This window comes from Hanamia caeni (assembly GCF_003721595.1).
Taxonomy (GTDB): domain Bacteria; phylum Bacteroidota; class Bacteroidia; order Chitinophagales; family Chitinophagaceae; genus Ginsengibacter; species Ginsengibacter caeni.
On sequence record NZ_RJJR01000015.1, the window covers coordinates 1 to 57,671 of the forward strand.

At 38.6% G+C, this 57,671-nt stretch carries 48 protein-coding genes (1 of these 48 running past the window's edge); 21 read left to right on the forward strand and 27 right to left on the reverse strand.

Annotation, left to right across the window (positions count from 1 at the left end; genetic code table 11):
• Positions 1-202: 202 nt before the first annotated feature.
• The 9 genes from EFY79_RS16760 to EFY79_RS16815 form a co-directional block, all read right to left on the reverse strand.
• Positions 203-1,348, reverse strand: coding sequence for a DUF4238 domain-containing protein (locus tag EFY79_RS16760; RefSeq protein ID WP_123121895.1), 1,146 nt, complete (start codon positions 1,346-1,348; stop codon positions 203-205).
• Between the two features lie 398 nt (positions 1,349-1,746).
• On the reverse strand, positions 1,747-2,412 hold the full coding sequence (locus tag EFY79_RS16770; RefSeq protein WP_123121897.1) for a hemerythrin domain-containing protein: 666 nt from the start codon (positions 2,410-2,412) through the stop codon (positions 1,747-1,749).
• An 88-nt stretch (positions 2,413-2,500) separates the two neighbouring features.
• Complete coding sequence (locus tag EFY79_RS16775) at positions 2,501-3,268, reverse strand: helix-turn-helix domain-containing protein (protein ID WP_123121898.1); 768 nt, start codon at positions 3,266-3,268, stop codon at positions 2,501-2,503.
• A 368-nt stretch (positions 3,269-3,636) separates the two neighbouring features.
• Entirely contained in the window at positions 3,637-3,885 is a 249-nt protein-coding gene (locus EFY79_RS16780; protein WP_123121899.1) for a hypothetical protein, read from the reverse strand.
• Positions 3,886-3,994: 109 nt separating this feature from the next.
• Entirely contained in the window at positions 3,995-4,912 is a 918-nt protein-coding gene (locus EFY79_RS16785; RefSeq protein WP_123121900.1) for a TIR domain-containing protein, read from the reverse strand.
• A 574-nt stretch (positions 4,913-5,486) separates the two neighbouring features.
• A complete protein-coding gene (locus EFY79_RS16790) occupies positions 5,487-5,846 on the reverse strand; it encodes a hypothetical protein (protein WP_148041951.1) in 360 nt (119 codons plus the stop codon).
• Between the two features lie 777 nt (positions 5,847-6,623).
• Positions 6,624-7,181 carry a hypothetical protein gene (locus EFY79_RS16795; protein ID WP_123121902.1) on the reverse strand — a complete coding sequence of 186 codons (558 nt, stop codon included), beginning with the start codon at positions 7,179-7,181 and terminating at the stop codon, positions 6,624-6,626.
• A gap of 1,300 nt (positions 7,182-8,481) precedes the next feature.
• Entirely contained in the window at positions 8,482-9,282 is an 801-nt protein-coding gene (locus EFY79_RS16810) for an SLATT domain-containing protein (protein ID WP_123121905.1), read from the reverse strand.
• 707 nt (positions 9,283-9,989) lie between these two features.
• On the reverse strand, positions 9,990-10,550 hold the full coding sequence (locus EFY79_RS16815; RefSeq protein WP_123121906.1) for a hypothetical protein: 561 nt from the start codon (positions 10,548-10,550) through the stop codon (positions 9,990-9,992).
• A gap of 650 nt (positions 10,551-11,200) precedes the next feature.
• On the opposite strand from EFY79_RS16815, the gene EFY79_RS16820 reads away from it, so the two are divergent.
• Positions 11,201-11,824: a fibronectin type III domain-containing protein gene (locus EFY79_RS16820; RefSeq protein WP_123121907.1), complete on the forward strand. Its 624-nt coding sequence runs from the start codon at positions 11,201-11,203 to the stop codon at positions 11,822-11,824.
• Positions 11,825-11,874: 50 nt separating this feature from the next.
• Here the strand turns inward: EFY79_RS16820 and EFY79_RS21470 are convergent, their stop codons facing one another.
• Positions 11,875-12,069, reverse strand: coding sequence for a hypothetical protein (locus EFY79_RS21470; protein WP_158605236.1), 195 nt, complete (start codon positions 12,067-12,069; stop codon positions 11,875-11,877).
• 83 nt (positions 12,070-12,152) lie between these two features.
• Here EFY79_RS21470 and EFY79_RS16825 point away from each other — a divergent pair, with 83 nt between their 5' ends.
• The 9 genes from EFY79_RS16825 (at position 12,153) to EFY79_RS21920 (ending at position 23,195) form a co-directional block, all read left to right on the forward strand.
• Positions 12,153-12,674, forward strand: coding sequence for a hypothetical protein (locus tag EFY79_RS16825; protein WP_123121908.1), 522 nt, complete (start codon positions 12,153-12,155; stop codon positions 12,672-12,674).
• 240 nt (positions 12,675-12,914) lie between these two features.
• On the forward strand, positions 12,915-15,815 hold the full coding sequence (locus EFY79_RS16830; RefSeq protein WP_123121909.1) for a DNA methyltransferase: 2,901 nt from the start codon (positions 12,915-12,917) through the stop codon (positions 15,813-15,815).
• Positions 15,808-16,602: a hypothetical protein gene (locus EFY79_RS16835; protein ID WP_123121910.1), complete on the forward strand. Its 795-nt coding sequence runs from the start codon at positions 15,808-15,810 to the stop codon at positions 16,600-16,602. The genes EFY79_RS16830 and EFY79_RS16835 overlap by 8 nt, the downstream gene beginning before the upstream one ends.
• 52 nt (positions 16,603-16,654) lie before the next feature.
• Positions 16,655-17,725, forward strand: a complete 1,071-nt coding sequence (locus EFY79_RS16840) for a hypothetical protein (protein WP_123121911.1) — start codon at positions 16,655-16,657, stop codon at positions 17,723-17,725.
• A gap of 54 nt (positions 17,726-17,779) precedes the next feature.
• Positions 17,780-18,517, forward strand: coding sequence for a hypothetical protein (locus EFY79_RS16845; protein WP_123121912.1), 738 nt, complete (start codon positions 17,780-17,782; stop codon positions 18,515-18,517).
• Positions 18,518-18,569: 52 nt separating this feature from the next.
• Positions 18,570-19,307: a hypothetical protein gene (locus tag EFY79_RS16850; protein ID WP_148041952.1), complete on the forward strand. Its 738-nt coding sequence runs from the start codon at positions 18,570-18,572 to the stop codon at positions 19,305-19,307.
• A 608-nt stretch (positions 19,308-19,915) separates the two neighbouring features.
• A complete protein-coding gene (locus EFY79_RS16855) occupies positions 19,916-21,271 on the forward strand; it encodes an erythromycin esterase family protein (protein ID WP_123121914.1) in 1,356 nt (451 codons plus the stop codon).
• Positions 21,272-22,415: 1,144 nt separating this feature from the next.
• Positions 22,416-22,949: an ester cyclase gene (locus tag EFY79_RS16860; RefSeq protein ID WP_123121915.1), complete on the forward strand. Its 534-nt coding sequence runs from the start codon at positions 22,416-22,418 to the stop codon at positions 22,947-22,949.
• A 120-nt stretch (positions 22,950-23,069) separates the two neighbouring features.
• Positions 23,070-23,195: a hypothetical protein gene (locus tag EFY79_RS21920; protein WP_262684747.1), complete on the forward strand. Its 126-nt coding sequence runs from the start codon at positions 23,070-23,072 to the stop codon at positions 23,193-23,195.
• 215 nt (positions 23,196-23,410) lie between these two features.
• Here EFY79_RS21920 and EFY79_RS16865 read toward each other — a convergent pair whose 3' ends face one another.
• The 7 genes from EFY79_RS16865 to EFY79_RS16895 form a co-directional block, all read right to left on the reverse strand.
• Positions 23,411-24,001 (reverse strand): hypothetical protein, encoded by a 591-nt coding sequence (locus tag EFY79_RS16865; RefSeq protein ID WP_148041953.1) that lies wholly within the window; start codon positions 23,999-24,001, stop codon positions 23,411-23,413.
• A gap of 79 nt (positions 24,002-24,080) precedes the next feature.
• Positions 24,081-26,051: a KUP/HAK/KT family potassium transporter gene (locus EFY79_RS16870; RefSeq protein WP_123121917.1), complete on the reverse strand. Its 1,971-nt coding sequence runs from the start codon at positions 26,049-26,051 to the stop codon at positions 24,081-24,083.
• A gap of 317 nt (positions 26,052-26,368) precedes the next feature.
• Positions 26,369-27,046 carry a response regulator gene (locus tag EFY79_RS16875; protein WP_123121918.1) on the reverse strand — a complete coding sequence of 226 codons (678 nt, stop codon included), beginning with the start codon at positions 27,044-27,046 and terminating at the stop codon, positions 26,369-26,371.
• A complete protein-coding gene (locus EFY79_RS16880) occupies positions 27,039-28,115 on the reverse strand; it encodes a sensor histidine kinase (RefSeq protein ID WP_123121919.1) in 1,077 nt (358 codons plus the stop codon). Before EFY79_RS16880 ends, EFY79_RS16875 begins: the two co-directional genes overlap by 8 nt.
• A gap of 81 nt (positions 28,116-28,196) precedes the next feature.
• Positions 28,197-30,614: an outer membrane beta-barrel family protein gene (locus tag EFY79_RS16885; protein WP_123121920.1), complete on the reverse strand. Its 2,418-nt coding sequence runs from the start codon at positions 30,612-30,614 to the stop codon at positions 28,197-28,199.
• 1,194 nt (positions 30,615-31,808) lie between these two features.
• Entirely contained in the window at positions 31,809-33,245 is a 1,437-nt protein-coding gene (locus tag EFY79_RS16890; protein ID WP_123121921.1) for a hypothetical protein, read from the reverse strand.
• Positions 33,246-33,510: 265 nt separating this feature from the next.
• A complete protein-coding gene (locus EFY79_RS16895) occupies positions 33,511-36,792 on the reverse strand; it encodes a S41 family peptidase (protein ID WP_123121922.1) in 3,282 nt (1,093 codons plus the stop codon).
• A 795-nt stretch (positions 36,793-37,587) separates the two neighbouring features.
• Between EFY79_RS16895 and EFY79_RS16900 the strand changes: the two genes are divergently transcribed.
• Positions 37,588-37,812, forward strand: a complete 225-nt coding sequence (locus tag EFY79_RS16900; RefSeq protein WP_123121923.1) for a hypothetical protein — start codon at positions 37,588-37,590, stop codon at positions 37,810-37,812.
• Positions 37,813-38,027: 215 nt separating this feature from the next.
• A complete protein-coding gene (locus EFY79_RS16905) occupies positions 38,028-38,483 on the forward strand; it encodes a hypothetical protein (RefSeq protein WP_123121924.1) in 456 nt (151 codons plus the stop codon).
• 203 nt (positions 38,484-38,686) lie between these two features.
• On the opposite strand, the gene EFY79_RS16910 is transcribed toward EFY79_RS16905, so the two are convergent.
• Positions 38,687-39,385 (reverse strand): type 1 glutamine amidotransferase domain-containing protein, encoded by a 699-nt coding sequence (locus EFY79_RS16910; protein WP_123121925.1) that lies wholly within the window; start codon positions 39,383-39,385, stop codon positions 38,687-38,689.
• A 404-nt stretch (positions 39,386-39,789) separates the two neighbouring features.
• Here EFY79_RS16910 and EFY79_RS16915 point away from each other — a divergent pair, with 404 nt between their 5' ends.
• The 5 genes from EFY79_RS16915 (at position 39,790) to EFY79_RS16935 (ending at position 44,593) form a co-directional block, all read left to right on the forward strand.
• Positions 39,790-40,188 carry a hypothetical protein gene (locus EFY79_RS16915; protein ID WP_123121926.1) on the forward strand — a complete coding sequence of 133 codons (399 nt, stop codon included), beginning with the start codon at positions 39,790-39,792 and terminating at the stop codon, positions 40,186-40,188.
• Between the two features lie 130 nt (positions 40,189-40,318).
• Positions 40,319-41,212: a LysR family transcriptional regulator gene (locus EFY79_RS16920; protein WP_123121927.1), complete on the forward strand. Its 894-nt coding sequence runs from the start codon at positions 40,319-40,321 to the stop codon at positions 41,210-41,212.
• A 77-nt stretch (positions 41,213-41,289) separates the two neighbouring features.
• Complete coding sequence (locus EFY79_RS16925; protein WP_123121928.1) at positions 41,290-42,276, forward strand: YeiH family protein; 987 nt, start codon at positions 41,290-41,292, stop codon at positions 42,274-42,276.
• 197 nt (positions 42,277-42,473) lie between these two features.
• Positions 42,474-43,076 (forward strand): CDP-alcohol phosphatidyltransferase family protein, encoded by a 603-nt coding sequence (locus tag EFY79_RS16930; RefSeq protein ID WP_123121929.1) that lies wholly within the window; start codon positions 42,474-42,476, stop codon positions 43,074-43,076.
• Between the two features lie 14 nt (positions 43,077-43,090).
• The gene (locus EFY79_RS16935) at positions 43,091-44,593 is read left to right on the forward strand and encodes a GH3 family domain-containing protein (protein ID WP_123121930.1); all 1,503 of its coding nucleotides are present in this window, start codon (positions 43,091-43,093) and stop codon (positions 44,591-44,593) included.
• 201 nt (positions 44,594-44,794) lie between these two features.
• Here EFY79_RS16935 and EFY79_RS16940 read toward each other — a convergent pair whose 3' ends face one another.
• The 3 genes from EFY79_RS16940 to EFY79_RS16950 all read right to left on the reverse strand — a co-directional run bounded on the left by EFY79_RS16940 (position 44,795) and on the right by EFY79_RS16950 (position 48,166).
• Entirely contained in the window at positions 44,795-46,081 is a 1,287-nt protein-coding gene (locus EFY79_RS16940) for a sensor histidine kinase (protein ID WP_123121931.1), read from the reverse strand.
• Between the two features lie 31 nt (positions 46,082-46,112).
• Positions 46,113-46,790 carry a response regulator transcription factor gene (locus EFY79_RS16945; protein ID WP_123121932.1) on the reverse strand — a complete coding sequence of 226 codons (678 nt, stop codon included), beginning with the start codon at positions 46,788-46,790 and terminating at the stop codon, positions 46,113-46,115.
• A gap of 176 nt (positions 46,791-46,966) precedes the next feature.
• Entirely contained in the window at positions 46,967-48,166 is a 1,200-nt protein-coding gene (locus EFY79_RS16950) for a S1C family serine protease (protein ID WP_123121933.1), read from the reverse strand.
• A 505-nt stretch (positions 48,167-48,671) separates the two neighbouring features.
• Between EFY79_RS16950 and EFY79_RS16960 the strand changes: the two genes are divergently transcribed.
• Positions 48,672-49,541, forward strand: a complete 870-nt coding sequence (locus EFY79_RS16960) for an MBL fold metallo-hydrolase (RefSeq protein ID WP_148041954.1) — start codon at positions 48,672-48,674, stop codon at positions 49,539-49,541.
• A gap of 104 nt (positions 49,542-49,645) precedes the next feature.
• Here the strand turns inward: EFY79_RS16960 and EFY79_RS16965 are convergent, their stop codons facing one another.
• Positions 49,646-49,918, reverse strand: coding sequence for a hypothetical protein (locus EFY79_RS16965; RefSeq protein ID WP_123121936.1), 273 nt, complete (start codon positions 49,916-49,918; stop codon positions 49,646-49,648).
• 15 nt (positions 49,919-49,933) lie between these two features.
• Here EFY79_RS16965 and EFY79_RS16970 point away from each other — a divergent pair, with 15 nt between their 5' ends.
• The 3 genes from EFY79_RS16970 (at position 49,934) to EFY79_RS21925 (ending at position 52,088) form a co-directional block, all read left to right on the forward strand.
• Entirely contained in the window at positions 49,934-50,944 is a 1,011-nt protein-coding gene (locus EFY79_RS16970; RefSeq protein WP_123121937.1) for a manganese catalase family protein, read from the forward strand.
• A 7-nt stretch (positions 50,945-50,951) separates the two neighbouring features.
• A complete protein-coding gene (locus EFY79_RS16975; RefSeq protein WP_123121938.1) occupies positions 50,952-51,704 on the forward strand; it encodes a DsbA family oxidoreductase in 753 nt (250 codons plus the stop codon).
• 261 nt (positions 51,705-51,965) lie between these two features.
• Entirely contained in the window at positions 51,966-52,088 is a 123-nt protein-coding gene (locus EFY79_RS21925; RefSeq protein WP_262684759.1) for a hypothetical protein, read from the forward strand.
• 175 nt (positions 52,089-52,263) lie between these two features.
• Here the strand turns inward: EFY79_RS21925 and EFY79_RS21305 are convergent, their stop codons facing one another.
• The 5 genes from EFY79_RS21305 to EFY79_RS17005 all read right to left on the reverse strand — a co-directional run.
• Entirely contained in the window at positions 52,264-52,905 is a 642-nt protein-coding gene (locus EFY79_RS21305) for a hypothetical protein (RefSeq protein WP_148041955.1), read from the reverse strand.
• Positions 52,895-53,275 carry a hypothetical protein gene (locus EFY79_RS21310; protein ID WP_148041956.1) on the reverse strand — a complete coding sequence of 127 codons (381 nt, stop codon included), beginning with the start codon at positions 53,273-53,275 and terminating at the stop codon, positions 52,895-52,897. The genes EFY79_RS21305 and EFY79_RS21310 overlap by 11 nt, the downstream gene beginning before the upstream one ends.
• A gap of 186 nt (positions 53,276-53,461) precedes the next feature.
• Entirely contained in the window at positions 53,462-54,073 is a 612-nt protein-coding gene (locus tag EFY79_RS16995; protein WP_123121942.1) for a hypothetical protein, read from the reverse strand.
• Between the two features lie 6 nt (positions 54,074-54,079).
• The gene (locus EFY79_RS17000; protein ID WP_148041957.1) at positions 54,080-56,071 is read right to left on the reverse strand and encodes a hypothetical protein; all 1,992 of its coding nucleotides are present in this window, start codon (positions 56,069-56,071) and stop codon (positions 54,080-54,082) included.
• Between the two features lie 716 nt (positions 56,072-56,787).
• On the reverse strand, positions 56,788-57,671 hold the 3' portion of the coding sequence (locus EFY79_RS17005) for an ABC transporter substrate-binding protein (protein ID WP_158605237.1). 190 nt of this gene lie beyond the right edge of the window; only the last 884 of its 1,074 coding nucleotides appear in the window; its start codon lies off the right edge, out of view — the gene reads right to left on this strand; the stop codon is at positions 56,788-56,790.

The following is a 57,671-nucleotide window of genomic DNA, read 5'->3' on the forward strand; positions in this document are numbered from 1 at the left end:
GCCATGAAGCGACGAGAATGGTTTACAGGCTTGTGGAATTGTAATAAAACTTTCGAAATAAGCACGAATTAGAATCCTAATGACTTATTTGGGTTAAAACCACTTTTAAATCTTTCTCTTTCAAAAGAAATTTAAAAGAAGAATCTACTATATTAACTCCCCGACTTAAGGTACATAGGAAGCTGCTGTTGCCTGCTGTTGGTCAGACTGTCAAAAATCCTTTTCTTACAAGTTCTATTACAATCTTATTAAGTTCATGGTCACCTTTAAAGCATTCAAGTTTTCTAAATTCCTTTACCTTTTGTGCTGCTGCGTGGCTAAAAAAGCCATTAACTTGAATAATTGCTAATAAGTGAGCCATTAGCTTTGTTTTTTGTTCCATGTGCTTAACAGCCTTCAAATTCTCTTCGGTAAATTCATTATACTTCTTCTGGTCCCCAAAATGTTTTTCAACCGTTCCTGGAAAACCTAACAACCAATTCTCCGCCATTCTTTCAGTTTGTAGATTTGAAGTAAGCGCAAAATATTTATCTCTGATTCCTCGATTAATTCTATTTATCTGGGATTTTTCAGTATTTGGGAAAACAAATAAAAAGTGCCGTCGGTCAAGTGGCACTTGAATTATGTTCGTTGGGTCAAACAAATGAAATTTGTTTTGGACGGCACTATGAATATTTACAGGATTGTCGCCAGTTACCAAATCAATATCACCTTCAACTTCAAAAACACTCATTGCACATTGATATTTGTATGTTACAAACTGATGCCAAACGTCAAAATGAGTTGATAAAAAGATTTGTCGATTTTCTTCTCGAAGCTTTTTCTTTATTCCATCGATTTCACCTCTTTTAAATTTCAAAGGCTTACCATCAAAATCGATTTCAATATCTTCCTTTTCTTTATCTGTTAGTTCTAAGGCTCGGTCAATAACGCGGTCGATTAAATTATTGTGTGCATTTAAGAATTTGGGAGTTCGGAAGTATAAACTTAAAAGCGTGTTTAATACTTTATGTTTTTGATTGTTACTTATGGAAGTTTTATTCTTATCGACAAGCAAGTTATAGACCTCAGGATATACTCCATCCACATGTTCAGCGTAATAATTCTCCAGAAAAAAGGGGTTCCCTTTGCCGGTTTTTGGCAATGTATAAAGTCCACTTTTTACACAAATATCCTTAGTGCTTAAATAAAGTTTCTTCTTAGAATTTAGGTCAACTGCATCAACAAATCTTTTGTCTTTTTTGCTTTCGGCAAATTTGTTAAGATACGACCTTGGTATAAAGTGCTGATGATTTGGCTTATTAGTTTTTTGCATGGTCGATGAAAATAGCAGGCAACGGCCACGCATTTATGCAATCCTGGAATTAGAATTCCTATCTGCCGGAACCGTAACCAAATTTATAATAAAAAGTTGATTGTTATTTCTGTTGCTACATAAAGATTCTTCGGCCCGCAACTGCTGCTGAAAGATGCGCCAATGCTCAATTTTAGCACTTCTGCCAGACTTGGCATAAATTCGAATGTGCCTGTTGCACAACTCACATTCTCTAAATAAAGATAGTTGCAAAAGGGCATTGCAGAAACGTATCTTAACGTATGCAAGGAAAAAAACTTTACACCGAACAACTCTTCAATCTTTCCATCTTTACCAGCACGTACCGGAAAATAATTTTTACCGAAGATTCAAAGAGTTGCTTAAGCTTCAGCGGCTGTAGTTTTGTCCTTCAGAGTTTGCAGTCATTTTGTTTATGCCAATGCCTTGTTCAACTCGTCAAATTCCTTTTCTGTCAACACTGGCTTAATCACTTGCATTCCCTCATTGAAGAAGGGTTCGGGAGCCATTTTCTTAAAACCTGTAAAAAGCCCAACTCTTTCTTTATGGCTTTGAGCAGGGATTACAAACCTGAACCAAATCAGTAAAGTTTGTGGTGGATTTTTTGCCATAATTTTTCCTCTGTGCGATGCCAATTCTTCATCCGTAAAATATTTCCAAAGCATCGGTTGGGTTACCCGTTCTTCTTCAGCTGTGTGTTCCAGATAGGTTCCGTGAAACTCACTAAACGCTAAATAAAATTCCTCTCCGTCTTCGGTTACATCTTGTCCTGCTTTTGAATTGCTGTAAAGTTTTGCAAGCAACTTTTCAAGTTTTTCCTGGGCAAGATGAATTTGTTCGTGGTCTTCAATGTCGTGTTGCGAACAACCTGCGCAACGCTGTTCCAATTCTGCAAGCGTTATTTCATTCTCGTCAGTTGCATGAATGGTGAGGATTTTAAAAACATCTTCACCCAACTTGTAAAGTTGTTCTACTTCGTTTTGGCTGGAGTAGTCGGTTTTACTTGCAAGAAATTGCACTTGTGATAAAGCGTTCCTTAAACCTTTGTGGGGAACATCGTAAGATTTCAATCTTTTCATTTGTTGATTTTTTTAATTGTAACGATTTTTGAATTACGATGCAAAAGTGTGGCTTCCGCAAAACCTGTAATTGTAAAAAACCGTTTTTCTATTTTTTGTCTGAAAAGAATTTTTCGGGTGTGTCGCCTGTGAAGGCTTTGAACTCTTTGATAAAATGTGCCTGGTCATAAAATCCATTTTCGTATCCTAACTCTGTCAGAGAGTTTACAGTGTCGTATTGTTGAATGATATTTTTGAGGCGAACAATAGAAGCAAATTTTTTTGGTGATGCGCCAACTACTTGTCGAAATCTTTTTTCTAAAGGACTTTGACTAATGAATAATTGCTCTGTCAATTCTTTTATCCGGATGTTGCCTTTCCTTCTATGAATGAGTGCAAGTGCCGCCAATACTAACTTGTCGGGTTTGGTGTTAGTCATTCTGCTAATTAAAAAATGTTCGACTGATGCAATGCGTTGTGTGTCTGTCCTGGCTTCTGCTAATTGCTCTTCTAAGCAAAGAAGTTCGGAACGAAGCATAAAGTTGTCAAGCGAAACGCTCTCTCTGAAAAGTTCGTGCAATGGTTGTCTGAAAAACTGTGTCGCACCTGCCTCTTTGAAAAAAATTAAAACTGTCCCGATGTCGGGAGAGTTTTTGAAAGTTATGCTGTGGTCAGCCAAACCCGATACTCCCGAAATTGAAAGAGGAGTCTCTGTTTCGTTTTGAAGTCGGGATAATTTGCCTTTGTATTGAAAGCCGATAACCAAACCTGTGCCGGGCAAAACTTTATAAGTATTTTCTTTTGTTGTTTCCTGAACAGCAAATGACTTCACAAAAGGTTTAAGAATGTCGCAAGGTATGTAAGTGTCAAACTTCATTCAGTTGTCTGTTCGTTTTGTACAGTTTATCCCAGGCCGTGTACTCCGAGCCTTCTGTGTGGATGCAGGACACGGACGTTCAGGTGATCAATCTATAATCGGGTAGTCACTTTGTATTCCCGACATGTAATATTTGGCTGAGCTATATTTATAGTCAACCGGATTCTCAACCAATTTCCATATTCCACTACATGGATTATTGTGAATGTAATCCAGTTTTTCCAAAAATAAATGCGCTGATGTTATTGGTTTGCAGTCGAAAGATCGTTCAAATACCTGGTGCTTCTTTCCCCTGTCTTTATCCGAACTTATCACTGCTGCCGCCAGTTTCTCAATAATTTCATTTTTTCTTTCTTCCTGTAATCTTTTTACAAGCTCATATGCGATAAATCTTTTCCCATACTTTTTTCCGATGAGGAAAATTCCATAAGAACATGCAAATGATTCGGCATAATCACGTATCCTTTTACAAAATGATTTTTAGACTTTAAATAATCGAACCACTTATATATAGTATCGTATCCATTAGTAATTTCAAATAATGGAAGCCATTGGCAACAAGTAAATGTTATAAAATAAAGTCCTTCAGTTTGTTCTACCACGGTTCTTACAGCCATGCTCTAAACTAACAATTTTATTCTACATTCATCGTCCGTGTCCTGCCTTGCAACAGGGCTTGGAGTAGAGACACGGCCTGGGATAGAGCCAAGTCTGTTGCTTGCTGTATTACAACATTGCAGCATCTATAAATTTTCTTAGTTTTTCCTCAAGGGGTTCTATGTCACTTCTGTCTTTCAATGTTGCATAAATAATTCCTCCGAGGTCAGCAGGCATTTTTGCTCCTTCTTCTCTAATGATTAAAACCTTTTCTCTTCCTTTGGCATGTGCAAAAAAGCCTGCTTCAAAAACTACATTATCTCTGGGAGCAGCCAAACCTATTTCGTTATCTAATTTGTCGTCCCTTGTAAAAAGAAATATTGCGCCACTTGTCTGCTTACTTGCATCTTCAATTTCCTCTATAATGGTTTTTCGCTCACTAAAATCTGTTTGCCAATCAAGAATAGTCGCTCCAATAACTTTTTCAATAAAAAGTTTGATAGTACGAGCAGTACCTTTTGAAGTACTACAATAACCTAAAAAAATATCTTTACGATTATGGATTTCTTTTAAAAATAAATCTAAGTCAGTTTTAAATTTTTCAGATGAAAGCCATTCTACAGAAGTGGCATCATCTGGAAAGGTCGTCATAATATGTGCGCCATTATAACTAAAAACACCTCGACCATATAATCCTTTTTCTTTCAACAAAAACGTTGGCAAATTAAGAAAAATAGATAATGCTCCTTCAAAGTGAGCATATTCAGTTGGAAGTTTTAAAACTCCCTCAGGGGTCGAGTGTGAATGTCGAGGCAAACCAATTATAATTGCTCCAACACAGCGCCTGATGACATTGATACATTCTTCAAATGTCCAGCTTTTTCTGATTGTTTTACTTCGAGGATTTGGTTGTGTATTGTAAAAAATCTCGGCAATAAATCCGAGTTCTTCAATCTTCTTTATCAATGTCCACTTAAATTCTCTTTGATTGTCATTAAGAATTTTATCATTAGGAACGCTTATAAAAATTCTTCGAACTATTTCCATAATGTCAGTTTATACTTCGGGTCTAAAAGATAGCAGGCAACTCATAAATTGATGAAATACCACCCATTGAAACGAAAAGATATCATTGATTGTAAGAGTTTTAGTGTTATATTTTTTCAATTGTAATCAGAGAAATCTAACCTTCCAAAAGAGTGCTCCATTAAAACAACAGTCAATTCCATCCATCCCGTTCCTCACTGGTTTCACAAAGATATACCCCAGGCAGCCTGAGCTTTCCATGAACTTTATAGTGGTTTTCCATGAAATAATTTCCGCGAAATAATAAGTGGTATGTGGGCCGGGCCGGCAATATTTTTTTAATGGGTTGCAAACTCAGCATAACAGGTTTTGCAAGTTGCCGATTTACAATTTCCAGTCTTCCTTAACAGTTCGTGTTGTGTTCGTGCCAGCCTCAAGGTACCCAGCCTTTATAAAATATATGCATTATAATGGTCACTTTGCAGGTATACTATGGCCAATATACATACGTACTATGGTAAACATACATACTATTCCAGACCGTGTCTCTACTCCGAGCCTTCTGTGTGGATGCAGGACACGGACGTTCAGGTGATCAATCTATAATCGGGTAGTCACTTTGTATTCCCGACATGTAATATTTGGCTGAGCTATATTTATAGTCAACCGGATTCTCAACCAACTTCCATACTCCACTACATGGATTATTGTGAATGTAATCCAGTTTTTCCAAAAAGAAATGCGCTGATGTTATTGGTTTGCAGTCGAAAGATCGTTCAAATACCTGGTGCTTCTTTCCCCTGTCTTTATCCGAACTTATCACTACTGCCGCCAGTTTCTCAAGAATTTTATTTTTTCTTTCTTCCTGTAATCTTTTTACAAGCTCATATGCGATAAATCTTTTCCCATTACTCACTATTGTATTGATACTTTTTTCCGATGAGGAAAATTCCATAAGAACATGCAAATGATTCGGCATAATCACGTATCCTTTTACAAAATGATTTTTAGACTTTAAATAATCGAACCACTTATATATAGTATCGTATCCATTAGTAATTTCAAATAATGGAAGCCATTGGCAACAAGTAAATGTATAAAATAAAGTCCTTCAGTTTGTTCTACCGGGGTTCTTATAGCCATGCACTAAGCTAGCGATTTTATCCTGCATTCATCGTCCGTGTCCTGCCTTGCTACAGGGCTTGGAGTAGACACGGCCTGGGAGGAACATTCGTTGTATAAATATACCTCGCCAAGGCTGTAGCAGGGTTCATTTAAAAAAGATTTAGAAACAAAATTATTCACCAACATACCGTCAAAAAAAAACCGCGGGCATGACTACTAAACAAAAGTTGTTATCGCACAAATAATCAAAAAGCGAAGTGTTTTCTTCTGCCAAGTCTGTAGCAGCCTGTATTTACGCCACTTTTCCCGAATAGCATCGGGATTACTAAGCGTAAAAACTCAACAAAAAATAACGAAGAACTGTAGCGATTTTTGCCACTCCAGATAAAAACCGGGACTAAGCAAAAAATTAACTGACTACTCAATGGATGCTGAAGTATGTTGACTTAAAAAATTTATTAAATTTGGGATAACGAAAAAAATCTTGCGAAGGGGAAAGGTTGAAAAACCATTCAATCTTTCTCTTTCAAAAGAAAATTATAACTACGATATTATTCTTCCTCGGCGCTCTTTAGGTACAATGGATGCGAATGTTGGCTGTAGGCAGTTAGAACGATACATCAAATATTCCGTCAGTAATAATAATCGTCTGTGAACCTTGCGTATTTTTTAATGTCGCTTGAAAATTTCCGGAGAGAATTCTTTTATTGAAATCATAGTAGGTCACGGTTAATGTTCCATTCAGCGTGGAATCAGAATCATAATTTACTAAATCTGGTTTATACAACAATGATATGACATTTTTAGCAGTGTCATAAAAGCTACCAAGCTTATAAGTCGTGTTTGTTGCTATTAGTGCTCTGTTAAATGTAATAAATACTGAACGTCCATAGGTGTATCCCTTTTTGTCACAATCATTTATTGCAGTAATGCCTCCGTCAAAATGAGTTTCATCAGAAAGATAACTGGATGTTTGAAGCCTCGAAAGAGGTGATATTCCTCCTGTTGTTTTGCAAGGTATGAATTGAACTTTGTCTGCATACAATCCAAAAGTATTTGCTCCAGTTGTGGTTGCGTCTGGAAAGCCATTTTGTTTATCTTTTTTACAAGAGCAAAATAAAATTGCAATCACAAAGATTGTTAATAAAAATGTTTGAAATTTCATGAGGTTAAATTTTGCTTACAGCCAACATTTGTATTTCTGCATTATACGAAACTACAGTCTTTTTTAATCCTTTGATAATCATTACCTGTTGTTTCGCTTTTTGTATTGTTGAGTTTCGCAAATACAAATTTTTATATTATTGTTTTTAAATTAATTGCATTTATAATTTTGGTCAAATTCCATCCTCACAGTTAGTTTCTTCATGAAGGAGAAACTCATAAAGCGTTTCAAGGTAAATATTTTTTAATATCTAAAAAAGGAATTTTTGAAGGGATACGGTAAAGGTTACACTAGCTGCATTTTCAGAAACACGATAAACAGGAGAGGCAAAACATTCTTCCGGAGCCTCTTCCCTTTCAATAAGTTTGATAAAACATTCTTTCCGGGAGCCTTCCCTTTCAACAAGTTCGACAAAATAATCTTTCGGGGAGCCTTCCCTTTCAACAAGTTTGACAAAATAATCTTTCGGGGGGCCTTCCCTTTCAACAACTTGGGCAAAACATTCTTTCGGGGAGCCTTGCCTTTCAATAAGTTTGACAAAACATTCTTTCTTATGGCCAGCTTATTCAATGGGAGCGGCAAAATGTTCTTTGTTTTTTGGCGTAAAAAAAAGCGGGAATTTGTTTTTTTACTGGCGGTGTGGAAAAATAAATTTGAAACTTTAACAAATAAAGAGTATAACCGCGCAGGCCAGGCATGTGGATTTTACTGTTTTTTCCGCGCAGATTTGCCCTTTTTTATTAATTTTTTTATTTTTTATTATTTGCCTAAAAGCGGTTTATCCTAGGCCGTGTCTACTCCGAGCCTTCTGTGTGGATGCAGGACACGGACGTTCAGGTGATCAATCTATAATCGGGTAGTCACTTTGTATTCCCGACATGTAATATTTGGCTGAGCTATATTTATAGTCAACCGGATTCTCAACCAACTTCCATACTCACTACATGGATTATTATGAATGTAATCCAGTTTTTCCAAAAAGAAATGCGCTGACGTTATTGGTTTCAGTCGAAAGATCGTTCAAATACCTGGTGCTTCTTTCCCCTGTTGTCTTTATCCGAACTTATCACTGCTGCCGCCAGTTTCTCAAGAATTTCATCGGCAACAAGTAAATGTTAAAAAATGAAGCCCTTCAGTTTGTTCTACCGCGGTTCTTACAGCCATGCACTAAACTAACAATTTTACTTTACATTCATCGTCCGTCCTGTCTTGCTGCAGGGCCTGGAGTAGGGACACGGCCTGGGATAAAAGCATCCAGTATGTTATCTCGCCGTCCGGAAATTGCATCCTATAAAATCAATCACGCCAAGGTCATCTTCTCTTCGCATATACCTCCGACAGGTATTAAAATAACCTTTCCTGCCTGTAAATTATTGTCTCCTATTTTTGCTTTCACTACAACTTCATGTCTTCCCGGTATTAAGTTTCGTTTACCGGCGGTATAGCCTTTAAACTTTTCAGCATCGCCATTATCGATTATCATTTCCCATCCTTCTTTAGCCACATCCTCATTTGTTATCGTTAAATTTAAAGCACCAGGCTCCGTTATTGCCGGTTTAGCTTTTATAGATTCATTTAAAGTGTTGATAGTAGTTTGAAACTCCTGCACCCAAACATTTGTTTCTTCCCTGACAATAGTACTTATCTGGGAAGTGAAAGCTTTACATCTCGCCAGCATTTGTTTAACCTGATCCATAGTAGGTGGAGAACCTTGCCAACTTGCTCTTTCATTTTCCCAATCCATTTCAAACTCCTGTTCTACTTGTTGTAATTGCATTTCAGCAATTATATACCGCATCCAGGCTGATGAAAAGCCGAAGTATTTATCAAATAATAAAAGCGCTCCTGCTGCACCAAGACAGATAGTTGTCCATCCCCCGGGAATTCCTGGCGTACCATCTTTGCTTAGCATATCACCGATAGTAGGAAGAAGTGCAGCAATTGCACCAAGTACAATTGAACTAATACGAATAGTTTGAGCCCACCATTTTTTACTTTTCTTCGAGTTTGAATACCACTTTATTGCTCCTTGTCCTATAGTTGTAGCCTTCTCAAAAACAGTTTGTAACGATTCTTCTACCTTATTTGGATTCCAATCCATAATATACAAGTTGATATTAAAATTACAGGGTTATGCCAAATCAATTCAAAACAATAGATATATAATTTAAAGTTACCAGTCTCACCACCCACCCGGATGAGGAAAACTACATTTCCAATCAGGGAAAACCACTAAAATGTTTATGGAAAAGCTTGAATATATATTTTATGGTGACAAGCAAATTTTAAATTAATCCCAGAATGTACTGTGAATTGCCAGACCTATAAGGTTTTTAAGACCTTATAGGTCTTTGGATATTAACCCGAGAATAGTTAGGTAATTTTAGGAATAGCCAGTAAACCAACTTTTATTAAACATTTTTATTTAGGCAGGCTTTATTTTGGTATGATTATATAAAACAGATAAAATAATATTTCATCCTTATTGCCGAAGGATTGTTGGCTGGACGCCAACAACAGCAGGAGAGAATTCTGATTCCGGCGATTATACAGTAAACGTACAAATAATCCGGATTTTTATTTTAGTAGTGCAGAATTGAGTAGCCTATGCCGAAAGCCTTGTCAATGATATAATTACCCTGTATGCTTCGTGGCAGTTAGGAAACAATGATGCGCAGCGCTGAGATTACATCTTATCGCTCAATAAGGATTCTTCTGCTCAACTGTTGCTGAAACATGCACCAATGCTCACTCTTAGCATTTCAGCCAGGCTTGTATAAATGCGACGATTCTATGTATTGCTTCTCGTTAGTTGTTTTTTAAAAACACCAAATTGTCCACAGTCAGTTCCGTGTTTTGTTTTTTCCCGCCAACAATTTTGATTAACGCCGAGTCAACATGTGTAGTGGTTTGGGAAATAGGAATATTTATTTTTCGATACCTGGAATTTGAAGATGTCTCGTAAAAATTTCCGTTGTCAACTATGTTATTTCCTGAAAACAAGTCTATATGAATAATTGCAGTATCGCCAATTGCAAGAGTAGACTTTATATATCCTGTCAGCGAAGTTGGATGTAACAAAATGGCGAATTTATTGTATGCATAACTGCTGTACACATTGTTGTAAACAAAGTTAGCTGCAAACTGTCCGTGGGCAGCATCTTTTACTTGCTTAACAATATAAGTCTCGTAAGGTGGCACACAAGAAGGACAGCTATTTGTCTTCCAAAAAAGTAAAGTATTATTGTTGTCCCACTGTTCAAAATCACCATTTGGAATTGATATGGTTTGCTGGTTATCTGATTTCTTTTTGCAACCTGAAAAAGACAGCAAAAGCAATATTATTACAGATAGCGCCATTACTTTCATAGTATTTGTTTTACCAATGACTACGGTTGGCCATGAAACGTTGCATTGCGGTGCTAGGGTCGTCGTTTTTGCATATATACAAGCCAAATAACATTGCAGTTCCTGGAATTATTGGCAACCAGCTACGCGGCGACTATAAGATCTATGTATTATAAGGGTCATTTTACAGTTATACTATGACCAACATACATACTTACTATGACCAACATACATACGTACTATGGTCAACATACATACGTGCTACGCTCAACATACATACGTACTATGGCCAACATACATACGTACAATGGTCAACATACATACGTACTATGGTCGACATACATACGTACTATGGTCAACATACATACATACAATGACCATTTCACACCGGGATTTTTGCCATTTCATGCCTTCTGTGCCATGGGAGAGAGCCGGTTGAATGCCATATCCGGCGAAAAATGTGGATAAATTTATTTTCCGGATGGCCCCTCAAAAAAATTTTTGAAGAAATCAATGCCATGAAACGCCCTGTTTACGGTACTTCTTTGCGGACAACGACAATAGCCCGTTTTTATTATACCCCAATAATGGGGTTGCCCATATTGGTTGTATGTTCCAATTTAGGCTTCTCAATAAAAAAAAATGAGGCCTGAAATTTAAATTTTATAACTATGAAAAAATTTTTCCGCAAGGTTGTAAAAACCTTCAAAAAATTAGCCGACCCAAATCTTCTTACATTTGGTCAAAACGTTACCGCCAGCATGGCTGCCGCTGTAACCACATTTCCCACGCCTGTGCCCTCCCTCGAAAGTATCAATACCGAGCTTGGCAATTATGCAGAGTTGCTGCAAACTTCAGCAAGCAGGGATAAGGTGCAGGTACAATTAAAGAACCAAAGCAAGTTTACGCTGACCCAGATGCTGAGCCAGCTTGCAGATTATGTAAACAGCATCACTACAGATGCCGCTTTGCTCGCCAGCTCAGGCTTCGACCTTAACAAGTTGCCGCAACCAATAACGATCACAGCGCCGGAAAACCCTGCACTGTCCGATAACGGCAGCAGCGGCCAGTTGGTATTAAAGTTCAAAGCCGTAAAGGGTGCATCAAGCTACGTGTTTCAGTACACGTCGGATCCTACTTTGCAGGAGAGCAGTTGGGTAAGCTTCCCCGCTACCACCACCTCCTTTACTTTTACCGGGCTTACCAAAGGCACTACGTATTACTGCCGTGCATTGTCAGTAGGCGCCAACCAGCAGGTTAAAGCCAGTATTGTTTTAAACCGTATTTCCCAATAATCACCCACAGGCCTCTTTTTTTTATTGAAAGTTGAAAATGGAAAATGGAATTAACTTCCAAAACCATTTTCAATTTTTATTTTCCTTCTTCCTCCATTCTCCATTTTCAATTTCAGTCTCCATCCTCCATTTTCCATTCCACAAAACGTCCGGGAAGTCCAATCCTTGATTCCTCCTGTACATTCATTTATATCCTGAATATTTCGTGAGCGTACCGCGAGCAATTTATTTGAAGCGTCCATCATTGAATAATCAGCCCTGGCTGCCCTTGGAAAAATAATAAGTTTCCTATAATATTGTGCTGCAATTTACCTGCTGATACACCGAAATGAAACTAACTCCACAGGAAAAGAAAGAACTCATCATCTATTTTATTATTGTAATCTTTGTTTTGATATTAATGGGAGGAAATGAGTTGGGCCAGTTTCGAAACACTGACCAGGCAGATGCTAAGCTGGATCCTGTTCTATATGTAATTTGTGTAACGCCTATACTGCTATTTATAAGGAAGGGATTCAATGAGCTTACTTTAAAACTCAAAATATTTATTATTATTTGTAGTTTGATTTTGGCTGCTATGCCCATGCTTTTACTATCAGGTTTGGGTAAGTATATTGACTACTACACCACGGACAAGCATTGGACCAAAGAAGATGTGACGATTATTAATAAAAGCAGCAGTGGTGGTGGCCGCGGTGGCACTACCTATCGATACAGGGTGAAAATTAAGGATACAACTATAATGTTTTACTCAAAGCTCAGTTACCCCATTGACGAGGTGCTGCATCTTAAGATGTGCAAGACCCGGCTGGGAATGATAATAGGGAAGGAGTATCATGATCAGGATTAAAAAACTTATTGTTGAAGGAGCTTTATCTTCATTCTTCCTGTTGTTCAAAGATTTTATTTTATTGAGATTGATCAAACCTACAAACATAGGTTACAGCCGGGCCGATTGTGAATTGTTTTCAAGGAGTTTATAGCAGGCATCAAGATTATTGATGGAACTTCAACAACAGCATAGAAAAATATTGACACCATATTCTATTAATTCAATTATTTCTTACTTTGTGAAATACTAAAATTGCTTATGCCTTTAAGCTGGAATGAAATAAAAACACGCGCGGTAGCATTCTCCAACAAATGGAAAGATGAAGAAAGTGAAGATGCAGAAGCTAAATCCTTCTGGGATGACTTTTTTAATGTATTTGGAATTTCACGTCGCCGGGTTGCCACGTTTGAACAGAAAGTAAAAAAGATTGACGACAAGCAAGGCTTCATTGATCTGCTTTGGAAGGGCGTAATTCTTATTGAGCACAAAAGCCGTGGCAAGGATTTGATAAAGGCCTACAACCAGGCAAAAGATTATTTTCCCGGATTACAGGAAAAAGAACTTCCGCGGTATATTCTTGTCAGCGATTTTGAAAGGTTCAATTTGTACGACCTGGAAGATAACACCACCCAGCAGTTTAATCTTTCTGATTTTGTAAAACATGTGAACCTCTTTGGTTTCATTGCCGGTTATCAAAAAAGAACATACAAAGAACAAGACCCCGTAAACATTGAAGCGGCCGCTTTGATGGGCAAGCTGCATGATAAGCTGGAAGCGATAGGATACATTGGCCATGCGCTGGAACTCTATTTAGTAAGATTGCTTTTTTGTTTGTTTGCTGATGATACCAGCATTTTTGAGAAAGGAATCCTGTATGACTACATAGATCAGCGAACCAATGAAGATGGCAGCGATTTGGCCAATCACCTTGCGCAATTATTCCAGGTACTGAATACTCCAAAGCAGAATCGTCTTAAAAACCTTGATGAAAGCCTTGCCGCTTTTCCTTATGTAAACGGTAAATTGTTTGAAGAATATTTGCCCATAGCCAGTTTCGACAGCAGCATGCGCAAACTGTTGCTGGATGCCTGTTTACTGGATTGGGGCAAAATATCTCCCGCCATCTTTGGCTCTCTTTTTCAAAGTGTGATGAACCCGGTGGAAAGAAGGGCTTTGGGCGCACATTATACCAGTGAAAAGAATATCCTGAAACTCATTAAGCCTTTGTTCATGGACGAGCTTTGGCACGAGTTTGAAAATATAAAAGACAGCAAGCCGAAGCTGCAAAAGTTTCATGATAAAATAAGCAAGCTGCGTTTTTTGGATCCTGCCTGCGGCTGTGGCAACTTCTTAATAATCGCTTATCGTGAATTGCGGTTGTTGGAAATGGAAATCGTAAAGATCTTATTACAGAATCAAACTGTGATGGATATCGGCGATTATTTTTTGTTGGATGTGGATAGATTTTACGGGATAGAGTATGAAGAATTTCCGGCGCAGATAGCACAGGTGGCAATGTGGCTGATAGACCATCAAATGAACATGAAAGCCAGTGAAACATTTGGTGAATATTATGTGCGTCTGCCTTTGAAGAAAAGCGCGGTGATAAAAAATGGAAATGCGCTGCAACTGAACTGGAATAATTTAATACAAAAAGATGCTTATGATATTTATGCTGAAACAACTAATATTATAAGCCTTGCCGAACCGGATGCAGTTTATGAAACGGTAAATGTTTTCACGAATAAAGTAAATATTGTTGAGAGCAAAGGTGAAAAACAAAAAACTGTTTCAATTTTCCAACCTGCGAAGTTTGATTTTATACTCGGCAATCCCCCTTTTGTAGGAACGGCTTATCAAAATGCGGAACAGAAAGCCGATATGGAAAGAATATTTTCCGGCATTCAATCATTTGGAATGCTTGACTATGTTGCGGCCTGGTATATTAAAGCTGCACAGTGCATTCAGAATACCCATACAAAAGTTGCCTTTGTAAGTACCAACAGTATTTCGCAGGGAGAGCAGCCTGCGATTTTATGGAATGTGTTATTTAATCTTTATAAAATTAAGATTCATTTTGCCCATCGCACTTTTAAATGGGGTAATGAAGCAAAGGCAAATGCGGCTGTTCATGTGGTTATAATAGGTTTTGCCAATTTTGATATTAAAGAGAAACGGATTTTTGAATATGATAATATTAATAGCGAACCGCATGAATTAAGAGTAAAAAATATAAATCCCTATTTGGTAGAAGGAAATGATACTGTTTTAAAATCAATTCCGTTACCAATTTGTAATGTGCCCAAAATGCAATCAGGAAGTGCAGCAAGAGATGGAGGATTTTTGATTTTAAGTAATGAGGAGAAAGTTACGATAGTAAACAAATTACCAGAATCTATCAAGTATTTACGTCGCTTTATTAGTGGTGATGATTTTATAAACAATGTTATAAGATGGTGCATTTGGCTAAAAGGTGTAGCGCCAAATGAATTCAGGAATATTAAAGAATTCCAGGACAAATTTAAAGAGGTAAAAAGCTTTCGAGAAAAAAGTACAAGGGCAGGAACGAAAAAGATGGCTGACCTACCTTATCTTTTTGCTGAAGAAAGGCAACCGGCTCATGATTTTTTAATTATCCCAAAAGTTTCTTCTGAAAACAGGAAATATATACCGATTGCTTATTTATCTAAAGATTTTATTGTTTCTGATAAAACCTTTGTCGTTCCAAATGCAACTTTATTTCATTTTGGAATACTTACTTCTTTAATGCACATGGCATGGGTAAGATATACTTGTGGAAGATTGGAAAGTAGATACAGCTATTCCAATACGATTGTTTACAACAACTTCCCCTGGCCGGAAAACCCAACGGAAAAACAAAAGCAAACAGTAGAATCAGCAGCGCAAAATGTTTTAGAGGTAAGGGCAAAGTTTCCGGAATCAAGTTTAGCGGATTTGTATGATCCCAACACGATGCCTCCGGAATTAGTGAAAGCACACCAGGCATTGGATAAAGCCGTTGATCTTTGTTACCGTCCGCAACCTTTTATTAATGAAACCAAGCGGATTGAGTTTTTGTTTGAATTGTATGATAAGTTGACGAGTGGGATGTTTGGGAAGGAGAAGAAGAAAGGAAAAAGTATAAAGAAAAATGAGTAATATTTCTAATAAATTTAAAAAGCGCAAAAAGGCTATTGAATTGATAAAGAGCATTAATGAAAACCCTAGTGGGTATCTCCTTATTCACTACTCTTGCGAAAGTTTCATCGACACACCTAATGGAAATACTCCAAGAGTTACTTCAATTGCAGTAAGGTATTTTGATAGCGCGCAAACTAAATCTTTTTCTATCCATAAGATGGCAGAACTTAATAATATTTCAACTAAAGATATTTATAACCATTATGATAAGTTGGAGAGGGAAATGTTACATTCATTTTTTGATTTTGTGAAAAATCATTTGTCATACAAATGGATTCACATAAATATGAGAGACATAAATTACGGATTTGAAGCTATCGAGCATAGATATTCGGTGCTGGGCGGTGAACCAATAACAATAAACGACAATCTCAAAATAGACTTTGCCAGAATTCTTATTGATAAGTATGGCACAACCTATAGCAGCCATCCAAGATTCGAAACGCTATATAAGAGAAATAAGTTAACCATGCTTAATTTTTTAACTGGTAAAGAAGAAGCTTTAGCTTTTCAAAATCGTGAATATGTTAAGTTGCATTTATCTACATTGCGCAAAATTGATAATCTTCATAACATAGTAATTAGAGATTATGATGGCAATTTGAAAACTGATTTTTCATTTATAAAATTTTATGGTTATAGTCCCCAAGGAATTTTTTATTTAATCCAAGAAAGTTGGTTTTTTGCTTTACTTTCTGTAATTGCTGTTATTATAATCTCGTTCATTATCGGAAAGTTGTTTTAAGGAATTTAAATGGGCATTTTATTTATCAAATATTGATCTTATAATAAGCAGTATGGCTAAAATAACATATTTAATTGGAGCAGGCGCAAGCGTAAATGCTTTACCAACGGTATCTGAAATGGAATCAAGATTGAGAATCTTTCAAAATTATCTTTTGAAATTCACCTCTATACCTGGAGTAGAAGAATATATTCAAGACATCGAAGATAGTATCATCGACTGTTCTGGAAATACAATTGATGAATATGCAAATTCTCTATATCGAGATCGTGGGGCGCAACAAAAGTATAATAAATTAAAGGCGATATTAATTGGTTTTTTTCTTTTTGAGCAACTGAAAAAAAAACAATCTGATTTTGCAATAAATAATGTAAAAAGCGGTCCTACTGTACCCGCTTATTCTTGGCCGAATAAATTTAATTCTAATAATGAACTTAACGAAAGAATTCAAAATACTTTAGATAGAAGATATTCAGGATTTCTCGGAAAGGTTTTGAATCCTGAAAATAAATTTAAGCCAGATATAAATATTCTTTCATGGAACTACGATTCCCAGTTCGAAATCGCGATGGAACGACTTAGTATACCATATAAGCATTTAGACGCTTATGTTGACATTTTTCCCTACCCCATGCAAATAGACTTCAATGAATTTAAAGAAAGCGAAAGAAGTCATAACATTTTAAAATTAAATGGCACAGCTGGCATATTTAAAAACAAAGGAGAAATTATTTCTGTATATGATTCGCAACAAGAATATTTTGATGATATTATTGATATTATTATGAATATTTATAAAGAGTCGAAAACACGACTGGAAAGGTACAACCCGTTGTTCAATTTCGCATGGGAACGAAATATTGGTTCCGAGTACGTTTTATCCAGAGCAAAAAGAATGGTGAAGGAAACTGAAATATTGGTTGTAATTGGATACTCTTTTCCTGATTTTAATCGTGATATTGATAGACAAATTTTCTCTGGAAAAAGTATCAGCAAAGTTTATTTGCAAGTCAATAATGATCCCTCCGTTATATTGAATATGAGAGGTTTAAAAAATGATTTTTATCAGAAAACAGAAAGTGTACAAAATTGCTCAAGCTTTTTTATCCCGCCAGAATTTTAATTACCGACCAGGCTATTGCCACATTCTATCATAAAAAGTAGAAATTAGACATTAATGAAAAAAAGAATCTTACCAAAGAAAGAGCTTGAACTAATTTTATTAAAGGATTTTATTTCGAATAAAGATCTTAACTTAAAAGTCAAGGCTATTATTGAAGGTGAAACTCCTGATTTTGTAATCGAAGAATCAACGAAGAATATTTCTGTAGAATTAACCAGATTAATTCATGCAGACACTATCCAAAAAGAAGCATTTCAGGAAAAATTAGTCGCGATTGCCCAAAGTCTATTCAAGGAAAAATATGACGAAGAACTTTATGTACTGGTGACATTTTCAGGCATCCCAATAAAATGTAGTACTGGAGAAATAAAGATATACGCTGATGAACTTTTCAAAATAGTTGAAGAAATTTATTTGCCAAATCGAAACCATGAATTTCACGTTTCCTCGAAATTTAATCGCCATATCAATTCTTATATTGATCGTATAAGTATTTCAAATGACAGAGATTTAGAAAATTGGCAGCCCTTTGGCGCTTTCAGGGTAAATTATATAGATATCAATTGGATTAAAGAAGTAATAAGGGGTAAGGAAAAAAATCTTCATAAGTACAGTCATAATTTTAAAGAGAATTGGCTATTATTAGTTGCCAATTTTGGGCATGAATCATCAGCACATCGGTTCGATCATCTAAAACCACAACAAATAGAAACGGAATTTGACAATGTATATTTATACTTGTATCGGGATAAAGAAATTTTACAATTAAAATCTTTAATGAGCGCCATATAAAGGAGACACAATATTAAATCCTTAAAACAATCCTCTACTTACAATATAGCAAATGGGAATTGACAACGCACATATTTTCAATCACAACATGCATTATAACAATGGCAAGGAGCTAGTGCAAAAACTATTTGAACGGACGGGCCTGGTTGTGTTCAATTCTATTATGGGAAACGATTGTAATTATATAAAAGATATTCCGGATGATTTTGTCGGATTGAATGTAAGCACAATTAATTCTTTAAGCTTAGACCAATATCTCGAAAGGAAAGAATTGATTGAATTCACTAATAAGACAGCCAGCGGGTGGAACGGAACATTTTATATCAACCCTTATGTAATGAAAAATTCACTTGACGACTGTTGTTTATACAGATGGGATGATACGGCCCGCATGTGCTGGCTTATCAGGCAATATGGACTCCGTACTTTTGAAGAATATGATGCAATAAATGCAACAAGGCAGATGGATGTACAGAGCGGCCCCTATGTTTTAAAAGAAAGGTGCAAAATGCCATCTGCAATAGAGAAATTCGGATCAACACAAATGCTTACTTTTTGTTCAGACTATCATGATGAATATTGCGACCATATAGCCGGAAACTGGACATTTGAAGATTTTGTAAGCTGGGGCAAAAAGGAATTCATATTTGTAGGATTTAAAGATTTGCCGTTATTTGATTTCCCTGAGAAAAAACCTGATTACTATAATGTAATGATCCTGGATAAGTTTCTCGATTTGCAAAATAGTCCTCCGGATGCTGTTGGCGGCGTCCCCGCCAGCCGCCATTAACTTGTCCTGCCTGAAATCAGTTAAAAAAAATCTTTTATTCCATTTTTCGTAAAATCCTGCTGATAACAATCTATAAGCTTCCTGTGTGGAAGTATGGTTTCAAATCTGAAACTTTTCTTTAAAAAGAAGTACCAGAAATAAAGATGGTTGGAGGGAATGCCAACAAAAGCAGGGCTTTCCCATTACTAATTAGTGTTTTTCCATGACTGGAATTATACTTTTCCTCCCCTGAATAAAAACAGTAATTAATAATTTCGATTCGGTTTAGCGATGGCAAGAAAGTAAATGTAAATGTGTTCCATTGCTGCTTTGCTGGCGACATTTTTTAAGATCTCGGCAGAAAGGTTTTATTAGCGCACATGGGCTTAAAAACGACTGAGAATATTGGCATGTAAAAAAAGAAACTTTAATAAATATTCCAAAGGTTTCCGAACACTAAGTAAAAATAACTCTGAGCCGGACCGGGTGGATTGACGCAACTGAACAATCCAAAAAACGAAGAATTCGGATAATGAAAATGAAGGAGTTGTAAAAATTGAAGTTGCATCTAATTGCGTAAATACAAACTTAGGTGAAATAAGACCTACATCACTCTAAAACAAACCTTTATGAGACGACCTATTAAACACATTCTCTATTTGCTAAGTGCCTTGTTTTTTACAAATCTTTCCTCTGCACAGGACACCACGGAAGTTGTAACGGCTTGGTTAAAGCAAAGTGCGTTTCCAATTAAATACATAGAAGCTGGACATGGTTTCTCAGACTTACAGCCTTTGAAAAAAATACTTCAGGATGTACAAGTAATCGGACTTGGAGAAGCCACACATGGTACTCATGAGTTTTTTGAAATCAAGAGACGTCTGGTAGAATTTCTGGTAACACAAATGGGCTTTACTGCGTTTGCTCTTGAAGCAAGTTTTTCAGATTGCGAACCTATTAACGATTACATACTTACTGGTAATGGAGACAGGGCTACGGTGCTCACAAATCAGATGTATACAGCATGGGATACAGAAGAATTCTCGGCTATGCTTAATTGGATGAGGGAGTATAATCAAAAGGTAGCTGATGAAAAAAAGGTGCGGTTTTATGGGTTGGACATCTTAAGCCTGCAAAAAGTCGGTAGGGAAAAGGTGGGTGCTTATTTTAAAAAATACGTACCTGAAAAAGTAGCATCTGTTGATTCTGTGTTCGGCATGCTTGCCAGTGAAGAAGTTAATTGGCTCAGCCGTATGAATCAAACTACACTGCAGCAAATTTTTGTTCCTTTGAATAATTTAATGGGCTATTTAGCAGACAGGAAGGATAGACTAGTCACTGCTTCTTCCTTACAGGAATGGGAACAAACTCATAAGTACCTTGAAGTCATGCAACAGTCCCTTTATTTCAATGTTAAAGATGTGCCGCCTTCATTTGCCTCGAAAAAATCAGACAGAGACGAGTACATGTGGCAGAACATGTTGTACCTCATGGAAAGGGAAAGGCCCAATACTAAGTTCATGTTTTGGGCACACAATTATCATGTATCAAGCAATGACCCAGTAAAAAGCATTGGCTATTTCTTGCGACAAAAGTTCCACGACAGATACTATGCACTTGGCTTGGAATGTTATGAAGGAACTTTTCAAGCAAGGGAATTACTGCCTGATAACTCGTGGGGTGATTTGAAAGTAGACACATTGCATGTTGTTTCAAACTCTACAAATTGGCATTTTGCACAGATAGGTTCCCCATACCTGTTTGTGGATTTACGTCAAGCATCAGCGAATCCTATAGTCAGCAAATGGTTGGACACACCGAGCAGCTTTGGTGAAGGCAATTGGATTAATAGAAGTACGAAAGAAAATTTCGTAATAGAGAAGTTAAAAGGGTTATATGACGGCATCTTCTTTATTCAACGTTCCACCCCCGTACATCCGACAAAAAACGCATCGGCAAGAAGCAAAGGCAGAATAGGATTTTAATTACGAACAATAACATCGTCTAATAAGCGCATTGCAATAGCATGGCTGACGAAATAAACTTCAACGCCAGTTTTTCAATTAAACATTTGTCCGGGCTGACTGTTAGCTATTGCTATGCCATCGCACATGCTTCAACGTTGTGCGTAAGGTTATTCGACACCTCATAATTTGAATTGCAATAACTAAAATACTTCTCTCCCATGCCGTGCCTCTCCCCAAGCCCTTGCAGCCAGGCAGCACACGTACGATGAAGGTGGGATAAAATCATTAGCCTGGAATATCGCAGAGCTATATTCACCATACTCCTTACAGCGGCGTATGAAAATTGGTTGAAAATCCCGTGCACTACAAATACAGTCCGGCCGGATATTATTTAAATGGAGAGGTGGTGAATACCCGATTTATGGGTTAATGACGCTGAACGCCGTGCCCTGCATCCGCACCAGGGTGGGGAATAGAGACCTAGCCAGGGAGAGGTTTCAATGAAGACTAATCGGTTGTATAAATTGTTTCACGACCCGGATTAATTTTTCTTTTAACGGAAGACAGGATTCGTTGCCCATAAAATCCTGAATCAGCCAGCCGTGTTTTCCGGTTTTCACAAACATGAACAAAGGCATAAAAACACAAAGAGGAATCCATGTAAACGGATTTATCAGTAATAGCATACCAGGGTCCAGGAGTGTATAACACGAAGCGCGGTTGATTAGCAGGAAAAAAATCTCATCAAGTCTTTCAAGAAATTCAAGAGGAAGCGTAATTGTGTTTTGTCAAAACTAAAACCCGGGGTTTATGAAAAGGTTAAGAGAACATTAAGAAATTATGAAAACAGGTGCTACGAAAAAAGGTGCGAAAACCTTTTACCATTGTGTTTTATATAAAGGCGTTATTCCATCTGTTTCTTTGTTCAGATGGGCTTTTTATTTCGGCACGGGACTTGCACGACTATCAGCGGAGTTGTATCGTAGATGGGTAACAGTATTTGCTTTCCAAACTACTCCAGACGAAACTTAAACCATTATTCTTAAAATATTACCGCCACTTCTGATTTCCTTTCGTGCTTCGTTTCCTAAGAAAGCCCAGGCATACTTTTGAACACTACGGGATTTTTTTTCTTTTATTCACCTACTTTAAATCAAACAAAATGAAAAAATTATCTCTAACAATCGTTGGTATTATTTTTTGTGTATTGGCTTCATTGGCGCAGGGCAATTCACAGGCAGAAACGAATCATGCAAATACCCTACAGGTTTACCGGGCTATTGAGACTGGTGATGTAAGTAAACTGGATCAGTTTATTGATAACAACATCGTTGACCATTCGGGGCCTCATGGCGATATGGTAGGCCTTGATTCTGCCAAAATCATGTTTACAGAAATGCACGATCATATCAGTAATCTTAAAATGGACCCTGTTGCCTATGCTACCGGCGGCGATTATCATTTTGACCTGGTAAGAATGACTGGCACTACCAACAGTGAATACATGGGAATGCCCGCCAATACACCCATTGACATGACCAGCGTAAATGTGGTAAAAATAAAAAATGGTAAAGCCGTGGAGCATTGGCGTTACATTGATGCCAGCCAAATGATGCAAATGATGCAAATGATGCACGGGGAACACGAAGATCATCAAATGATGAATAACACGGATTCTACAAAGCAGAATCCCTAATCCCTCATTCCGTTGCCTTCAGTAACTTTCCGAAAGTTAGAATGCGTTACCGCAATATGGGAACCTGTAATTACAACTTTGGGAAAGTTTTAAGTGAACCAGCACTTTATAACCTTCAAAATGATAGATTCACCTGCTGTGTCTGTCCTGAGAAAATATAGTCCTGCCGGTAAAACCTTACATCCATTATTGTATGCAGAGTTGCTTTTAAAAGAGGATAACAAGGATTTGCCCCAGGCGGATTGATTTCGGATCGATTGATTTTACCCGTTGTTGGCGGAAGCTTGTGTTATTGGGCAAGCGTTCCGCTTGCGCAACAGGGGGGCATAAACTAAGGATTGCTTGGGTAATTATGGATACCATAATTATCTTAAGATGGTCAGCAAACAAACAAATATCCGCTTTTCATATTTATGAGCATTATACTTTTCTGCTTTGCTTGCCAGTGGATAGTTACATTACTAAAATGAAGGCCACACATACAAGGCCTTTTCCTTTTCTGCAGTATTTGGGTCTTTAGAAATTTTACATTCGTGGTAAACAGCCGCATCTGTAATTTCCGGGTTCTTTAATTGACCGACGAGCCTTTCGGCGAATTTACTTTTTACAAAATATTCAAGTACAAAGCCATATTTGCAATTCTCGTAATAGGGTTCGTAAATATTCAATTGCCCTTCGGGTAATAAATCTTCGTAAATTCTGAGGTCAGTTGCCGGATCAGTGATGAATGCGAAAACCTTTCTTTCATTGGCGCCCGTATCCGTGAGCCGACCTGCCTTTAAAACCGAATATCCGCCAACCAATTGTGACTTAATAGACTCCTGGGGAACGCGGGAGGTACGCTTTTCCTTGACGAAAACAAATTGAACTTCCTCACGGGCAAAGCGGTGCTGGGCAATATACCTGAAGGCGCCATTGTGATGGGATTGTTGAAGAATAACATCTGCGTCGCTTTTGGAAGACCTCGCATATTCTTTCCAGCGTTTCATGAATGGTTCAGGGGAAAGGATTGTATCAAATATGATAAATTGCACTTTTGTATTGGGTGTCATCGTTACAAGGTAAGCTTTATAATCCATTCGCCACGCCGTGCTCTCTTCAGTCCCGGCCGGTGAAAAATCTTTTTCAATTTTACATCATCGGCTGCAGGTGCTCTTCACGTTTTAACTCAACATTGGTAAAAGGCTGGTACACCAATGGTATCTGTTCGATGGCCACATCGCTTTTATCGAGTCCAAAAGCGGTTTCATCGCTTTGGCCGAGGCGTTTTAGAAAAAAATAAGTGTTCAGTAATAACCCTTCACGCAGGGAAAATTCATTTTCTACAGAAAGAAATTTTTCAATGACTACAAATTTAAAATCGGGCTCACTGTTGTATTTAGTGGATCCATCAGGCAGGGTATGTAAATTCAGTTCCTTATTATTTATCAGTTCCTGCACTATTTTTTTGAAATACAACTCTGTCCGGGGCTGAATACGAAAACCAATATTGATATTTACTTTTATCACCCTATCATCTACCAGCTCAGAAACATTATAGGAAAGTGTGTAAGGCTCTTCAGTTCTGTTGATATGAAGAAACCAATAAACATCCGCCCTTTTGGGCTTTTTGCCAAAAATTGATTTAATGATTTTTTCTTCAATATTATGTCGTTGGTTGGCTTTTGTGAGGTAGATTAATTGGGAGCAATACTTTGGAATCCGGCTGTCTTCGCTTAACATTTTCAGTTGAGTTGCATATTTACCCAAATCTACAAAATGGGTTAGCCGGTTGGTAATTTTTCTGCCGTAATACCAGACGTACATTGTAGTAAAAATGCCAAATTCAAAGAAAAGAAACTTCCAGCGCTCCTCTATTTTTGCCACGTTTGCAATAAAGAAAGAAAATTCTATAGTGCCAAAAAGCAGCAGTAAGCCAAGTACTAAAAATTTATTCCATTTTAATTTGTAAAACAGAAAGTGCATAAGCAAAAAGGTGGTCATCATCATGGTTATAGTAATACCAAAACCATAAGCAGCTTCCATATTGGTGGAAGTTTCAAAATATAAGATCATCAAAATACAACCTGCCCAAAGAATATTGTTTACGCTTGGAATGTAGATTTGTCCTTTTAATTCTGTGGGCTGCCTTACTGCAATACGTGGCCAGAAATTCAGGTTCATCGCTTCGTTCACGAGTGTATAGCTTCCGCTGATCATGGCCTGTGATGCAATTATGGTGGCAATGGTCGCAATAATGATTCCTGGTATCAGAAACCAGTGGGGAATTATTTCATAAAAAGGATTCCGGGCCTGCAGCAATGCACCTTTTCCCAGGTTCATAATCCAGGCAGCCTGCCCCATATAATTGAGCATTAATGCGGTCTTTACCCAGGCCCATGTAATACGGATATTATTTCTACCGCAATGCCCGAGGTCAGAATATAATGCTTCCGCTCCGGTAGTGGCTAAAAAAACGGCACCTAATAACCAAAAGCCGTGAGGGTATTCTGCCAAAAAATGGTAAGCGTACACGGGACTAAGTGCTTTGAAAATAGCAGGATGTTTGGCAATTTGTGAAATACCAAGAGTGGCCAGCATGATAAACCAAACTAACATCGCAGGCCCGAATGTGCTTCCAATTTTATGGGTGCCGAAACGCTGAAAGAAAAACAATGCCGATAAGATGATTATTACCACCGGAACTGTTGGCAAATGTTCGAGGCCTTTTACAATCGTTAACCCTTCCACTGCCGAAGCCACAGAAATGGGTGGCGTGATAATGCCGTCCGCGAGTAAAGTAGTAGCGCCAAGGATGGTCGGAATGACCATATATTTTCCATATTTGCGAACGAGCGCATATAATGAAAAAATTCCACCTTCGCCATGGTTGTCGGCTTTTAAGGTAAGGTAGATATATTTGAAAGTGGTTTGAAAGGTGATGGTCCAGAATACGCAGGAAATACCGCCATATACAAGTATTTCCGAAACAGGCCTTTCACCCACAATGGCTTTTAAAACATAAAGCGGGCTGGTGCCTATATCGCCATAAATAATGCCCAGGGCAACCAGTAAGGTTGCAGCCGTTACTTTGCCAGAGATTCCCTTTTTAATCCTTTCCATTCCTATTGAATTGATCTCCTGCAAAATTGAAAGGAATAGTATAGGGAAAATGTAAAAATAGTACCACCGGATATAAAGGTTTTATAAAGAGCAGAATGGCTTTAGGGAATGCACTTTATTTTTCTTCAAGCATTTCTTTAACTGCTGTAAGAAACAGGAATATAACAGTACCTGACAGCAGAACGATGCCAATAATAGGTATTACTCCGGGTGAAAGCATGATTGCAATTTTGATTTAGCAATTCATGACGAAGTAAATTTTTAATCCATCAACAAAAGATAAAAAAACAGTCCGAAAAATAAAATTTTTATAAAGACTATTGAAAGCGGTAACCAACACCGCTTTCAGTAATAATGTGCAGCGGGTTATTTGGATTTTCTTCAATCTTTTTTCGCAGTGAACCAACAAAAACACGTAAATATTGTGTTTCGGTTTGATAACCTACGCCCCAGATTTCCTTTAGTATAAACCGGTGCGTCATAACCCGGCCTTCATTGCGGGCGAAAAGTGAAAGGAGATTGAATTCAGTGGAAGTGAGTTTAATCAATTCATTGTTTTTTCTAACGGTTCTTGCAGCCAGGTCAATTTGCAAATCGCCTGCATCCATAATAGTTGTATTGTTGGTTGTTTGATTTCTTCGGATTGCCGAGCGAATACGTGCTAATAATTCTGCTGTACGAAATGGCTTGGAAAGATAATCGGTAGCGCCATTATCAAGAGCGGAGACAATATCCGTTTCGCTATTTTGTACAGAAAGAATAATAATAGATTTATTGTACCACTGGCGCAATTCCTTGAGTATTTCATGACCACTTTTATCCGGTAGCCCAATGTCCAGCAAAATAAGTTCGGGAGGATGGCTTGCTGCCTTTATTATCCCTTCTTTCCCGTTTTCAGCCTGCAACACCTTGTAACCATTGCTCTCTAACGTAATTTCAAGAAGCTTACGAATTTGTGGTTCATCATCGATGATAAGTATCTCCGCTTTATTCATTTTTCAGGTTGTTTAAATAGGAGGCTTCAGCCGCAATTTCGATAGTGAATTTTGCGCCTCCCTGTTGATTATTTTCCAGTTTTACGGTACCGTTTTGCGCTTCTGCAAAACCTTTTACGATGGAAAGACCTAAGCCGCTTCCGCCTGCTTTGGTATTGGGAAGACGGTAAAATTTATCAAATACCATCGGAATTTCTTCCATGGGGAAACCGTTGCCATTGTCTGAAACAGTGATCACACAATTTTCCGCCTCATGTTTTACCTCAATCTCAATACAAGTATTTGCAGGTGTATATTGAACGGCATTATGTAACAGGTTGTATACAATTTGCCCCGTGAGGCCACTGTCCAGCTTGAACAAGGGAAGATTATCATTGTTTTGAAAAATAAAATGGTGATCAGTGGGAACCAGCTTTTGAATGGCAGAATTAATAAGCTCGTTCATATCTGTCCAATCCATTTTAGGTTTTAACATTCCACTCTCTAACCGGCTCATATTGAGAATATTTTCCACCTGGCGGTTCAGACGGTTTCCGGCGATTTGGATTTCGTTCAGCAATTCCGACTGATTTTCAGCCGAAATTGGATTCAGGCTTTCTTTTAGCATATCCACCGAACCAAGAATGGCAGCAATGGGTGTGCGTAACTCGTGTGAGAGCGAATTAAGTAGGGTATTGTACAGTTTCAACTCGTTTTCCTTTTCTTCTTTATCTCTTGCCTTATTCTCTGCTTCGCGCATTTTGAATGTCAAAGCCGCATTTATCAGCGCAATTAAAAAATAGAGTAGAAACATCAGCAAATCCTCGGTATTGCCAATGCTAAAAGTATATAACGGCGGTATAAAGAAGAAGTTCCATATAACAGCACTTAAAACAGCCGAAAGCAATACCGGAAGAATTTCAAACAGCATCGCCACTACCGATACCGTCATTAACAGGACGAGTGCTACTATTTTATAGTCGATACCGCCATTAAAAGGAAAGAAAGCCAGTGAAACGGCAAGTACCGGTAGCACACTAAAAAGGTATTGTGTTTTAACCGGCAATTTTCTTATATCTGACAGCTTCACGTTTTACTTTTATTTGAATATAAAAGTAATGATAAGGCTATAAAGATATTGTAAAGAATAGCTTCTTCTGTTCCTGAAATTTTAATTATTATTCACTCTCCCTTTTTCTTCTTCCGCACCGGTACTGCGTTCACGCTTTCCCTTTAATTTTTCTTTGCCAAAATTGTGTGTGAACGTCACCTTAAAAGTTGGCCGGGAGAAATTGAGATTGAAAGTAGAAACAAGATTTTGTTCCGGTAAATTAATGGACGTTCTGTATTTCATAGAATTCAAAATATTTGAAGCATTAAAATCTAATGAACTTTTCTGGCCAAGCTTTTTCTTTAGCCCCATGTTAAGCATACCAAGAGGTTTTACAATAGCTAACCCCGATAGGGATTTCGATTGATAAAAACCGGACAATTCAAGTGTAAATTTTTTCGGTAGCTTAAATTGCTGGCTTCCGTAAATATTAATATTGCCGGAGTTCAACCTTACCGCATCTTTTTGATAAATCGCATTTACCTGTTGCCATAATCCTGTAATATTAAATTGCATTGTCCACCATTCATTCACCGTAACCGGTAAGGAAATGATTGCAGAAATGATCTTTTGATTTTCAAGATTTCGTGGTGTCAAAATGGTTATCAGCCTTGCCGAATCTATTTCCGCCTGGAACCCCGTTATAGCTTTTTTTTCTACGCTGTAAGAAATTGAAAAAAGGTAAGATTTAAAGATATAATCTCCCTTAATGGTATTGGTAAAAGATGGTTGCAATGCGGGATTGCCCGTAAGCTCTGTTTTTGAATCGAGGTAATATGTAAAAGGTGCCAGGTCAGTAAAGGCAGGCCTGTTGATACGGGTGTTAAATGAAAAATTAATTTTATTATTTTCATTCAAAGTATGCGACAGAAAAACGGTTGGAAAAAGATTTCCATAATGCCGGTCCACTATATTTTTTATGGTTTCGGTGCCCAGGTTTGAATTAGTGTATTCATACCGTAAGCCCAACTTGGCATCCGTCTTTTTATTGAGAGAAACATCAACAGAAACATAAGCCGCTGAATAATTTTCGTTCAATTTATATTTTGCCGACAACGCCTCATCCTTAATCCATGAAGGCTGCTCCAGCCTTTCAAAACTTACATCATTTTTAAATCCTGAAACGGTTTGTTTAAGCCCGCTTTCCATACTTATTTTCTTTCCTAATTTGGCGTTGTAGTCTAAGGCCCCGACCAAAAATTCCATATAGGTAAGCTTGCCGCTCCGTGTTGCAAGGTTGTAAATAAACTTTCCGGTGCCATCATAGTTAGAAGCAAAATAATTCACCGGTTGATTGTTTTTGTAATGGATATAATCAAGATTCAGAGTAAGATTCGTATTTTCTTTAAAACTATGGCTGCTGTTTAAATTGATTCCATAATTTATCCAATCGTTCAGCTCATGATTTGAATAGGTCGTTAAAGTATCGGGCACTCCATTTTTGATTAATGAACTTTGAGTCTGCTCAGCCTGTGTGAAATGCCTTTTATTACCTGTAACCAGCATGCCGACAACGGTTCGGTTGTTGATTTGGTAATCCAGTCCAAGCCTTGCATTTATTTGTATCGTTGTGTCGGTACGGTCCATGGTATTATATTTTTCGAAAACGTTCCCTTTATTCTGTATTTTGCTATAACCCTCAAATCCGATAGGGCCTTTTATTCGTGAATAAGAGATATCGCCATAAATATTCAATTTGTCTTTACGATGATTGAAATTAATACCTGCACCACTTACCAATCCTTTTCCATATCCGAGCGATAAATTATAAGATCCATTTGTGCCAACATTATTATTCTCTTTCAATACAATATTGATGTAGCCCGCATTTCCGCCGGCATCAAAACTGGCAGGCGGTGTGGTTATCAGCTCTATTTTTTCTATATTGGCCGAGTTCATACCCGATAACATTTCTACTACAGCACTCACAGGCAGGTGGCTCATCTTTCCATTGATCATTAACTGCACGCCGTCTTTGCCACTAAGAGAAATAACATTATTCTGGTGGTCAACAATCACACCGGGAGATCTTTCTAGAATCTCAAGCGCTGTACTTCCTGCTGAAGTAATACTGTTTTCCACATTTATAATAAGCCGGTCAATTTTTTGTTCCAGCAGCGGTTTCTTTGCGGCTACTTTCACCTCATCCAATTGCTGAGTCTTTAGATAAAGATGAATCACACCAACATTTTTGTCGTTGCCCGCTGAAATAAAAAAGGTTTCTGAATTATACGGATTAAGCCCGGTAAAGCTTGACTTTATAAAATAGTTTCCTGTTTGAATATTCCTGAATAAAAAGCTTCCGCTTGCATCAGTAAGCATACCTTTTACGAGACCGGAATCGGAAGCCCGCAACAGCAGTACGTTTACGTTATCAAGTTTTCTATCAAGGCTATCTTCCATTACACCTGAAATATTAGATTGAGCCTGACTTTCAAAAAAAGTTAAAATCAATGCAAAAAAGAATAACAGTTTCATGATTCAATGTTTTCTTTAAAATAAATTTTCAGAAAAACTTTTTACAAAGTTGAAAGAAGCATTTTGCCAATAAAATAAGTTAGGGTGATTGCAAGGGAAAACTGAGCAGGCAAACAGCTTTCTTTAGGGAATCATTTTTATACGCTCCTGTTGACCGCTCACTCAGCGAAACTGCTATTGACCATTATTCTTCAGAAAAGGATAGGGAATAGATGCAGGCTGCTAATTCAATGGGGCTGTGTCATTTATTGTTGAAATCACTTCCATTTCGATTCGAGTCCTGATTGGATTTTTGAAGATCATAATCATAGCCATCACAAAATTGAAATTTTCTTGTATTTTTCAGTGGTAAGAAAAGGACTTTCTTCAGAGGATGGAATTTTAATATCCGGATATTGCAAAGTGTGTTTACAACTTTAACGCGTCAATAGGATTGTAGATGCCAACCGGAAAATATTGAGCACTAATGTATAAAATTTTAATTTCCATTTGTTCGTTTTATATTTTCCAGCTAACAGCAATGATAAATCTATGAAAACGTGAAAGACTTTTCCAGCGCCAATTACCCCGCGGCTGAATTGATTGAGCAGTGGGAGGTATTATAAACTTATGTGGTAAGATGGAATCGGAGAAAATGATGTTTTTTTCTTCCTGGTTCCTTCTGTCTGGCAGGCGCTCTTTAGATAATGATAATGCTATTTACAGAAGTTAAACCGTAAACAAACAAGTTCCGCCAATTCTTATTTCCAATGGTTTCAGCCTCTGTAGGTGGTCCTCTTTCAAATTAAAATATTCCGCGGTATGGTTGCCAAATCAGATAAATATGATTACTCATTATAATAAAAGCGTTTAGCTGGATTCGTTACCAGTCACTAAGAATTTTGAACTTTCCACTATTATGTTCTTAGAATTATCGTCCGAAAGCAAATGATTCCGTTGAAAAATAGTTGCTGTAAAAAACTGTGCACGTTCAATTGAAAAATTTTGATCCATAACGTTAATCTGTAAAATAAAAGGAAGAAACAAATAAAATCGTTGGTCGAAGGCCAGATGATAATGAACATCGTAATTCTTATTTGCGTCCTCGTAAAGAATGGTATTTTTTTCAATGCCCGTTTTGTATTATATTCTTTAAGTCCGAATGCAGTGAAGCAACAAATAAAATTGATTTTTGTTTTGAGTGAAGGCACCTTGTTATGATGCCGGCAGCGTACGGAAAGCTTTATTTTTCATAACCATAAGGGATACCATGATTGCTGAAATCATAAAGACATCAAACACAAACAAGTCTCCTATGACCACCTGGGCTAGAGAATGATCTTGCCTGAAGCTGAAATCACCATTTACAAACATTCTTATTAGCGCTACGGCTATGGTTGACCAAACCAGTATCAACAACATGGATCTCAACACGGATGGCTTTCTTTGAAATGCAGCCACCAACAGGCCGACAACCAACGAGGCGGCAATAATTATGATTATCATCAATAAAGGCGACGATTGTAATGCCGGAAAAAGGTGCTCGTCAGTTACGAGATCTATTACGCAATGGCAAAAGGTTAAGGTAACAGCAATCTGGAAAGCAAGATGCGGCCATCGCAGGGTTATCATTATTAAGGCACAACCGATGAACGTAAAATTAACCAAAACCCTTCCGATAGTAGCTAGTGATTCGTAGAATATTCCGTCACGGGTGTTAATTATATCCAGGTACGATTCAAGCCATGATATTGCTGCGTACATCAAAAAACCTATGAACATGACGGAAACCAATTCTGATGCAAAGGATTTATTGATGGTAATTAATTTTTTTGGATTCAGCCGCCAGTCGATATGATTGCTTCTCCACGCCGCAAAGCCAAGAAAACCACCCAATAAAAAACCGAATGAAAATTCCATCATCTTCCACCAGTCAACGATGAGAAGACGGGAGCCATACTGAGCGCCGACTGTAATCCAAAGAGAGCCCAGGCCAAAGCCCAGGCCTCCACCTATTAACCCATATAGGGCAAACCGCCATACTATTTTGAAATCTTCAGCGCGGGTTTTTATTTTCAGGAAAATTAATAATCCAATTGCGGCGAATAATAATCCTGCCCACGATTCATTCCTGGGATGCGAATAAGGATTTGAAAAATACAGGACTTTTGGATCGTTTATCACTTTCAAACCAATCACAAGCGCAATCAAAAATATCAAAAAACCTATGAGGATGGTTTTAACTTTAATCCGTTGAAAAATCAGGCCCAGGCCAATAAACAGCCCGCTGAGTAATCCCCATACTGCACCCTTCAGGCTTGTTCCGGCAAAGCCCCACCATACTGTGTCAGCGTTTCGGAGAAAGCCAATTGTTTGCCCATAAGTCATCTCTCCACCCATAGCGGTTCCTGCGGTTCCAAAAACGGTTGCTATGGCAGCAAGCCTGAGTGGAATGTCAAGTAACAGGCAGATGGCCAGCATAACCATGGCGCCCGGAATCATGGCTCCGAAAGGGCCGCCACCAATAAAGCCACGTAATCCCCATCCGAGCAACATGGATACAGCAGGAAATAAAATGAAAAACAGTAACGAATGATTTTGTGCGAATGCAGCTTTTTGCTGAGCATCAGTTAGTCTTTCCGATGGCTTCATTTTTTTATTTTGAGGCTAAGATAAATGCAATCTGTTAAAAATTTTAAGCTGGTGTTTTTATGTGGGTCATACTGTTAGATTATTGGCGGAGGCGCTAACGACAGCCTTGAATAAAACTCACTTTCAGTCCCAGCCGGATTCTCCTGAAAGTGACCCGGCGTAAACGGGATGACGTGCTGGGCAGCGAAACAAATGGCCCCACACCTGTGTCTTTCAAAAAAATAAAAACCGGTCTTATTTATTTGTTTACTGTAAACCTTAATGCCTATTTGCTTACTGTTTTAAGCATTTCTTTAACCGCTGCTTCTAACTGCGGGTCCTGGCCATTTAATACTTTATTATAAGGATTCTCCACTTTTATGTCCGGCTCTAACTGGTGGTTTTCAGTAAAATTATCTTCGTTAACCCCTTTGGTGGCAATCATCGGGATACCAAATACAATGGTTGGGTCTATCTGTCTTTCCCACCAAACGGCGGTTCCCGTTCCCGGTACCGGCATGCCAATCAATTTACCAATTCCTAATTCCTTATAGATGTAGGGAAACATAAAAGCATCCGAATAATTGGATTCGCTCATCACCACGCAACTGGGCTTAGTCCACTTATCCATGGATTCGCCTCCCGGAACTATATTACCCTGGGGCGCAAACTGCATATATAATTTTCCACCAAGGAAAGTAACCAGGTTATCATGAAGCCATCCTCCGCCATTGAAGCGGGTATCCACAATGAGCGCTTTTTTATCAAAGTTTTTCCCCAATACTTTGCTGATCACGGTCCTGAAGCTGGGATCGTTCATTGCCTTTACATGTACATAGCCCACTGTTCCACGCGAAAGACTGTCGGTCATTTTTTGCATCATTTTTACCCAACGGTTATACATAAGCGTTTGCTCTTCGGCTGCCGAAACCGGCTTGATCACTTCATCCCATTTTTTGGAGGAAGAAGGGTCAGAGAAAGAAAGCCGGGTAAATACTTTTTCCGCATGATTTAATAAGCCGGCCCAGTCGAAATCAGCGGTGATGGCCGTTCCGTTTATCTTCTCCAGGATATCGCCCGGCTTCACTTTTGTTTTGCTGTTGTCCATCGGGCCACCGGCTAATATTTCTTCAACTACAAGGCCATCACCTCCTTTCTTAACGTTGTAAAGCATTCCGAGTGACGCAGTTTCATCTGCATTGTCTTTTTTGGGATAATACCTCGCACCGGTATGCGACACATTTAATTCGCCCAGCATTTCACTGAGCAAATCCCTGAAATCATGATTATTATTTACATAAGGAAGAAACTGCTGGTAAAAATCATGATAATATTTCCAGTCCACTCCCTGGAATTTTGGGTCAAACAGTTTTTTTGTTACCTGCCGCCAGGTGTGTTCAAAAAGATATTGCCGTTCGCCTTCGGCGTCGAGGTTAAAGCTCGCTTTGATGGGCAGAAGCTTTACATTGTCATCCGTTGCCTTTTTATTTTTATCATTTTCATCTGCAATATTTACCGAGCTGATTTTGCCACCTGCCAGTACAAAAATGGTTTTTCCGGAAGTGTCTATGGCGAGCGAGCCCCCTTCTTTTGCCTTGAGTTGCGCTATCACTTTGGTATCGTGGCTGCGCAATTCAGTTTGCCACAGGTTGTATTCATTTTCATATTTTGCCAGGTAATATAATTTCTCCCCATCTTTTGAAAGGATAAAATCACTGAGCATGGATGAATTGATGGTTAATCTTTTGGTGCGGGTATTAAGGTCATCCAGGTCTAATTCTACCGGTTTGACTTCTTTGGTTTTTACCGCTTTCTTTTCAGGCAATTCTTTTTCTTTATTAATGCTGTCTTTTTTCTCTTCTTTTTTTAAAAGCTTAAAATCGTCTTCGCTGAGATTGAAACGGTCAAACGCTTTCTTATCAAAAAACATCGCATATACATCTCCCTGGCCGCCACGGCTGGGATTGCTCATTCCTTCCCTGCTGGATATCCATGCCATCATTTTCCCGTCTGCTCCCCATTTGGGCATTACGTCGTCAAACCCGCTTTCAGTAAGATTTTTGCGCTCGCCGGTGCCGTCTGCTTTTACCAGGTCTATTTCGGCACGGTTAAAAGTACCTTCAGAGGAATTCGCCAATATCCATTTGCTGTCGGGCGACCAGTTAAAATATTCATCTCCGTCAGCATAAGAATAATTAACGCCTTCAGGAATCACGGTCACCGTTTTTTTAGTTTCCGGGTCATACACCTTTAGAATATTGCGTTCTTCGAGGTAAGCTATCTTTTTGCCATCCGGCGAATAATGCGGCTGAAATTCGTCTTTCCCTGTGGCAATCACCGGGGTATTATTGACAACGGTTGCCGCATAAAAATAGGGTTCGTTTTTATTGGCAATTTCCAACTGGTTGATGTCCCATGAGGAGCTGTCTTTTTCTACGGAGAAAATGATAGAACGTCCATCCGGGCTGAATTCTATCATCCGCTCCTGGTAAGGCGTATTGGTCAGCCGCTTCGTCGTATTGCCATCCGCAGAAGAAGCAAAAATATCGCCGCGGTAAACAAAAGCCACTTCCATGCCATCCGGTGACAGTGCCATTTCACTGATATCTTCGTTAGTCACAGGGAGTGTTTTGGAAGCCTGTTGGGCAAAATCCGCCTGGAGCGTGATGTTTACTTTTTCAGGCTGACCGCCTTCCTTAAGGGTGTAGATGTCGCCGGCATAAGTAAAACAAAGAATGCCGTTGCCTGAGCGGCTCAGGTCTCTTACGGGGTTTCTTTTAAAATGAGTTAACTGAATGCGCCGGCCCGTGTCAGCTACAGACGATTGGTACACGTTGAGATTGTCGTCATTTTGCTCGCTCAGGTAAAAATAATTATCACCATCGCCCCAAACCGGTTGCAAATCGTTTCCCTGGAAACTGGTTAGTTTGGCATACTTTTCTGTGGCAATATTATACGTCCAGATATCGCGCGTTACGGAGGCTCTTTCGTGTTTGCGCTCATCGCTTTCGTAACCTTTCTTGTCTTCGAAAATAAGCATGCTGCCATCTTTATTGTAAGAGGCATCGCCCATTCCGGCAGAATTGAGCATCACCGATCTTCCTCCTGCTACGGGAACGCGATACAATTTCATGAAAATGCCGGGAAGGGGAAACCGGACGGAAGTATAGAAATCATTACGCGCGGTACCAAACACAACGGATTTATCATCCGGTGTAAAATCCAAAGGAACATCAGCGGCGGAATTCCACGTGAGCCTGGTGGCAGTTCCACCGCCAGACGGCATTACATACACATCAAAGTTTCCATACCGGTCAGAAGCAAAGGCAATCAATTTTCCATCATGGCTCCAGACAGGGTTACTCTCGTAATCCGGGGTAATGGTAATGGCGAGGGCGGTGCCGCCGGATGCAGGCACTTTGAAAATATCCCCTTTATATTCAAAAGCGATCCATTGCCCGTCGGGAGAAATAGCGGAATTGCGAAGCCACCGCGGCGTATTGCCGGTTTGTGCTGATGCGTACAAACTGCAAAGGGAAATCAGAAAGGAAAGGAGCATTTTCATCATAAAAATATTTAGCAGTAAGAAACTTTAGCAGGGGGTAATTTCAAAAGTATTAAATATTAAAATGAACGAAAAAAATAATTGGAACAGGTAGTTATTATAGCAACGTGCACAGGGATAGTTGCCTCTTAAAATTTCTTTTTTATATATTAATTTAATTTTTACCTTGAAGCGCTTTTGAGTTTCTCCGTAAGAAGAAACTAACTGTGGTAGCCGGAATTTTGATTGGAATTAATTTTCAACAAACAATATTAAAAACTGTATTGACGCAACAACGATACAAAAAGCGCAATAGGAAGGGCTGATAATCAATACTTGTAAAATGATTGGATTTCGTTTAATATTGTTAGCTGCGATTCCTCAAAGTCTCTAAAAATTGTAAGAATAAATAATTATTATGAATAACCCATTTGAAAGTATGAAAGGATTTGCAAAAAATCCATTAGGCATTTTATCATTGCTTATATCTTTACTATATGGAATTGCCTGTTTAGTATTTTCCTTGGGGGCTAAAAACTTTTCAGTCCCAGCCGAGTCTCCTGAAATGGACCCGGCGTAAACGAGGCAGCTGGTTATCCACCAGTAAACCTACCCAAAACAATCATCCCTGTTTCACTTTAACCGGTTAGTAGTATCGGGAAAAGGATTCGTTACCCTATTTACTAAAAAACTCGGTTTGGACGAAGATGGATTTGACTAATGGGATGGGGGATAACCGATGATATCAATACTTCAACGTAAGCAGTAATGCTGTAACGATTCGGAGATATTCGGTATTTTTGAAAAAAAAGATTCAGTATGACAAGTGCTTTAAAATATATGGTTGACGAAAATGGCGAAAAAATTTCTGTTTTAGTTCCATTAAAGACTTGGGAAAAAATAAATCAAGACTACCATAAACTTCAAAATAAGCTTAACGTTTTGACCGGAATAAAAGACGGTTTAAACGAAGTGCGGGAGGCAAAGAAATCAGGAAAAAAGCTGCAAACTTTAAAAGATTTTTTGCGTGAAAGTCACAGTTAAAATTAGAAAGTCTTTTAGTTCTCCCTTCTAGCGCGAGGTTGTGGTTAGAGGTGTTAGCGCAAGCGTCCGTGTCTGTTGCACAACTCACATTATGTGGATAAAGATAGTTGCAAATGGGCATTGCAAAATCGTACCTTAAAGTATGCAAGGAAAAAAACTGTATACAGAACAATTACTTGTAGCTTTTTATATCTTTTCTTTTAGAAAATCACGAAATGCCAAAAATAACAATAGAATGGAAAAAATTTGACAGGCAATTGCCGAAGATTATTTCGGAAGAACATTACAATAACATTAAGTACAAAAGAAAGCCGATGCAACACGCTAAACTTAACTTTCTCAAAATACTTAAATGGGAAATCTTGTTTGTTGTGATAGGTGTAATTTCGGTTTTAATTCTTGCAAATAACTTAGTAAGAATAGATAGTATTGGTGAAATGATTTTCGCCTTATTAGCACTTGTAGCCGTTTTCCCAGCAATTACTCTTGTCATTTCTTTAATATCTTTTATTGGGGATTATATGATTTTTAAAGAAGAACTAAAAAAACTAAAAGCAGCGGTTAGCAAAAGTAATTCATACACGGAGTTTTGTTCAATTATGGCGGAAACAAGTGAATCTTACGTTATGCATTTGGCAAGATTGAAAAATGAAGATAAGCCTGTCCGTTAGTGTAATTGCTATTGACAGCTAACATTGATATTGTCCCAACTGCCGGGTATTAGCGCAAACGTCCAACGTTCAGTCCCAGCCGAGTCTCCTGAAACGGACCCGGCGTAAACGAGGGAGCGGATGTTCAACAGTAAACCCACAAAAAACAATAATTCCTGTTTTGTTTTAACCGGTTATTAGTTTCGGGAAAAGGATTCATTACATTAGTTACTAAGAACCTCTTGTTTTTTCAAAAGTGCGAGCAATTGTTTTGCGGCTTCCTCAGAGGAGGCCGGATTCTGACCGGTAATCAATAACCCATCCTGCAATACATACGGGGCCCAATCATCTTTTTTTGAATAAATACCTCCCTTGTTTTTCAATTCGTCCTGCAGTAAAAAGGGCACTACATTGGTTAATTGAACCGCTTCTTCTTCTGTATTGGTAAACCCTGTTACCTTTTTGCCTTTTACAAGGGGCGCTCCGTTCTCATCTTTTACATTCAATAAAGCGGAAGGAGCGTGACAAACAGCAGCCACTGGTTTGCCGGTTTTCCAAAAAGTTTCAATCAGCCTGATTGAATCCGCATCAGTGACAAGATCCCACAAAGGGCCATGCCCGCCCGGATAAAATACCGCATCATAATCTCCTGCTGAAACTTGTGATAGCTTTTTGGTGTGTGCCAATAGTTGTTGCAGTTCTTTATCCTTCTCAAAACGCCGCGTGGCATCCGTCTGGCTGGCAGGTTCAGCGCTTTTAGGATCGATAGGTGGCTGCCCGCCTTTGGGTGAAGCTATTGTAACCGTTGCGCCTGCATCCTTAAATGTATAATAGGGAGCCGCAAACTCTTCTATCCAAAAACCGGTTTTGTGCCCGGTATTTCCTAATTCGCTATGGGATGTTAAAACCATTAATATTTTCATTGTTCTATTTTTAGGTAAAAGTGTTATTTAATTTTTCGATTAAGCAGGCACATAAATCGTACCCATTTAAAGATCGTTCTAATTTGATTATTTACATCATATATTCTTCTTGTCTCACGAACCAAATTTCTTCCCAATTTCGGCCTGACTAAAATAAAAATATTACTTTTAAAGAAGAAAGCTTTTATAGATAAAATCAACAGAAGAAAGCTACCAAAAACCAAAAAATAATTTTTAAAAGCAACACTAGTAGAAAAGAACCGGGTTAATACCTTGTACCAAATAGCAGGTTTACTGCAACATCGGTCAAGGTATACCGCTATGATTTTTTAGCAGGGCTTTTGAAGGAGCTTTTCGGATACTTTTCTGACTGGCAGGTGCAATAATTTAAACAGTCTTTAATTATGGAAATGCAAAAAGGTGTAAAGTTAAACACCAGAGAACAAATTTTAGAATGGGCACTTCTTGGTCTTGCTGTGGTGTTCTTTGTCTTGTGTGTTATTGGTATCATTAACCAATCAAAAGGCATTAAGGGTGATGATATATTGATGCCTTCATTTTTCTTTTCTTGCGGGCTCTTTTTTTTATCTTTTGGTCTAAACGGACTTGTAAAAGGGGAGCTTATTGAAAAGTGGACGCCATACATTCTGTACGCTTCGATAAAGGCATTTACAAGATTATTTATAAAAAAGAAGGCCGATACGGCAAACAATACCTGGAAGGTTGTTTTTGGTATAATGGCAATTCTCTTTGGAGCCGTTTGTGTGCTGACAGCCATTTACGACTTGCAGAAACACATTTAATATCCTTTACATCCACACCGTAACTGCTTTTACAATTATGCAACTGTAATTATTGCAAAGACCTTGCTATGAATTTACAACCTTACTTTACTTATTTTTATAGCCCTTTAAAAAGTATTCAACAATTTGTATGTTCGATTTTAGGTTACAGGTTTTTAACACCGTTGCAAAACGACTCAACTTCACCAAAGCTGCCGGGGAGTTATTTATTACCCAGCCCGCCGTAACCAAACATATCCAGGAAATAGAAAATCATTTTAAAGTAAAACTGTTTGAACGCAATGGTTCAAAAATAAAATTAACACCCGCGGGTGAAACATTGTTACACTACACCGACCAGCTTTTTACCGTATACCGCAACATGGAGTTTGAACTGAATACCTTTACACAACAGCATACCGGTAAATTAAGAATTGGTGCAAGCACTACTGTAGCGCAATATGTATTGCCGCCGGTGCTGGCTGCTTTCCATAAAAAGTTCAGGGACATAAAAGTTACGCTGACCATCAATAACACCGGTCAAATTGAGCAGGCTTTACAAAATAAAGATATCGAGCTGGGTATTATTGAAGGGCAATCAAAAAACAAGTTATTTAAGTACACAGAATTTGTAAATGATGAGCTGGTATTGGTAGCAAACATCCATCATCCGTTGGCAAAAAAGGATATGATTAAACCGGAAGAACTGTTAAAGATTCCACTACTTTTAAGAGAACCGGGTTCAGGCACCCTGGAAGTTCTTGCACATGCATTAAAACCATTGGGTATAAAAATAGCACAGTTGCAAAATGAAATGCAGTTAGGCAGTACGGAGAGCATGAAGCTGTATTTATTAAATTCCAATGCTATGGCTTTTCTATCTGTTCACTCTATTTTAAAAGAATTGCAAAACAAGGAATGTTGCATCATAGACGTAAAAGGCCTGAATATTGAAAGGCATTTCTATTTCATTAAGCAGCATGGACAGGCAGAAGCGCTGCCTGAGCTTTTTATGAAATTTGCCCGCCACTATAACTTCAGGTAATGAGACATTACCAATAGCAATTTCTTTGCTGCTTTAACGGGGATGACCTTTGTCTTATCAAAAACAAAGTAATCATCATGGCAGAAACAACAACCATACCCGCTAAACCAAAAAATGAAAAGCGATTATTAGACCGGAGTATCACTACAAGAGAGGTTATATTTTTACTGGCAGTAGTGTTTTGTTTGTCTCCACTTATTACCCCACCCATTGCCTTATTGATGGGACTGGTGATAGCCCAGTTTATCGGGCATCCTTACCTGCATCTGAATCATAAAGCCACCCATATATTACTCCAGGTTTCCGTGGTAGGCCTGGGTTTTGGGATGAATGTAACCAGTGCGATGAAGGCAGGTAAGGAAGGGATTGTTTTTACTATTGTTTCTATCACAGGCACATTGATAATGGGGTTTTTAATGGGTAAGTTTTTGAAAATAGAAAAGAAAACCTCTTATCTCATATCTGCCGGTACAGCTATTTGTGGAGGAAGTGCTATTGCTGCCATTTCTCCGGTAATTAAAGCCGAAGAAAAACAAATATCCGTGGCATTAGGCACCATCTTTATTTTAAATTCAGTCGCCTTGTTTCTATTTCCTGTAATCGGGCAGGCACTTAATTTATCCCAAACACAATTTGGTTTATGGTGTGCCATTGCCATACACGATACCAGTTCTGTAGTAGGTGCGGCAAGCAAATACGGCACACAGGCTTTGGAAGTAGCCACTACGGTGAAATTAGCGAGGGCGTTATGGATTATCCCGGTTGCTTTTTTATCAACTCTTATTTTTAAAAATAAAGAAGGCAGAATAAAAATCCCGTATTTCATTGGTCTGTTTGTTTTAGCGATGATTGTAAATACTTACGTGCCTTTTGTACAACAGTACAGCCATTACCTGACAGGCATTGCCAAAGCAGGCTTAACCTTAACGTTGTTCCTTATCGGTTGCGGATTATCCCGTAAACTTTTGCAGAGTGTGGGCTTTAAACCATTGATACAAGGTGTGGTGTTATGGGTTATTATTTCTGCCGCTGCATTATGGGCCGTAACCTCTTTAGCGCATTAAAAATATCTTTTTATTCGTGCAGAATGTATCTAACGGAAGGCGTGAGAGAGCGGTAAGACCTGCCGGGTGTGGAAAATTTTATTTCGTTTATATTAGCGAATTTTTATCTGGATGCTATACCTTTAGGTTAGCATCTGACACCACACTGAAATTGCCGGCTTTTCACCAAATAGGCATCACCTTTTCATTGTGTTGTTATGAAACAACTCCCTCTCTCACTCATTACATTCAGATTTTTACTTGCCCCGGTAATGCTTTGCCTTGGATATTTTTACCACACTACTTATAGAAAATTAATTGTTGTGTTACTTATTGCCGGCTTGTTGTCGGATATTCTCGACGGCATTATTGCCCGCAAACAAAATACTTCCACAGCTACTCTTCGCAGGCTCGATAGCCAGACCGATATGGTATTCTGGCTATCTGCCGGGTTTACTGCCTGGTTTATCTGGCCGGGCGTAATAAGAGATAATAATGTTGTCATCTATATTTTATTGGGGATGGAAGGGTTATGTTACGTGGTTAGTTTATTAAAATTTAGAAGAGAAACCTGCTCGCATGCTTACTTGTCTAAATTCTGGGGACTAACTCTATTAGCCGCATTCATAGATCTTATCTTAAACGGACATGCAGGCTTCCTGTTTTACTTCTGCCTTGCAGCAGGAATTGTATCTCACCTGGACAGGATACTCATCACACTTATTTTACCAACCTGGCAGCACGACGTGCCCAGTACGTATCATGCATGGCTTATACGCAAGGGAAAAGCTTTTAAAAGATTCCGATTGTTTAATGGTTAAACTTACTACTTCAGATGAATTTATTTCAAGGGGTAAAATACTTTTATTTCAAAAATATATACTTTAAGAAGTATATTAAAATGGTTCATCACAACAGGTATGCCACTGCAGAATGCCAGGAAATTGTTTTTAACCATCTGATTGCAAAGGCAGCAAATACAGAATTTGGCAAAGAACATTCTTTCAGGCAAATAAAAACTTACAACGACTTCAGAAACAAGGTTCCCATAAGAACTTATGAACAAATGCTGCCTTATACAGAAAGAATTTTTAAGGGTACAAAAGATGTTTTGTGGCCAGGATCTCCCGAATGGTTTGCAAAAAGCAGTGGCACCACCGGCAGCCCAAAATATCTTCCGGTTACGGCCAATCATCTAAACTGCACCCAATTTGCCGCGCGTTATATGATTGCCAACCTGGTTGATCAATTCGGAAGTACCGATTTTATAGGCGGCAAAGTTTATTACCAGGCGGATCCACAGGTTTTTGAACTGAAGAATGGATTTAACTGCGCTTCAATATCTGCAATAAAATCTGCGGGGATGCCACGCTGGGCAAAGTTGTTCGCCTTGCCGGGTGAAAAGGTTAATAGCATTCCGGATCTGAATGAAAAACTAAAAAGAACCATTGAAGCATTATTACAACAGCCGGTAAAAGCTGCTGTTGCGCTACCAGTATGGCTTTCACAGTTATTGATTGAAATGGAAAAAACGACAGGCAAAAAATTCAAAGAGCATTTTCCCTTATTTAAAATATTGTTTTTATCCGGGATGAATTATGAGCCTTATGAGAATTTTATAAGAGAACAAATGGGAGGTGATATTTTTTTGATGGAAAATTATACAGCTACCGAAGGCAATTTTGCCTACCAATGTTTGCCTGGCAAAAAAGGAATGGAACTTATTTGCAACCAGGGCATTTTTTATGAATTTATTGCTTTAGATAATGAGGGAATGATGGAGGCGGAAAGAATTCGTTTAGACCAGGTAGAATTAAACAAGCAGTATGTCATGGTGATTTCCAATACCAGCGGTTTATGGGCTTACCGGATGAATGATGTAATTTCTTTCGTTTCTGTTGCCCCATATCGCCTGTGTGTAACCGGGAGGCTTGGAGAAATTTTCTCTCCCTTTGGCGAACATGTAATGCCACTGCAGGCTGAAAGAGCTTTGGCTGCCGCTTGTAAAATAACCAATACCAGCATGGTTGATTTTACCATACTACCCGGATTTGATTATGAAAACGGCCATCATTATGTATGTTATATAGAATTTGAAACTGCTGAAGCAGATGTAAAATCATTTGCCGAAATCCTGCACCGGGCTTTGGCCGAAGAAAACAGTTACTACGACGAATTCAAAAGAGCCGGTATTTTATTAACGCCTGAAATCATTTTCCTGAAAAAAGGTTTTTTTAAAAGTTATTATAAAGCCAAAACAGTACAGCATAAAATCCGGCATTTGATAAATGATCCGGAACTAATAAGCTGCTTTAAAAATTTCCATAAAAACTATTAGCGCGCCTATTATCTCTGCTTCCCAGCCAAGTTCCCTGATGAAATAAATTCCATCAGATTCGGCAATTTTTAGTTTTACAGACAATAGATGAATTAAATAATATCTTCTTATTACAACGCCAAGTCCCTTGCGGGAGACTCGGCTGAGAATCAATGCTTTATTGCCTGTGATTGATATTTAATAAAATAACTAAAGGCAGATTTACGCTGGCGAAGGTCTACAGACGCAATTAACAATGTCAAAACTGTGCAGCCCTTTTTCAGCGCGATAAGTGATTCGGAGGTTATTTACATCGGCAATCTTTTTAACGATCGCTAATCCGAGGCCGTTTGAAGATTCCGGGCTTTCTTTTGAATTCTTCAGCCGCTTAAATAATTTTTCTGAGGGTATCGGCTTCAGCCAACTCGTATTGCTTATATGAAAGTGGTTTTCAGAGACTGATATCTGAATCAGGCCACCGGTATAATTATATTTAATTGCATTGCCGAGCAGGTTGCTTATGAGTGAACCGGCAAGTACGGGATGAAGGATGATCATAAATTCGCCCTGGTAATTGGTTTCAATGGTCAGTTGCTTTTCTTTTATAAATTCAGCAAAAAGGTGTACATATTTTTTAGTTATTTCTGCCAGGCTTACTTTCTCTGTTGTTTCATATTGATTGTTTTCAATCTTTGCCAACAACAATAGCCCTTCGTTTAATTTACTCAGACGTTGTAATGCCGTTACCGATTGAAGAATGGATTGCACCTGGTCGTCGTCCAGGTTATTATCCTGCAACAACAATTCAAGCTTACTGAGCACTACCGCAACCGGCGTTTGCATTTCATGCGCCGCATTTTCTGTAAACTCTTTCATATTTACATAATCCTTGTAAATCTTACCGGTCATATAATTCAGGGATGCATTCAATTCATTAAATTCCTCCGTATTGGTAGTTTCAAAATGCATGGCTTCCATCTTTTGCAGTTCGGCACTTCTTATTTTCTTAAGTGAGCGCCTGAAAGGCTTCCACAACCTTTTGCTGATAGCCCAGTTGAATATTAAAGTGGCTGCAAACAATCCGGCCAGCACAAAAAGCATGATCCACTTCACATCAGATTCCAACGCTGCCTTTTGCTCTTGCGACTGACGAATATAAATTTGATAATGGTTTCCGCCTATGGAAATAACCTGCGCCAACTGGCGATAAGGAATGTCATTATTTGTTGTTTTGCTGTAGCTGTATGTCGTCGTAATTGTTGCATATGCATCAACATCGGCATCTGTAGGAAATATAGAAAGTTCAGGTGTTTTTAAAAAGAAAGTGGTTCCATTTGCCACTACCGTTTCCAGGTACTGGATCCATTGTATTTCATCACTCACCAATTCCTTATCACTCCGGTAATTTATTTCTTTACTAAATTGATTCACCAGGTAGAAGCCGGCCACTGCCAGTAAGGGAACCATAGTGATTAAAAAGTAAATGGTCGTTTTTGTAAGAAGCTTCATTGATCCGGCTTAAATTGGAAAATAAAATACCCTATTGATCAGTAAACCGATAACCAGCACGATAAACCGTTTTGATATAATCGCCACTTCCGGCATCGAGTAATTTCTTTCTCAGGTTTTTTATTTGTGAATAAATAAAATCAAAATTACTTACATGCAGGTATTCCTCGCCCCAGATGTGCTCTGCGATCGCCGCTTTTGTAAGCAGCCTTCGCCTGTTGACAATAAAATATTCCAGCAACTGGTATTCTTTATCTGTCAGTACAACCGGCTTGTCATTTACCGTCACTAATTGTGCTTCAGCTTCCAGCTTGATCTCGTTAAAGGCGATCACTTTGTTGCCACTAAAGTTTCTGCGCCTGATGATCGCATTTATTCTTGAAGCAAGCTCCGACAAATAAAAAGGCTTTGCCAGGTAATCATCCGCCCCTAAGTCGAGGCCCGCCAGTTTATCTTCCAATGCATTTTTTGCAGAAATAATGATGATTCCTGCTTTGGATTCCATGTATTTCAATTCTTCAACCAGGTCGAGGCCGCTGCCATAAGGCAAACCAATATCCACAACGATACAATCATAATCAAACCCGGCAATTTTATCTTTTGCCCGCAGAAAATCACTTACCGCTTCACAGATAAAGCCCTGGTGTTCCAGGTATTTCAAAATCGATTCCTGCAGTGCCTGTTCATCTTCTATTATCAGTATTTTCATTTATATAAAATAGGAGGTATCAAAATAAGAAATTCACATCAATATCTCCGGCTATAATTTTAAAATCACTTTAAAATGCACAAAAAACCCGCCTTATAAAAGACGGGCCCGGGCTCATAGGATATAGTAAAATATCCACCGCTTATTAAAAATCTCTATAGCTCATAAACCATCTTCTATTGATTCATATCCTGTTCCTGTTGCGGATAGTTGCCTGCCGAATTCTGTAATATAGCGGTAGTTGTGCTTTCAGATCCGTTTCGCACATAAGTAAGTTCTACTTTATCACCGGGGTGAAGAGATGAAATTTTTCCGATTAGTTCAGTACTTGTATTGATCACTTTTCCGTTAACTTTAGTAATAAAATCTCCTTGTTGAATCCCAGCCTTGCTGGCAGCACTTCCATCGGCTACTTTTATCACATACACACCATTCCCATCAGGAATATTATTTTTTTGGCGGTCAGCATCCGTCATCTGATCGCTTCCCAACATGATTCCCAAATACGCTCTTTTAGAGGTTCCGTATTTTATAATATCGCTTACCACTCTTTTTACAAGGTTAGAAGGAATAGCATAAGAATAACCTGCATAAGAACCTGTTGGTGATGCTATAGCGCTATTGATACCAATTAAATCTCCATCGGTATTTACCAGGGCGCCTCCGCTGTTGCCGGGATTTACCGCTGCATCTGTCTGAATAAAAGATTCAATGGGCGCATCACTATTGCGGTTGTTGATGCCAATGCTTCTTGCCTTGGCACTTACAATTCCTGAAGTAACGGTTGTTTCAAGATTGAGCGGATAACCGATTGCCAATACCCACTGGCCAACACGAACCTCATCGGAATTAGCAAAATTGAGAGAAGGTAAATTACTTTTTTCAATTTTGATAACAGCGAGATCAGAACTTGGATCGGTACCGATGACTTTGGCCTTATAATCATTCTTATCATTCAGCGTTACCAGCAGTTCATCCGCATTTTCCACCACATGATTGTTGGTTACGATGTAGCCATTATCACTCACGATAACACCAGATCCGGAAGCCACCTCCCGGGCGGCACCCTCATTATTACCCTGGTTATAAGACATGCCGCCGAAACCGGCGAATGGATTAAATTCCTGGTTCCCGGCTCTTTTAAGCACTTTTATGTGTACGACAGCCGGCGCCGCTTTTGAAGCAGCACTTTCAAAATCTGTCATGGGTGCATTGTCGCTGCCCTGGATAAATTTTGCCTGTTTAAAAACTGAAGTAGCTGCGGGGCTATTGACAGCAAGCAGTTGTTGTTCATTTAATTTGCCATATACCCAGGCTGATGCAAAAAAGGCTGCAGCACTTACCAGGAAAACGGCGAGTAGGTGTTTGAATTTCATGACTTTATTTTTTTATGATTATACAGCAAATATGAATTCCACTTTTGTAGCAAATCTGTAGAAATCTGTAAATGGCTTGTTAAACGTAAAAGTGTGAATCTCTCAACTAATACAGGTTTCAAAAGTTTTTTCGAAACCCGCGCCAGTTTTTCCGGACACGCTCTGAAAAGCGCAATTATTGTTAGCATGGATGTCAAAAAGGACAGAGCTTTTCCATTAATATTTAGTGGCTTTTCATGACAGGAAGTATACTTTTCCTCCATTGAACGAAAATAGTAGCTAATAACTTCGATTCGGTTTTAGCGATGGCAACAGGAAAATATAAATGTGTTCTATTGCTGCTTTGCTGGCAACATTTTTAAGATCTCACAGGGTTCAGCATTTTATTTTTATTGTAACCAGGAAATAAATACTTTGCCGGCAAATTTTATTGTTTGATGTGGTGTGCTACAATAAATTAATATTCATCACTGGCGCCGGTCTCCTAATAATTAATCATTATAATATGCAAACAAAAACTATCTTGTTAGTTGCATTATTTTCCTTGATGCAATTTTGTAATTCATTGTTTGCACAAACAAACGGATGGTATAGTTCAAAAGAGGTAGGGCCTAAAACCTGGGTGATTAAGGAACCCGGTTATGATGAAAACATGTATCTTCTCGAAGGACAGGACAGCTCATTATTGATAGATGCAGGCTTTGGAGCCGCTAATCTCCGCGATTTTGTGAAATCTCTGACATCTAAACCGTTAATTATAATAAACACTCATTTCCATCCTGATCATACCGGTGGTGATTATCAATTCCCGTTTGTTTTTATCGGAGCAAAAGATTTGGATTATGCAAAACCGTTTTTAAACCGGGAAGTGGTTCAACAAATTAATCGCCAGGTGTTACACGATACTACAATTACAGATTCATTAAAATTTCCCGGGTCGCAGGTACAAAAAACCACTTTAATTCCCGTGGATGACAATTATGTTTTCAAGCTGGGAGACCGGAATGTGCAGGTAATCAATGTTCCCGGGCATACCCCCGGAAGTATATTTTTACTCGACAGTAAGAATAAAGTCCTTTATTCCGGAGATAACATGCAGACAACATGGCTTTTCTCTAAAGAATCACTTTCAGTTGGAGCGTATCTGCGAAGCCTCGAAAAATTAAATAGAATAAAGGGCCGGTATAATGTCTTATACCCCGGTCATGGAGATCCGGTAGAGGTTTCGGTCTTAGATGAATTGAAACAATGCTGTGAACAAATACTAAGTGGAAAATGCAAAGCGGAACCATATCACTCCATAACCGGAGAAGATGCGGTTTCCTGTACCTACAAAACAGTAACTATTGCTTACGACATTGCTAAAGTAAATTAATAAAACAGGCCCTGTAAGGCGCAAGTGGAATATAATAAGAGCTCCGGGAGAAAAAGTAGAGGCGCTTTATTCTGTTACCCCTATCAGGTGTTCCCGGGCAAACATTAACACTGTAAACGAACAAAAAGTTGATATTTTAATTTTCCTCTGGCGCAACTCCTCCTGTGTAGCCGCATTGTGTAGCCATAATGCGGCTGCTTCTTTTCTTCTCCTGCAGGAAACTTAGTGACGTAAATTACCGGCAAGGCAATAAGTTCCACACTTTGTTTTCGGCGCGATGATGTTTGTTGAATCTTAATGCGTGCGGCTGCTATGGCATTGCAAATTATTTTATACTGGCATGGTTTTATCTGCCCGGTTAAAAACTTATTCCTCATTTTAAATCCCTAATTATGTTTTACCATGTGAAAGATCTACAATACAATGCGAAAGTTTCCAGGCCTGATCCCCGTTTTGCCTCACTTTTGCTGGAACAATTCGGAGGAGCCAATGGAGAGTTGGCCGCCGCTCTTCGTTACTTTGGGCAATCATTTGCCGCAAAAAATCCTTACCCTGATAAATATGATTTGCTAATGGACATTGCGACCGAAGAATTTAGTCACCTGGAAATTGTGGGAGCCACTATTCAAATGCTGACAACCGGGATAAATGGCCAACTGAAAGATGCTGTAGAAAATGCGGAGATTATGCAATTATTAAAGGGCAAAGGTGCAAAAGAAGATATGATTCACAACAGCATCAACAGGGAATTTTTGGTGGCCAGCGCAGGGGGGCCTGCTTTCACCAATGCAGAAGGCGCTGCCTGGACCGCATCATACATTAACGGGGATATGCAGGGCGATCTTACCAGCGATTTGCGTTCCGATGTAGCCGCTGAAACGCGCGCAAAAATGGTGTATGAATACCTGATCCAGTTTACAGACGACCCATCGGTAAAGGATACACTACGCTTTTTAATGACGCGGGAAATAGCGCATTTTCAAATGTTCCAGGCCGCGCTGGATTCTATTCAGCCAAATTTCCCAATGGGGATTTTACAGGGCGATCCAAAATACAGCAATTTGTATTTTAATTTTTCAAATGGCAATGACTATCGCGGCCCATGGAATGAAGGCCCGAGCTCCGAATTAGGTGAAACGTATCAATATATTGACGATCCGATAAAACATGTAATGGAAACCAACGCTTTGCTCAATCAAAAGATTGAAGGCACCGAGCGCACTGAGAAGTCTGTAGATAAAAAGAATAAAGAGATGAGCAAAAAGCGCAGCACAGAAGTAAACAGCGCCACTCCTACAACCAATATCCAATGGAATAATAATCCACAGGCAAACAAACCTGCTGCCGGCAAAAAATCTTCGGCGCCGGATAAAAAGCCAGGCAACAAGAATTTGAAGAAATAATTCACACATGGCTGAACAAAAAAGCAACATCAAAAGCGGGCTTGAAATCACGTATTATACAGACCCGCTTTGTTGCTGGAGTTGGGGCTTTGAGCCACAATGGCGCAGGCTTTTGTATGAATTGAATGATAAGATTCGTTACCGTTATTGCATGGGTGGTCTTTTGCCCAAATGGAAAAATTATAATGATAATCTCAATTCGGTAACAAGGCCTATCCAGATGGGGCCTGTTTGGATGCATGCAAAAGAAATTTCAGGGATGCCGATGGATTATAATATTTGGATGCGGGATCCGCCATCATCTTCCTATCCCGCATGCCTTGCCGTTAAATGTGCGTCAATTCAATCTTTACGGGCAGAGGAAAAGTATCTTAGAATGGTGCGTGAAGAATTAATGATCAATGGTAAAAATATTTCAAACCGGGCGGTACTTTTTGAAATCGCCGAAAAGGTTGAAAAAGAAATTCCTGGTTTTGATGCGGCCATTTTTAAGGAGGATTTTAAAAATGATGCGGCGCTTGATGCATTCAAAAAAGATTTGCAGGAAATTCAATACCATCGAATCAACCGCTTTCCGACACTTGTAATCCGGAGCGCTAATAAAAAAGGCGTTTTAATATCGGGCTATCGCCCTTACCCTTTATTAATTGAAAGTATCCACAATTTAACTGATTTAAAGCTGCCTAAGAAAATCAATAGGGAAACTTATACAAAATACTGGGGCTCGCTTACAGAACGCGAGCTGAGAGAGATAGAATAAAAGTTGATAACGCAATACGCTGTTAATGCAACGATTTCGCCTATGCAAATAAAAATTCGGATTATTTGTGCTTTTACTATATTTTCCCAACCTGGCTTTGGCCAGCATTAAAAAGCAACGGACTATCTGGCAACTGATGCCTTTAGGATAGAAGCATCGTCAATAGGGGCGGGGACGATTTTCTTTGGTACAAATTCTTCTTCTCAGCAACGTCTCCCGATAGGGGACGTTGCGTATCATGAGAATTGATTACTTTTAAAAATGCCAATTCAACAAACAATCCCTTATGTGGAAGGACCGTTCTTCATCACTTTTACCTGCCATAAATGGATAAATCTGATCGACATTACAGGCAGTTATGACCTCGTATACCAAGTGGTTTGATCACCTCAAATCAAAGGGACATAAAATTGTTGGGTATGTTATCATGCCGAATTACATACATGTATTGATTGATTTTATAAAAACTCATCAAACAATTAACCTGATAATCGGGAATGGCAAAAGATTTATGGCGTACGATATCATTAAACGATTGAAAGAGGCGCAACAGCATAAATTAATAAACTTCAAAACAATAGTCATGAGTAAGCTCATAATCGGGAATTGTGTTTTCATATCTCGAACCTGCAAAATAGACAGAATCTAAAAAATTTAAATGTTGATTGATTGTACTATTTATTGGTATAGTTACAGAAGCCTTTGTACAATTTTTCATCACCTGATAAAGATCCAGAATAGTAATACAATAGATCCCTCTTTTTTGGGCTATAATGCCGAAGGATACCACAAAGTTACTTTGTTCTTCCTTGAAAGTTATGGTTTCTGTATTACGTGATGATAATGAATTCACTTTTATTTCGCCTTTTTGAGGTATAAGTATAAAAGAATCTAATGCTTCAGTTATGGTATCTTTTTTTGGAATAGCATTAAAATGAATATCTGTAGCCACATTTGATGCTCCGCTTAAATTTATAACAGAACTATCATTTCCACCTGCACTTAAGTATTTTAAATTTACAGGGAAAGAAGAATTAAACCATAAGGTATCTCCAATAAGTACACTATCCTTACCATGCACGAAGTTTGATATACCACCAGTAAGAGTAAAGTTTCGGGGAATACATCTTTTATGGCAACCAATAATTAAATTAAGGAGAATGGATATTGTTATAATAGATAAATTTTTTTTAGAAGCCATAAGAAGAAAATAGAGCATTTATATAAGGATTTGTAGGGTTACTTGGGTTTTGTTGTAATAATCTTGCTTCATATTGGGGTATAGAAGTAACATCTGATTGAAGAGCACCAAATAATTGTGAAATAGTGTATCCAGAAACCTGGTCATTAACACTCGTATTAAAAGTTGGCTCCCCATTATCCATTAAATCTTCCATTAATCCTTTTGGAATCCAATGAAATGGATCAGTGGAATAGGAAGGAACATAATATTCCAAAACATCAATATTCGGATGATTAAATAAATCAGGACAATATTTATATTGCTGGCCACCTTCGTGCTCACAGTAAGCATGTATCCCATATCGCTGATCAGCCAAAAAATGCCCCATGTGGTACGCCCAGGCCTCCCCCAATGCAATAATGGGCGCATCGGCAGAATTAGCATCTCCATACGGATCCAGGGGGCATTTTTTGTAGAATGAATTATAGATTCAATTAGCTCTGCGGTTACAAAATTTTGATACCAGTTTATTCCCACTTTTGAATAAATACTGGCGTGGCTCATTTCATGTTTTTTAATAAACTTTAAAGCAATACATGTGACTTCTCTCATATTCAGATATTTGATAACCTGGCCGAAAATCTTGGTAATAATATAAATGGATATTTGAATTATTATTATGAATTTGAATAAAAGCCTTTTCGCATCCCTTATTTTTTCTAGTTACACTTATATCATCGCCAAGAGAAATTCCATATATTCCTTTTTGTTTTGCAACAATACCGACTGAAAGTGTATATTGGCCATTTATTTCTTTATAGGAAAAGCCCTTATTTTGAGTGGGAAGATTATCATTACCGGTTAAAGAGCCGACTTTAATTATATAATCAAAATCATTTACAGCTCCGATAACGTTTTGTGAGGTTTCAGGAAATTTCAGAACTTCAAAAGGAGTTCCAAGCTGAGAATTACTAAAATCAATATTTGTTTTACTTATTGAATCGCGAAATGTTGTAGAATGAGAAGATGTTACCCACAATGTATCTCCAATTGATATAGAATCTTTTTCAGGAAGAAAAGTATCTTCCATGGAAAAATAATACTGAGCTTCTACGCATCTACGCCCACATCCTGCGAAATTGATTAGAAAAGCTCCTACAAACCCAATAGTGAAAATTTTTAACATAGTAATTTAATAATGATACTGACCGAAAATATTGTTTATTTGAGTTGATTGGGTCGGATTTTGTGTTATTAATCTGGCCTTATATTGTTGAAGTGTTGTTACATCACTTTGTAAAGCAGCAAATAATTGCGAAATTGTGAATCCACCAATACCATCAATTACAGGATAGTTTTCGTTAGTATTATCCATCATATCTTCCATCAATCCCTTAGGAATCCAATTAAATGAATCATAAGAATAATTTGGGTTCCAGTTTTCTATAACTTCTATTTCAGTATGAACACCTGGTCCTTGCCCATAACCGATTTGCCCTTCGTATTCGTTGTAAGCATGTATCCCATATCGCTGATCAGCCAAAAAATGCCCCATGTGATAAGCCCATGCTTCGCCTAAAGCTATAATAGGCGCATCTGCAGAGATGGCATCTCCATAGGGATTGAGCGGATCATTATGGGTTCCATGGATTATAGATTGACTTAGTTCTGCTGTTACAAAATTTTGATACCAGTTTATCCCCACTTTTGAATAATCACTGGCGTGGCTCATTTCATGATACGCAAGCGCCTTTAAATAATCAGAGTAAAACTCATCTCTCCATGAAGGAGCAACATAATCAAGCGCCGTATCTATGCCAAGTCGAAATGAAATTAATGCAGCCGTTGAGGTAATGACTGGAGAAAACTTGAATTTAGACATTAAATAATATTCAGTAAAGGCTGCCTCACCCGATATTCCTGGACCAATTCCGTGGCCAAACATTGGTGTTGAGGCTGAACCAGCCTGGGTTGCCCAGGATGTTAAAAATATATGCATATTAGAAGGCATTTTTGAAAAGCCAAATTGAGTGGCATAATCTGAATGTTCCTGAACGGCATTATGAACAGTTGCTGCGGCCCAATACTTGTTGGATTTAGAATTAGTAGCGCCGCTTTGATTATTTGTAAATTGAATATTTGATTTATCAGAACTATATATGCCCAGTGTTCTTTTCACTGGATGGATCATTTGCCATATCATTATTCCACGCATTGCAAAAATAGTAGCATCACCGTTTATAAATTCTTCTTTAATTTTTACTTTATGTTTAAACCGCTTCGTGAAAGCAAAATGGCCGTACGCATCCGTGTAGGTGGTCTGGATTTTAAACCATCTTTTTGCGATCACTTTTACTTTTCGCAAGCCAACGGGACTTCCGGCTCCGGTATTTGGCAAGTTAGTATCAAATACATAAATATATCCCGCGGGTATTGCGGCATCTACGGCTGGCGGAGGGGGATCTGACACCGGAGGTCTGTAAGGAATACATTCCTCGCCAACGGGATCCCATATAAAACCATCAGGGCATTCTTTGAAATTATCAGGTTGAAGAGCATTGGGTTTTATAGTGCTTTTTTTTGTATTGGTATAGGGTGAGGTATTGTTACTCATCGTAATAGATTTGCTGCTACCACTCATGTTGATACTATCCTGGATTGAGGCTAATCTTTCCCCTTCAGTTTCTACCGCCGTATAATTATCCGCCGGAATGTGAATCTGTGCAAGTGTTTCATGTTGTATTCCTGCCGGGAAAGTGAAACCGGATGGTACCACAGCATATTGCCAGGTAGGCAATGAATCCGGTATAGAAGGGTCCTGGTAATAGTCTCCTTCATAAAGCACCTGGTAATCCATTGGCGTATCAAAAAGTTCCAGACCTTGTGCGTCCATTATTGAGTCCAGTGCGGCCAACTGATTGGTAGAAGGTAAAAAGCGTACATATAAATTATTAACTATCGCTTTCGCAGGATCTTGCCCAAGATTACCATACGCTTGCATCATATTGTTAATCAGGTAAGGATTAGTGAGTTGATAACCCAATATAGTTTCTCTTTCAATGGAATCCTCATCGTGGGGAATAAAATCCGCCGACCCTGTGCCGCCGCCGGAAGCCATTAATCTTGCAGAATTCTTAGCTAATTTTTCCTGACCATCGATATCTGCTGTAGATTTTAATTCCATCTTTTTACAGGAAAAAATAAGAGAGCAAAATAATAAAAAGCCACAAAAATAAATAGGAATGTTTCTCATAAGGGGGTGTTTGTTTTTAGTGAGGGGGTAAAAATAATTTTCTTTTGTTTCGGGTAAAAGCGATGTGGAAAACTTTTTCGAATGATTCCCTTCTTCGAAAATGATAAACCGATAAATATTCGATTTTTTTGTAGCCGCAGGTAGTCGTCAGTGGTGAACACTGTTTAAAATAAAATTGAGAGTATTTGTGCTTTTATTATCGCATTCATGGTGTTGGAGCAATCTCGTTAATGAACATCGTAATTCTTTTTTGGGGATCGTTTCATTGCATTTGCCTCTTCTTAGATTATAGGCGAATACCAACAACAGCCTCAGCTATGGTTGCCTGATACGGCCGGCACAGAATGCGCATGGTATTTATCACCGCGTTTATAAAACGCGATGTTCTGTTATTTTTCCGTAATCGTAAATTAATTTGTAATGGCATAATACATTTATAATGATAAATAAAGCATCTTTTCCCCCTGGCTAAAGCTTACATACTTCGGGTCTTCACTATGCCATTCTCATAGTATAGCCGTACCATCGGCTGCTCAAGTCCGGCATAAGTCCGGCATATCCCGGACTTAACACGATATTGGACACAAGGAAATCCCTGTGGAAACCTACGGGAATAGCGGTTTAGTAAACGCAATGGGTGTTTGCTTTTATCTGGCGGCTGATGCCTTTAGGATAGAGGCATCGTCAATAGGGGCGGGGACGATTTTCTTTGGTACAAATTCACGGTCAATCAGCTCATGCATCGGAATTCTTTTTGAGAGCAGCTTAAGCTTTATGCCCTGGTCTTCTATTTGTTGCAGGTCTTCATCGGTGGGAGTAAGCTGCACATAGCTCACCCGTTTAGGATCGGAAGTAAGTACATAATTCAATACCTTTTCGTCCTGCCTGAAATAGGGAGATACCAGCTTCGCCGCTTCTTTACGATGGGTTTCGGCCCAGGCGCCTGAGGCAGCTATACCACGTACGAGGTCTTGTACCACCCCCGGATTTTGGCGAATTAAATCTTCATGAACTACCAGCGCGCACGAAATGAAATTGGGCCAGATGTCGCGGGCATAATATAAAACCCTGCCGATGCCATCTAATTCAGCCTTGGCACAAAAAGGCTCACCTACAAAATACGCATCTATCGCGCCCGCCGCAAGTGAAGTAGGCATATCCGGCGGTGGCAGAATAATAAATTCAATATCGTTGGGCTGCATGCCATAGTCGTCCATCATTTTGTGAATCACAAAATTCTGGTTGCTGTAAAGACTGGGTATGGCCATTTTTTTACCTTTAAGGTCTCTCAGGCTCCTGATTTTGCTGTTCTTTCCCACTACTACTTCAGAGCCATCCCTGTGGCCGAGATAACAAATTTTTACCGGTACGCCCTGTTCCCTCAGCTTCATTGCCAGCGGCACAATCATAAAAGTAGCCTGCACCTGTTTGGCTTCCAGCGCACTTACCACAGTTGGAAAATCTGAAAAAACGCGCGAATTGAAATTTGTACTGGTTTCCGTTGTTTTGGACGCAAAATCCGTGACGGGAC

Coding starts and splice junctions, on each gene's coding strand:
- EFY79_RS16760 (WP_123121895.1), bottom strand. CDS start 1,348: ATGCGTGGCCGTTGCCTGCTATTTTCATCGACCATGCAAAAAACTAAT.
- EFY79_RS16770 (WP_123121897.1), bottom strand. CDS start 2,412: ATGAAAAGATTGAAATCTTACGATGTTCCCCACAAAGGTTTAAGGAAC.
- EFY79_RS16775 (WP_123121898.1), bottom strand. CDS start 3,268: ATGAAGTTTGACACTTACATACCTTGCGACATTCTTAAACCTTTTGTG.
- EFY79_RS16780 (WP_123121899.1), bottom strand. CDS start 3,885: ATGGCTGTAAGAACCGTGGTAGAACAAACTGAAGGACTTTATTTTATA.
- EFY79_RS16785 (WP_123121900.1), bottom strand. CDS start 4,912: ATGGAAATAGTTCGAAGAATTTTTATAAGCGTTCCTAATGATAAAATT.
- EFY79_RS16790 (WP_148041951.1), bottom strand. CDS start 5,846: ATGGAATTTTCCTCATCGGAAAAAAGTATCAATACAATAGTGAGTAAT.
- EFY79_RS16795 (WP_123121902.1), bottom strand. CDS start 7,181: ATGAAATTTCAAACATTTTTATTAACAATCTTTGTGATTGCAATTTTA.
- EFY79_RS16810 (WP_123121905.1), bottom strand. CDS start 9,282: ATGGATTGGAATCCAAATAAGGTAGAAGAATCGTTACAAACTGTTTTT.
- EFY79_RS16815 (WP_123121906.1), bottom strand. CDS start 10,550: ATGAAAGTAATGGCGCTATCTGTAATAATATTGCTTTTGCTGTCTTTT.
- EFY79_RS16820 (WP_123121907.1), top strand. CDS start 11,201: ATGAAAAAATTTTTCCGCAAGGTTGTAAAAACCTTCAAAAAATTAGCC.
- EFY79_RS21470 (WP_158605236.1), bottom strand. CDS start 12,069: ATGATGGACGCTTCAAATAAATTGCTCGCGGTACGCTCACGAAATATT.
- EFY79_RS16825 (WP_123121908.1), top strand. CDS start 12,153: ATGAAACTAACTCCACAGGAAAAGAAAGAACTCATCATCTATTTTATT.
- EFY79_RS16830 (WP_123121909.1), top strand. CDS start 12,915: ATGCCTTTAAGCTGGAATGAAATAAAAACACGCGCGGTAGCATTCTCC.
- EFY79_RS16835 (WP_123121910.1), top strand. CDS start 15,808: ATGAGTAATATTTCTAATAAATTTAAAAAGCGCAAAAAGGCTATTGAA.
- EFY79_RS16840 (WP_123121911.1), top strand. CDS start 16,655: ATGGCTAAAATAACATATTTAATTGGAGCAGGCGCAAGCGTAAATGCT.
- EFY79_RS16845 (WP_123121912.1), top strand. CDS start 17,780: ATGAAAAAAAGAATCTTACCAAAGAAAGAGCTTGAACTAATTTTATTA.
- EFY79_RS16850 (WP_148041952.1), top strand. CDS start 18,570: ATGGGAATTGACAACGCACATATTTTCAATCACAACATGCATTATAAC.
- EFY79_RS16855 (WP_123121914.1), top strand. CDS start 19,916: ATGAGACGACCTATTAAACACATTCTCTATTTGCTAAGTGCCTTGTTT.
- EFY79_RS16860 (WP_123121915.1), top strand. CDS start 22,416: ATGAAAAAATTATCTCTAACAATCGTTGGTATTATTTTTTGTGTATTG.
- EFY79_RS21920 (WP_262684747.1), top strand. CDS start 23,070: ATGATAGATTCACCTGCTGTGTCTGTCCTGAGAAAATATAGTCCTGCC.
- EFY79_RS16865 (WP_148041953.1), bottom strand. CDS start 24,001: ATGACACCCAATACAAAAGTGCAATTTATCATATTTGATACAATCCTT.
- EFY79_RS16870 (WP_123121917.1), bottom strand. CDS start 26,051: ATGGAAAGGATTAAAAAGGGAATCTCTGGCAAAGTAACGGCTGCAACC.
- EFY79_RS16875 (WP_123121918.1), bottom strand. CDS start 27,046: ATGAATAAAGCGGAGATACTTATCATCGATGATGAACCACAAATTCGT.
- EFY79_RS16885 (WP_123121920.1), bottom strand. CDS start 30,614: ATGAAACTGTTATTCTTTTTTGCATTGATTTTAACTTTTTTTGAAAGT.
- EFY79_RS16890 (WP_123121921.1), bottom strand. CDS start 33,245: ATGAAGCCATCGGAAAGACTAACTGATGCTCAGCAAAAAGCTGCATTC.
- EFY79_RS16895 (WP_123121922.1), bottom strand. CDS start 36,792: ATGATGAAAATGCTCCTTTCCTTTCTGATTTCCCTTTGCAGTTTGTAC.
- EFY79_RS16900 (WP_123121923.1), top strand. CDS start 37,588: ATGACAAGTGCTTTAAAATATATGGTTGACGAAAATGGCGAAAAAATT.
- EFY79_RS16905 (WP_123121924.1), top strand. CDS start 38,028: ATGCCAAAAATAACAATAGAATGGAAAAAATTTGACAGGCAATTGCCG.
- EFY79_RS16910 (WP_123121925.1), bottom strand. CDS start 39,385: ATGAAAATATTAATGGTTTTAACATCCCATAGCGAATTAGGAAATACC.
- EFY79_RS16915 (WP_123121926.1), top strand. CDS start 39,790: ATGGAAATGCAAAAAGGTGTAAAGTTAAACACCAGAGAACAAATTTTA.
- EFY79_RS16920 (WP_123121927.1), top strand. CDS start 40,319: ATGTTCGATTTTAGGTTACAGGTTTTTAACACCGTTGCAAAACGACTC.
- EFY79_RS16925 (WP_123121928.1), top strand. CDS start 41,290: ATGGCAGAAACAACAACCATACCCGCTAAACCAAAAAATGAAAAGCGA.
- EFY79_RS16930 (WP_123121929.1), top strand. CDS start 42,474: ATGAAACAACTCCCTCTCTCACTCATTACATTCAGATTTTTACTTGCC.
- EFY79_RS16935 (WP_123121930.1), top strand. CDS start 43,091: ATGAATTTATTTCAAGGGGTAAAATACTTTTATTTCAAAAATATATAC.
- EFY79_RS16940 (WP_123121931.1), bottom strand. CDS start 46,081: ATGAAGCTTCTTACAAAAACGACCATTTACTTTTTAATCACTATGGTT.
- EFY79_RS16945 (WP_123121932.1), bottom strand. CDS start 46,790: ATGAAAATACTGATAATAGAAGATGAACAGGCACTGCAGGAATCGATT.
- EFY79_RS16950 (WP_123121933.1), bottom strand. CDS start 48,166: ATGAAATTCAAACACCTACTCGCCGTTTTCCTGGTAAGTGCTGCAGCC.
- EFY79_RS16960 (WP_148041954.1), top strand. CDS start 48,672: ATGCAAACAAAAACTATCTTGTTAGTTGCATTATTTTCCTTGATGCAA.
- EFY79_RS16965 (WP_123121936.1), bottom strand. CDS start 49,918: ATGAGGAATAAGTTTTTAACCGGGCAGATAAAACCATGCCAGTATAAA.
- EFY79_RS16970 (WP_123121937.1), top strand. CDS start 49,934: ATGTTTTACCATGTGAAAGATCTACAATACAATGCGAAAGTTTCCAGG.
- EFY79_RS16975 (WP_123121938.1), top strand. CDS start 50,952: ATGGCTGAACAAAAAAGCAACATCAAAAGCGGGCTTGAAATCACGTAT.
- EFY79_RS21925 (WP_262684759.1), top strand. CDS start 51,966: ATGCCAATTCAACAAACAATCCCTTATGTGGAAGGACCGTTCTTCATC.
- EFY79_RS21305 (WP_148041955.1), bottom strand. CDS start 52,905: ATGGCTTCTAAAAAAAATTTATCTATTATAACAATATCCATTCTCCTT.
- EFY79_RS21310 (WP_148041956.1), bottom strand. CDS start 53,275: ATGGGGCATTTTTTGGCTGATCAGCGATATGGGATACATGCTTACTGT.
- EFY79_RS16995 (WP_123121942.1), bottom strand. CDS start 54,073: ATGTTAAAAATTTTCACTATTGGGTTTGTAGGAGCTTTTCTAATCAAT.
- EFY79_RS17000 (WP_148041957.1), bottom strand. CDS start 56,071: ATGGAATTAAAATCTACAGCAGATATCGATGGTCAGGAAAAATTAGCT.